The sequence below is a fragment of the Micromonospora sp. NPDC006431 genome, assembly GCF_042870725.1.
In the GTDB taxonomy this organism is placed as follows: domain Bacteria; phylum Actinomycetota; class Actinomycetes; order Mycobacteriales; family Micromonosporaceae; genus Micromonospora.
Genome location: NZ_JBIAHQ010000017.1, coordinates 115344 through 165772, shown reverse-complemented (window position 1 = coordinate 165772; position 50429 = coordinate 115344). Strand labels below are relative to the sequence as shown.

Here is a 50429-nt window from a genome sequence, read left to right as displayed (position 1 = left end):
GGGCGGGCGGCCCCACCCCACCAACCCCCCCCCCCCGGCCCCCGCCCCCCCGGGCCCGGGGCCCCCCCCCCCCCCCCCCCGCGGCCCCCCGCCCCCCCCCCCCCCCCGCGGCTGGCCCGCCTGGACATCGTGCTCGGCCAGCTCGAACAGACTCCCGGCCGCACCGCCGAGCTGGCGCTGGAGGCCGTCGAGCTGCTGACCGAGGTCTACGGCGAGGCGCTGGCCCGGGTCACCGACCTCGCCGCCGACAGCCCCCGCACGCTCGACCGGCTCACCGGCGACGAACTGCTGCGGCACCTGCTGCTGTTGCACCGCATCCATCCGGATCCGCTGGACCGGCGGGTGGCCCGAGCGGTCGACGACCTCCGGCCACAGCTACGCGCGCAGGGCGCCGAGATCACGCTGGTCGGCGTCCAGGACAAGGTGGCCCGGATCAGCCTGTCCGCGAGTTCGTGTGGTGGCGCCGCCCTGCGGGACCTGGTCCGGCAGCAGGTCCTGACGTTCGCGCCGGAGCTGTCCGCCGTCGACGTGGTGGCGCCCGCGCCGCCTCCGGCGTTGATCCCGGTCGCCAACCTGTGGCAACGGCCGGACCGGACCGATGCGGCAGCGCTGAGCGAGGCGGGGCCGGCTGCGGCGCCGCTGGCGCTGGGTGGCCCGACATGACGGCGGGCGCGCTGCAGCGGGCGATCCGCCGCGCGGGGCAGCGCGCGGCGGTCGAGCGCTGCGGGATGTGCGCCGGACCGGTCGCCCCCGAGCACCGGCACGTGTGGGACGAGCAGGACGGGGAACTGTTGTGCGCCTGCCCGCCGTGCTCCCTGCTCTTCGAGCGGGAGTCGGCCGGCGGGGGCCGGTACCAGCTCGTCCCCGCTCACGGCCGGCGGTTGACCGGCCTGTCCGCCGACGAGCTCGGGGTGCCGGTCGGTCTGGTGTTCTTCGTGAAGCAGCACGACGGCCGGGTGCTCGGGCACTATCCGAGCCCGCTGGGCACGACCGAGTCGGAGATCGATGCCGACGCCTGGCGGGCGGTCGAGGCACGATCGCCCGCACTGGCCGAGCTGGCGCCCCGGGTCGAGGCGTTCCTGGTCTGGACGGGCACGCAGTCTGGCGGGGGCCAGCAGTGGGTGGTGCCGGTCGACGACTGCTACCGGCTGGTCGCGCTCATCCGGCGGCACTGGACGGGCATGTCCGGGGGAAGCGCGGTGTGGCGGGCGATCCCCGGGTTCTTCGAGGAGCTCGACCGACGGCACGGTCGGCACTCCGGCCACGAGTGATGGAGGAGGCGGGTAATGGGCGAGATCCGAGTGGGCGATCCCGACGTCGAACTCGACGCGCCGGCGCACACCAAGGGTGTCGAGGAGGGCAACTCGCGGCGGCGCAAGCAGGCGGGCCATCACGACGACGGGACGGTGGACGAGCGCCGCTCGACCGGCATCCGGCCGAAGAAGCACGGCCCGATCCTGCCGATCATGCCGAATCTGCCGCCGGGTTGAGCGGATCCGGCGCGGGCCCGAAGGAGGTGAGCTATGCGAAAGCTGCTGGCGCTGCTGGCCGGCGTCGCCGTCGTGGGGCTGTTCTGGAAGGAACTGCCCGCGCTGCGGCGCTACATCAAGATCGAGAAGATGTGAGCAGGAAGGGCCGAACGAGCCGATGTGTCTAGGTATCCCGGGCGAGATCGTCGAGATCAAGGCCGGTCACGACGATCTCGCCGTCGTCGACGTCGTGGGCGTCCGGCGGGCGGTCAACATCGGCCTGCTCGAGGCGGACCAGGTCGGCGTGGGCGACTGGGTGCTCGTCCACGTCGGGTTCGCCATGTCCAAGATCGACGAGGCCGAGGCGGCCGCCACGTTGGCGCTGCTGACCGGCCTCGGGCAGGCGTACACCGACGAGTTGCAGGCGCTCGCCGAATCCGACATCAGCTAGGGGATCACCAGATGCGTTTCGTCGACGAGTACCGCGACGCGGACAAGGCCCAGGCGTTGGCCACCCAGATCGCCGCATTGTGCGAGCCGGGACGGCAGTACAAGTTCATGGAGGTGTGCGGCGGGCACACGCACACCATCTACAAGCACGGGATCGAGGACTACCTGCCGGAGAACGTCTCGCTCGTGCACGGACCGGGCTGCCCGGTCTGCGTCATCCCGATGGGCCGAGTGGACGACGCCATCGCCATCGCCCACGAGCCGGGCGTCATCATGACCGCGTTCGGCGACATGATGCGGGTCCCCGGCGGGAACGGCTCGTTCCTGGACGCCAAGGCGGCCGGCGCGGACATCCGGATGGTGTACTCGCCGCTGGACGCCCTGAAGATCGCCCGGACCAACCCGGACCGCAAGGTGGTCTTCATGGCGATCGGGTTCGAGACCACCTCCCCGTCCACCGCGATGACCGTGCTGCGGGCGGTCGCCGAGGGTGTCCACAACTTCTCGGTCTTCTGCAACCACGTCACCATCCTTCCGGCGATCAAGGCGATCCTCGACTCGCCGGACCTGCGCCTCGACGGCTTCCTCGGGCCCGGGCACGTCTCCACCGTCATCGGCTGCCGGCCGTACGAGTTCATCGCCCGCGACTACGGCAAGCCGCTGGTGTGCGCCGGGTTCGAACCACTGGACCTCCTGCAGTCGGTCTACCTGCTGCTCAAGCAGCTCGCGGAGGGCCGCTGCGAGGTCGAGAACCAGTACACCCGGGTGGTGCCCTGGGACGGCAACCTGCGGGCGCTGGAGGCGATCGGCCGGGTCATGCAGCTGCGCCCGTACTTCGAGTGGCGCGGCCTCGGCTTCATCTCGCACTCCGCGCTGCGGATGCGGGACGAGTACGCGGCGTACGACGCCGAGCGGATCTTCGAGGTGCCCGGGGTACGCGTCGCGGACCCGAAGGCCTGCCAGTGCGGCGAGGTGCTGAAGGGAGTGCTCAAGCCGTGGGAGTGCAAGGTGTTCGGCACCGCGTGCACACCGGAGACTCCCATCGGCACATGCATGGTCTCCTCCGAGGGCGCGTGCGCGGCCTACTACAACTTCGGCCGCTTCACGCGGCAGCGGCTGACGGAGGCGAGCGCGGTATGACCACCGAACGCACCGCCGGCTGGGCCGAACGCGCGGTGGCCGAGGCCGAGGCGACGACCGGCCACCGGTCGGAGCGACTGTCACCGGAGCAGCAGGTGCTCCAGCGCATCGAGCGGGCCCGCCAACGCGCGCCGAGGATCCGGGAGAGCCGACTCACGCTCGCGCACGGCGCGGGTGGGAAGGCGACGCACAGCCTGGTCGAAGGGCTGTTCGTGGAGGCGTTCCGCAACCCGACGCTGGAGGCGCTCGACGATGCCGCCGTGCTCTCCGTGGGCACCGGCCGGCTGGCCTTCACCACCGACTCGTACGTGGTGTCGCCGCTGTTCTTCCCCGGCGGCGACATCGGCGATCTCGCCGTCAACGGCACGGTGAACGACCTCGCGGTCAGCGGCGCCCGGCCGCTGTACCTGTCGGCCGGGTTCATCCTGGAGGAGGGCTTTCCCGTCGCCGACCTGCGGCGGATCGTCGCCTCCATGGCTGCCGCGGCCGAGCGCGCCGGGGTCCAGGTGGTCACGGGCGACACGAAGGTGGTGCAGCGGGGCAAGGCCGACGGCTGTTACGTCAACACCGCCGGCGTGGGTGTGCTGGAGCGGCCGGTGACGCTCGGCGCCGCGCAGGTCCGCCCCGGTGACGCGGTCGTCGTCTCCGGACCGATCGGCGACCACGGCGTGACCATCATGCTCGCCCGCGGCGAGCTGGACATCGCCGCCGACCTGACCTCGGACACCGCGGCGCTACCCGGTCTGGTGGCCGCGCTGCTCGACGCGGCGCCCGGGGTGCGGCTGCTGCGCGACGCCACCCGGGGCGGCGTGGCGACCATCCTCAACGAGGTGGCGCAGGCGGCCCGGGTCGCCGTCGTCGTCGACGAGGCCGCGGTGCCGGTACGTCCCGCCGTGACCGGCGCCTGCGAACTGCTCGGCATCGACCCGCTCTACGTGGCCTGCGAGGGGCGCCTGGTGGCCGTGGTGGACGGCGCGCAGGCGGAGGCCGCGGTGACGGCGCTGCGTGGCCACCCGCTCGGCGACGGCGCTGCGGTCATCGGCCGGGTCACCGCCGACCCGCCCGGGATGGTGCTGCTCCACACGGCGTTCGGCGGCACCCGGGTGGTCGACATGCTGGTCGGGGATCCGCTCCCGCGGATCTGCTGACGGCGGTCGCCGGGTCGGCCGGCGGCACGACCCACGCCGCGAGCACCTGTGCCCGAAGCTCAGGGCCGGGGCCGCGGGCACAGGTGGCTGCGGCACGCGGTCAGGTGGGCGGCACAGCCCGGGCCGCGGCCACCGCGGCCTGGCCGAGCGAGATCCCACCGTCGTTGGGCGGCACCCGGGAGTGCACGAGCACCCGGAAGCCGTCCCGCTCCAGCCCGCTCACCACGCGGTCGAGCAGCAGCACGTTCTGGAAGACCCCGCCGGAGAGCGCGACCGTGGCCAGGCCGGTGCGCTCCCGGACGGCTCCGGCCGCCCCGACCACGGCGTCGGCCAGGCCGTGGTGGAAACGGGCGGCGATCCGACCGGGGTCCACCCCGGCGAGCAGGTCGTCGACCACGTACCGGACCAGGTCGCGGCCGGCGTCGAGGAGCGGCACCGGGCCGGCCACCCCGACCGGGTAGCCGCCCCGCTCGTCGGGATCGGCCCGCTGCTCCAGGGCGATCGCCGCCTGCCCCTCGTACGTGACCCGGTCGTGCAGGTCGAGGATCGCCGCGACGGCGTCGAACAGCCGGCCGGCGCTGGAGGTGCGCGGCGAGTTCGTCGCGGTGCGCCCCAACGCCACCACGGTGGGCCAGTGCCGCTCGTGCCGGCGCCGCACGGCCAGGTCGGGCACGGCGTCGCCGTAGATCTCGTGGAGATGGGCCGCGGCCATCCGCCATGGCTCGTGCACCGCGGCGGTGCCGCCGGGCATGGGGACCGTGGCCAGGTGGCCGACCCGGTCGAATCCGGTCAGGTCCGCGACGAGCAGCTCCCCGCCCCAGAGGGTGCCGTCCGGGCCGTAGCCGAGACCGTCGAAGGCGACGCCGATCACCGGTCCGGGTTCGGCGTTGTCGGCCAGGCAGGACGCGATGTGGGCGTGGTGGTGCTGGACGCCGAGCAGCTCGACGTCCTCGCGCTGCAGCGCGTACTTGGTGGACAGGTACTCGGGATGCAGGTCGTGGGCGACGACCTCCGGCCGGACGTCGAAGAGCCGGGTGAAGTGCGCGATCCCGTCGGTGAACGCCCGCAACGTCTCGTAGTTCGCCAGGTCGCCGATGTGGTGCGACACGAACGCGCGCCGCCCCTTGGCCACGCAGAAGGTGTTCTTGAGCTCCGCGCCGCAGGCCAGCACCGGCCGGTCGAACCGCCAGGGCAGGGTGATCGGCGCGGGCACGTAACCACGGGACCGCCGCACCGGCAGCTCGCGGCCCCGAAACACGCGTACCACCGAGTCGTCGGTGCGGACATGGATCCGCCGGTCGTGGGTGAGGAAGGCGTCGGCGATCGGGGCCAGCCGTCGGCGGGCGTCGTCGTCGCGGTGCGCGATCGGCTCGTCGGAGGCGTTTCCGCTGGTCAGCACGATCGGCAGGCCGAGCCGGCCAAGCAGCAGCTGGTGCAGCGGCGTGTACGGCAGCATCACGCCCAGGTCGCGGTTGCCCGGCGCCACCGACGCGGCGACCGGGGCGTCGGCGCGGCGGGGCAGCAGCACCACGGGACGGCGGGCGCCGGTGAGCACCGGCACGGCCGCCGCCGCCACGTCGACCAGGGCGCGCGCCGCCCGCAGGTCGGCGGCCATCACCGCGAACGGTTTCTCCTCGCGGTGCTTGCGGGCACGCAGCGTCGAGACGACCCGCTCGTCGTCGGCCCGGGCGGCCAGGTGGTAGCCGCCGAGGCCCTTGACGCCGACGATCCGGCCGTCCCGCAGCCACCGGACGGCGGTGTCCAGGGGGTCGCCGGAGACCGGGGCCCCGTCGGCGTCGACGAGCCGGAGGGCCGGACCGCAAGCGGGGCAGCACACCGGCTCAGCGTGGAAGCGGCGGTTGCCGGGGTCCGCGTACTCGGCGGCGCAGTCGGCGCAGAGCGGGAACTCGGCCATCGTGGTGGTGCGGCGGTCGTACGGGACGTCCTCGACGATGGTGAACCGCGGGCCGCAGTTGGTGCAGTTCGTGAACGGGTACCGGTGGCGCCGGTCCGCCGGATCGGACAGCTCGGCGAGGCAATCCGGGCAGGTGGCGGTGTCGGGGGAGATCAGGGCTTCCCGGCCGGTGCCGGTGACACTGGTGACGATGGTGAAGCCGGGCTGGCCGGTCGGCGGGACCGGCTCGGTGGTGAGCCGTTCGACCTGGGCGAGGGTCGGCGCGCGGCGGCTGAGGTCGGCCACGAAGTCCGCCAGCCGGTCCCCGTCGCCTTCGACCTCGACGAAGACGCCGGCGGTGTCGTTGCCGACGATCCCGGCCAGCTCGTACTCGGTGGCCAGCGCGTGCACGAACGGCCGGAAGCCGACGCCCTGCACGATGCCCTCGACGCGGACGTGCACCCGCCGCGCACTGGTCAGTTCCATGGTTCCGGATCACCGGTCGTCGGCCAGCGCCTGCTGGGTGAGTTCCCAGAGCACGTGGTAGACCGTCGTCTGCGCCTCCTGGACCCGGTGCACCGAGGGCGACGGCACCACGAACAGGTGGTCGACGAATTCGGATTCCGCCATCCGGCCGCCGTCGTACCCGGCGATGCCGATGGTGAGCATGCCGCGCCGGGCCGCCTCCTCGAACGCCAGCAGGACGTTGGTCGACCCTCCGCTCGTGGACAGCCCCACCACGATGTCCCCGGCGCGGCCGAACGCCGCCACCTGGCGGGCGAAGACCACCTCGAACCCGACGTCGTTGGAGAGTGCCGTGATCAGCGCGACGTCGTGGGTCAGCGAGATGGCCGGCAACGGGCGGGCGGCCGTCGGCGGGTGCAGGAACAACTGCGCGAGGTCCTGCGCGTCGGTGCTGCTGCCGCCGTTGCCCAACGCGAACAGCGTGCCGCCGGCGCGGAAGGCGTCGGCGCACCGGCGGGCGCAGTCGACCAGCCGCTGCCCGTGCACGGCGACGAGGGATTCGCGGAGGGCGACGATCTCCGCCGCCTTCTCCGCGGTGGACCTCGCCACCGCGGCGAGCACCGCTTCCACGTCGGTCGGCCGGGTGTCGAGGAACGGGTAGAGCGATCCGATCGCACCCTCGACCCCCGCGCTCATGCCGGCACTCCGCTGCGCTCCGTGCCGTCATGAGGCACCACGGCACTGTGCTGATGACTCGCTCGCTGACGCTCGCTCATGGGCGCTTCTCCACCACGGCGATGGCCTCCTTGGCATGTACGAGCACCACGTCGCCCGGTCCCGCCTCGACCAGGGCCACACTGACCTCCTCCGGTCCGGCGTCCGTGTCGACCACGGCCAGGCCGTCGGCCAGCAGCTCCCGTACCCGGACGGCGACGGCCACGTCGGAACAGGTGATGCACACGTCGTCGTGGCACGCCGGTACGGCTTGCGCCGGCGGTGGGTGCGCGGTCACCGGACCAGCTCCGGTGCCAGCAGTCCGGGCTGCTCGAAGAACACGTGCACCAGCTCCCACAGGATGTGGTAGGTCGTCACGTGCACCTCCTTCACGATGCACGGATCGTCGGAGCGGGCGACCACGATGTGGTCGGCGACGGCGTCCCGGGCGAGGTCGCCGCCGTCGCCGCCGAGCAGCCCGACGGTGAGCAGGCCGAGGTCGCGGGCCGTCACCAGGCCGCGCCGCACGTTGGCGCAGCGACCGTCGACGGACAGGCCGAGCGCGATGTCCTGCGGGGCGGCGAGCAGGCGCAGCTGGGCCGCGAACACCTCGTCGAAGCCCTCGGCGCGGGCGATCCCGGTGAGGGTGGCGGCGTCGTTGGTCAGCGAGATCGCCGGCAGTGCCCGCTTGCCCACGATGACCGGGTGGACGAACTCCACCACGACATGTTGGGCGTCGGTCGCCGGCCCGCCGTTGCCGAAGACGATCAGCTTTCCGCCGCGGTGGAAGCGTAAGGCCATCTCGTAGCAGGCCCGCGCGATCCGCTCCGCGTCATCGGCGAGCGCCTGCCCCGGCTCCACCCGGCGGGCGAACGCGCGGGCAACTGCCGGCATCACGGGCGAGTCCATGCTCCTCCGTTCAGTGGCGGGCGGCGGCGTACCGCTCAGGGCGGCCGGCCCGCGTCCCCTCGAAGGCGCCCGCCGCGCGTCGCAGGCAGGCACCGATGACCTGGTCGAGCTGCGCCAGTCGGACCGTCCAGGACCGGAGATCGTGGCGGCCCTTTGCGGTGAGTTCGTAGCATCGGCGCGCCGGTCCGGCCCCGGTGGTCTCCCACACGGAGATCACCGACCGGTCGCGTTCCAGGCCGCGCAGCACCCGGTAGACGTGGCCGGGTTCCACATCGGGCATCCCCATGGCGCGGAGCCGGTCGATCAGGTCGTACCCGTGACCGGGCCGTTCGAGGATCAGGAGCAGGAGGAACGGATGTAGCAGACCGCGCAGCTCACGTCCGTGCATGCCAACCCCTCCCCCGACGCAGGACATCCCTTCCGTGGCAGCTAAACACACTTACTACCGAAATGCGGAGGATTGCCCGGTTCCCGGCAACCCGCGGCAAGCACCGCGGCCCGCGGCCGGATGCTCCGGCCGCGGGCCGCGGTGTCATCGCGCGAAGGGCGTACGCCCGGATCAGCCGCCGCTGTTGGAGCGGGCGGGGGCGGGCGCCGACCCGCCGGCCACCACGCCCGGGTGCGGCGTGGCACTGACCGTCGGCTTCAACCCGGCCGGTACGGGCAGCGCGCTGCCCTTGGCGAACTCGTCCCAACCGACGTTCCAGGCGGTCCAGCCGTTGCCCTGATCCAGCGTCACCTCGGTGCCCTTCACCGTCACCAGATCACCGACCTGCGTGATCCGCATCAGCCAGTCGGCGTTGGCGTTGGAGACGTTGGTGCAGCCGTGCGAGACGTTGATGTTGCCCTGGTCCCCCTCGGACCATGGCGCGGCGTGGATGAACTCACCGCCGTTGGTGAGCCGCTGCGCGTCCTCGACGTCGACGATGTAACCGCCGTTCGGGTCACCCATGGTGTTGAAGGTCGTGTACTCGAACTTCTCCATGATCACCATGTTGCCGCTCGAGGTGGGCGTGCTGGGCTTGCCGAGACTGACCGGGACCTTCCGCAGCAGTTTGCCGTCCTCGTAGACCGACATCTGCTTGCTGGCGTTGTCGATGTCGAGCGAGACCTGCCGGCCGATCTTCGAACTCGCCGAACGGTCCGCGTCCCCGATGGCGTCCTTGCCGATCGGCAGGCCCTCCAGCGCGCTCCGCACGCTGATCTTGGTGCCCGGCTTCCAGAAGTCCGGCGCCCGGTACTCGACCTGCTGGCCGTCGGCCAGCCACGACCAGGTGCCCGGCTGCGGCGGATCCGTCTTCACGAACAATCGCCGCTGCACGTCCGCCCTGGCCTCTTTCGGAATTGCCGGGTCGAACGTGACGACTACCGGCATGGCCGTCCCGTACGTCTGGTCCGCGGTGAAATTCAGGACACTGGTGACTGCCGTTCTGGTCGATTTGGCCATCGTCGTGAACGTCGTCTTCTGCGTGGTCGTCCGCCCCTTGTCACCGGTCGCGGTCACCTCCGCCGTATACGTCCGCGAATTCTGCAACGGACGCATCGGCACCCAGCTCGACCCGTCCTCCCGCGGCTCGGCCGGCACCTGCGCGCCCTTGTCGTCGGTCAACCGCACCGCGGTGATCTTCCCACCCTTGACGGCGGTCCCCACCTCGGCACTGATCGGCACGTCCCGCGACTGGTCGCCGGGCGTCACCGTCAGTTGCGGTGGTGCCGCGTGCGCCTGCTTGGCACCCGGCAGGCGGTCGGCGGTGCACCCGACGAGGACCAGCGGTGTGGCCGCGATGGTCACCGACAGCAGCCTCAATCGCCGCCTCAGCTCCATATTGTCCCCCCGTTCATGGCTTTCCCTCCGCCCACATTCTCACTGGGATGCGAAGGCATATGCGCGATTTCGGCAGACTGCTCGAATCAGGCTCACGGAAACATCTCCCGTGGTTTTACCTACCGGCAGAAATGGGCCGACAGTTTCGGTTCGCGACGCATTCCGACAGAAAGAGCGAAGTACTGCTCGCCCATCCCGTCCCGGCCCGCTGCGCCCGGCGTTTCCGCTTGCACGACCTCGGTCCGGAAGCCGCACCCGATTCCCGGTGATCCGGATCGGGTCCGACTCGGTCGCCGTGCGCCGGTTCGTCGGGAACACACTCGCCGGGCGCGGCTCGGCGCACCCACCCCCGGCGCCACTGTGCTTTAGACTGCCACGAAACCGGACCTTCAGGAGAAAGCTTCACGAACGTGCACAAGACGACCCGAACGTGGGCGGCCAACCCGATGCCCGGATTCTCGACCGCCCCCGCGACCAGTTTCGGCAACCCGACCGGGCCCGCCTTGTCGGCGATTACGGTGCATTGACGTGACCATCTTTCGCATTGCCGCCGTCGCGTTCAGCGCTTTCCTGACCGCGCCCGCCGTGGTGGTCGGGTCACCGACGCGGGCCGAAGCCGCACCGTACGTGCCCTGCCCGGCGGTGAAGCCGTTGGTGCCACCGCCCGCCGCACCGGCTCCGCCACCGGTCGGTCCCGGCGATCAGGCGGTCGGTGGAGATTCGCTGGCCACGACGGGTCTGGCCATTCCCGCGGGTGCGCCGATGGCACCGGCGGTGACCGCCACCTCGTGGCTCGTGGCCGACCTGAACACCGGCGCCGTGCTGGGTGGCTGCGGCCCGCACGAGCACCGCACGCCGGCCAGCGTGCAGAAGATGCTGCTGGCCGCGGCCCTGATGCCCCGCCTGGACCCGACCCAGATCGTGGAGGTGACCCGGGCGGATCTGCAGGATCTCGATCCGGCCAGTTCCCTGATGGGGGTGGTCCCGGGCGGCCGCTACTCGGTCGAGAGCCTGTGGCTGGGGCTGCTCCTCAGGTCGGGGAACGACGCGGCCAACGTGCTGGCCCGCGTGGGCGGCGGCTCCGCCGGCCGGCAGGGCGGCGTACAGGCGATGAACGACGAGGCGCACCGGCTGCAGGCGAACCAGACCCACGCGGCGACACCCTCCGGCCTGGACGGCCCCGGTCAGTACACCAGCGCGTACGACCTGGCGCTGATCGCGCGGGCCACCTACGCCCGCGAGGACTTCCGCCGGTACATCGCCACCCGGGTGGCGCAGATTCCGGCCGAGGAGGGAACCGAGGGCTTCGCCATCACCCACGACAACACCCTGCTGGACCACTACCCCGGGACGCTCGGCGGGAAGACGGGCTTCACCGACCTGGCCCGGCAGACGTACGTGGGTGTGGCCGAACGCAACGGCCGGCGGCTCGCGGTGACGCTGCTCGGCGCGGAGACCGCACCGCTGGGGAGTCTGGGCGAGGCGGCGGCCCTGCTCGACTGGGGCTTCGCCCTCTCCCCCGACGCGTCCGTCGGCCGCCTGGTCACTCCCGACGAGAAGAAGGACGACCATCCGCTGGTCGCCGGCAAGAGCGAGCGGCAGGGCACCGGAATCCTGTCGGCGTTCTCGCTGCCGGTCGTCCTGGGCCTCAGCGCCGCCGTCGTACTGGTCGTCCTGGCCCTGGCGGCCGGGCGGTGGCGCAAGGCCGTGCGCCAGTCAGCAGGTCAGCCCGCCGGCCGATCGGGGCGTGACCGGGTCGGGTCGGAACCGTAGTACACCGCCGCGCCGGCCATTACGGAGCGGTGTCCGGTGGACGTTGGCCGGCAGCCACCCGAGTCGCCCCCGAGCCTGCGAAGACGTCGACAGCCGACGAGCCCGGCACCCGCGTCGGGCTCGTCGACGGTCGGCGTCAGGCGCGCGGCGCGGCCACGGCGGCCTGGGCGTCGACGATGCCCCAGCCGTACAGCGGCGAGTAGACGCCGCGCAGGCCGAGCACCGGGGTGCGGGCGGTGGACATGAGTACCGAGTACACGTTGGCGAGGCTGCGCCCCTGGGCGAAGAGCAGGGCCGCAACCCCCGACACCGCGGGCGTCGCCATCGACGTCCCGGCGTACGCGTCGTAGTCGCCCTGCCCGCAGCCGCCGGCGCCGGCGCCCACGGGCACACTGGACCACACGTCGTCGTCGCAGTTGACGAGGCCGGCGCCGCCCGGAGCGGCCACCGCCTTCAGGTCGGCCTTCACGCCCAGGTTGGAGTACCAGGCCTTGACCTCGTTGCGGTCGGTGGCGGTCACGCAGAGGGCGCCGGCCTCCCAGGCCGGTGTGTCGCACAGCGGTGCGGTCTCGTTGCCGGCGGCGGCGATGACCGCGACGCCCTTGGTCTGCGCGTAGGCGATCGCCGCGGTGGCGTCGGACTCGAGCCCGGTGAGGGTGAGGGCCTGCGAACCCGGCAGCGCCCCGAGGCTGAGGTTGATCACCTTGGCGCCGTGGTCGGCCGCGTACCGAATGCCCGCGGCGATGTCGGCGAAGCTGCCACTGCCCGCCTCCAACACCTTGATCGGCATGACCTTCGCATCCGGGGCCACCCCGGCGACCCCGATACCGTTGCCGGTGGCCGCGGCCGCGATGCCCGCCACGTGGGTGCCGTGCTCGTCGCCGGCGTCGGCCGCGCCGTTGGGGCCCCGCCAGTCGCCGTTGCCGCAGGAGGTGGGGCCGCAGTCGATGAAGGTGGCACCGGGTACGAGCTTGGCGCTCAGGTCCGGGTGGCTGAGGTCGACGCCGGTGTCCACCACCGCGATCACCACCCCGGCTCCGGTGCTGGTCGCCCACGCCTGCTCGGCGCGGATCTGCCGCAGCCCCCACTGCTTGTCGGACAACGGATCGTTGGTGGCCGCCTGTACGGGTGTGGCGGTGACGGTCACGAGCGCCGCGGCCACGGCGGCGACGGTGAACAGTCGGGTGATCAACATGAGACCTCCTCAGATGGGCTTCATCCCGATATCGGTGACGAGGTTCGATGCGTAACAGCCGGTGTCACCGCACCCGGTTACGCTCGCGGGCATGGGAGATCCGTTCCGGGTACGCATCACCGTCCGCGGCTACGAACTCGACACCCAGGGCCACCTGAACCAGGCCGTCTACCTGCAGTACGCCGAGCACGCCCGGTGGGAGTGCCTGCGCGCCGCCGGCATCTCGCAGGACCGGCTCATCGCCAGCGGGGTGGGACCGGTCGCCCTGGAGGTCACCGTGCGCTACCTACGGGAGCTGCGCGGCGGGGACGAGGTCGACGTCTCCTGCGGGTTCCGTTGGGGCGACGGCAAGACCTTCCACCTCGACCAGGACTACACCCGCCCCGACGGCACCCCGGTGGCGACACTGACCGGGGTGGGTGGGCTGATCGACCTGTCCGCCCGGCGACTGGTGCCCGACCCGCGGGAGCGATTCCGGGCGCTGGCCGCCGACCCGGGGCCGCTCAACCTGTGACGCCCCGGGTCTCCCGGGTGGCGGCGAGCGGCACCGTCAGGTCCACCTGGGTGCCCAGCCCGGGCCGGGTGTGCACGACGCTGGTGCCCCGCACCGCTGCCAGGCGACCGTGGATCGAATGGGCCATCCCGAAGTTCGGGGCGCACGATGCGGGATCGAACCCACGGCCGTGGTCGACGACGCTGGCCCGGATCGCGTCGCCGTCGAGGTCGACGGTGAGCACCGCGCTGGTGACGCCGGAATGCTTGGCGACGTTGGTCAGCGCCTCGTCGACGGCCCCGAGCAGCGCTTCCAGCGCCAGCGGGGGCACCCGGTCGTCGAGGTCGGCGAGCTGGCGGAGCTGGCGGTCCGGGATGGTGACGGCGAGGCCGGCCCGGATGTGCCGGCGGACGAGTTCCTGGACGCGCTCGGCGATCCCGTCCGGCGCGGTGGGCGGATCGCCACGGACCAGCCCGCGCAGCCACGACGCCTCCGCCGCCACGTGATCGCGCAGCCGCGGGTCGGTGATCCAGGGGCCGCGCGACAGCATCTCCAGCGTCTGCAGGCTCCGGTCGTGCAGCAGCCGGGCGTGCCGAGCCCGTTCCTGAGCCGTCGCGAGGTCACGCTCGTGTCGGGCGGTGCGGGCGGTGAGGTCGTCGATCCGACGGGCGGTGCGCCTCAGCAACTGGGCCAGCGCCCAGGCCAGCAGCGCGTTGGCGAGATAGGTCGCCGAGTTCGGCACGATGTTCCAGGCCGGCTCCCGCAGGTACCGGGCGGCGGACGTGGCGTAGGCCGCCAGTGGCATCGCGGCGACGACCAGCACGGTCAGCGGCGAGCGGTACGCCAGGCCGATCCCCACGCACCGACGATCAGCCCGAGGCTGCTCACCACCATGCTTCCGGCCAGCCCGGTGTGCACGGCCGGGTCCGCGTAAGTCGGGTAGGCGCTGACCAGCCCGATCGCCACCTGGGCGAGCGCGCCGAGCCGGAACAGGACGAACGTCAGCAGCAGCAGGCGTTCGCTGTCGCTCGCGGCGGGACGCGCCGGGGTGCCGGTGGTCACGACGGTGGCATGCGTTGCAGGGCAGCGCGGGTGAGTTCCGCCTTGTTGCCCAGCTGCAGCTTCGACCTGATGCGCTCGACGTAGGTGTCCACCGTCGCCTTCCGGACGCCCATCCGGGCGGCGATCTGCGCGTGCGTCAGACCGCGCGCCAGGTGGGCGAGGGTCTGCTCCTCACGCGGGGACAGCCGGGCCGGGGGCGACCCATCGCCCGGCGTCGGGCCGGAGCGCAGCTCCGTGTGCAGGATGTCCGCCAGCTCGGCCGACAGCGCGAAGCCGCCGGCCGCGACGGTGCGGACGGCGTGCAGCAGCAACTGCTCGGAAGCGTGCTTGGTGAGGTAGCCGCTGGCTCCGCAGCGTACGGTGGCGGCCACGTCGCCGGGCCGGGCCGACGCGGAGATGACCAGGACGGAGGTGTCCGCGGCCCACGCGCCGATCTCGGCCAGCGCCGGGCCGGTGGCGTCCAGGTAGAGGTCGGTGACCACCACGTCGTACGCGGCGACGAGGCCGGTCGCGTGCAGGTCCGGGGCGCGCCCGACGCTGGCCGCGACGGTGATCCCGGCCGAGGTCAGCAGGTGCGCGATGCCGTACCGGGTCACAGGGTGGTCGTCGACGATCGCGGCGACGATCCGCTCCGGCTGTGGTGCGGCGGTGTCGGCAGTAGACACCACAGCTCGCTCCCTTCTCGTCGCCCGCACTCTACGCGAGCATCGACGTCTGTTCATCTATGGAAGGAGGCGCGATGCGACAGCTGACACCGGCTCAGCGGTTGCGGGCAATGGTGGTGGCGGTGCTGCTGGCGGTGGCCGGGGTGGCCATCCCGACCTCGGCGGAGGCGGCGGTCAGCGGGTGCGTGGACTGGCCCACCAACAAGTTCCTGCAGACGCCGTTGACCTACAAGGCCAACGGCGGTCTCGGCTACGCGTGGCAGAACGGCAGCTACTACGGCGAGGGCTACCACGTCAACTGCAACACCACGAACCGGATGAACCAGTACTACGCTCTCGACCTCGGCATGGCGCAGGGCGACGAGGTACTGGCCCCGGGCGGGCCCGGCACGGTCCTCTACGCCGGTTGGGCGCCCGCCGGTTGGGAGACCTGCGGGCGGTACATCGTCGTCGACCACGGCGGCGGTTGGTGGAGCTACGTCTGCCACCTCAGCGCGATCCGGGTCAGCAAGGGCCAGCGGATCACCGACGCCACCGTGATCGGGCTCGTCGGCGGCACCGGCGGGTTCGCCCCGCACCTGCACTTCGGGCTGCAGTACAACGCGAAGCTCACCGCCGCCGGCGGGCTGTACGGCGGCCAGAGCGCCCAGCCGCGCCACCTGTGGCACCTCGGCTGCGGTCAGGGCTACTACGAGTTCATCAACAAGGGTCAGAAGGTCTGCTACTGACGACGGGCCGCGGTGGCCCGGCCGGTGACCCGCCGGCCGGGCCACCTTTGCCGTCACCGCGCGTCGGGCCGCGCGCTCACGGGTGCGGCACCGCCGTGACCACCCCGTCCTCGCGGCGGTCGAACCGCCGGTACAGCTCGGGCGCGTCGGCGAGCAGGCCGTGCTGGGTGACGACCACGCCGGGCCGGGGCCGCCGGGCGGGCTGCGCTTCTTCTCACGATCGCGCCGTTCATGCCACCCACGACGGCGCATCCGGGCAGCCCGGAGTCGCCGGCGATTACCGCACCCCGGAGCTGCCCGCTGCCTACGCTTCGAGGGAAAGCTCCGCCGGCCGGGCCGCGGCGCAGCGCCTCGGGGTGGCCGGAGACCAGGAGCTGGTCCGCACAGGGAGATCGCGAATGAGACTGCGGGAGGTACGCCACCAGACCGGACGGGTGCTGGTGGTGGTCTGCGACAAGGAGGAGGAGGCGGTCACCACCATCGGCGCGGCGCTGCGGGAGCACGGGCTGGTCGCCGCCCGGGTGTCCGCGGTGGGCGGGTTCGCCGACGCCGAGGTCGGCTGGTTCGACCGGAACGCCGGTGACTACCGCCGCATCCCGGTCGCGGAGCAGGTCGAGGTGCTCTCGCTGCTCGGCGACGTCGCCGCCAAGGACGGCGAGCCCGCCCTGCACGTGCACGCGGTGCTGGGACGGGCCGACGGCAGTACGGTCGGTGGGCACCTGCTGCGCGGCCGGGTCTGGCCGACGCTCGAGGTCATCATCTCGGAGGTGGCACCGGAGTTGGCGAAACGGGTGGATCCGGAGACCGGTCTGGCCTTGATCTCCGCGGCCCGTTGAGCCGCGGGGTCACCGCGTCCGCAGCCGGGTGACCAGGTCGCGTACCGCGTGCTCCACCGGCACCCGCCGTCCCGTCGCCCGCTCGCGGGTGCCCGCTTACCCGTTGCGCACCGCCCCAGGCCCACCGGACCGGCCCCGGGCTTTCGCGAACTTCGGCCCGGGCGCGCCGCCGCGCTGCCAGATTTGACGGATGAGCGATCGCCGGGGTGTCCGAGGCCGGGGTGGCCGGGCGCGCCGGGCGGCGGCGACCGCCGCCGGGTCCAGGTTGCGGTCGCTGGGCCCGGGCCTGGTGTCGGGGGCCGCGGATACGGATCCGACCACGGTGGCGGCGCTGGTCGTGGTCGGGGCGACCACCATGTTCGGGCTGGCCTGGCTGACCCTGCTGATGATGCCGGCGCTGGTGGTGGTGCAGGTGCTCGCCACCCGCGTGGGCGTCTTGTCGGGGCGGGATCTGCAACGGGCGGTCCGCGACGGCTACGGCCGGGTGCTGAGCATCCTGTTGTTGGTCTCGATCCTGGGGGTCAACGTCGTGACGATAGCCGCCGACGTCGCCGCCGGGGCGGCGGCGATCGGCCTGCTGGTCGGGGTGGAGTCCCGCTGGCTGGCGCCGGCCTTCGCCGCGGGGGTCCTCGCCCTGCTGCTGCTCGGCAAATACGACGAGGTCGAGCGGGTCCTCAAGGTGGTGATGCTGGGCCTGCTCGCGTACGGCGCGGCGGCGGTGCTGGCCCACCCGGACTGGCTCGCGGTGGCCCGGGGCAGTCTGATCCCGTCCATCCCCTTCACCGAGGCCCACCTCGCGGGGGCGCTGGCGATCCTCGGCACCACCCTGACGAGCTACATGTATGTGTGGCAGACGGTGGAACAGGTCGAGGAACCGCGGGCCCGCGAGCAGCTCAAATTCCGCGAGTTCGACGCGCAGGTCGGCGGCGGCCTGGCCGCGGTGATCTTCTGGTGCATCCTGGTCGCCAGCGGCGCCACGCTCGGCGCGCACCACCAGCAGGTCGAGACCGCCGAGCAGGCCGCCCAGGCGCTGCGTCCCCTGGCGGGGCCGCTGGCCGGCGTCCTGTTCTCGTTGGGGTTGCTCGCCTCGGCGATCATCGCGGTACCGGTGATCATGGCCAGCGGCGGGTACGTCACCGCCAGCGCCTTCGGCTGGCCGCGGGGGTTGAGCCGCACTCCCCGCCAGGCGCCCCGGTTCTACGCGGTGGTCGTCGCCCAGACCGTGGCCGGCGTCGCCCTGGCCAGCACCGGGATAGGTCCGATCCGGCTGCTGTTCCTGGCGAGCCTGATCGGCGGCATCGCCACCCCGTTGGGGCTGGTCCTGCTCGTCCTGGCCGCCGGAAACCCCAGGCTGATCGGCGCCACCCCGATCCACGTGAGCCTGCGGGTCGCGGGGTGGGCGGTCGCCGCGTTGGTGGCCGCCGTCAGCCTGCTCTTCCTCGCCCAGCAGCTCCATCTCGTGCCGGGGGCGTGACGGGTGCCGGGCCGGATTCCTGCGGTGCGACGCGGTAGCCGGGCCGTGCGCGCGGGCGTTGAACCCCACATGCGGCTGGCTCGGTGGCGGGAACGGTGGTGTGACGTGGGCTCGGTGGCCGTCTGGCGGTGGTGCGCCGCCGCGCCTGCGCCCGGACGGGGGCGCGGATGGACCTGATGCGGTGGTTCGCGGGGGTCGCCGGGCTGGCCGTCCTGGTCCTCGTCGCGGGTAGCATCCTGGGCAGTCTGGTAGTGCCCCGCGGGTTGGGGTCCGCGTTGGTGCGGGTGCTGTGGCGGTCGATGCGATGGGTGCTGCGCCGTGCGTCGGCCCCCTTCCACAGCTACGAGGTGCGCGACCGGTTCCTCGCCTGGCTCGCACCGGCGGTGCTGATCGCGATGCTGTGGTCCTGGCTGGCCGGGCTGCTGGTCGCGTACGGGCTGCTCATGCAGGCGGTGTCCGGGATCTCGTGGCCGGACTCGTTCCGGGAGGCCGGATCCAGTCTGTTCACCCTCGGCTTTGCGTCCGGCAAACGGTCCACACTCAACCCGCTGGACTTCATCGCCGCGGCGAGCGGACCGGTGGTCATCGCGCTGCAGATCGCCTACCTGCCGACGTTGTACGGCGCGTTCAACCGCCGGGAGCAGGAGGTCACGCTGCTCCAGTCCCGCGCCTCGCAGCCCGCCTGGGGACCCGAACTGCTGGCCCGGCAGGCCCTCGTCGGCACCGTCGACGAGCTGCGCGGCCTGTACGAGGACTGGGAGCGGCTGGCCGCCGACATCGGCGAGACGCACAGCAACTACCCGGTGCTGCTGTCGTTCCGTTCGCCGCGCCCGTACCGCGGCTGGGTGGTCGCCCTGATCGCGGTGATGGACGCCGCCGCCATGCACATCTCCCTCGCCCCTTCCGCGGCGGTCGTCCCCTCCGCGCGGCTGATGCTGCGGTCAGGGTTCACCGCGCTGCGCGAGATCGCCCGGGTGGTCCGCATCCCGGTCGACCCCGACCCCAACCCCGACGGTCCGCTCCAGCTGACGTTCGAGGAGTACGCCGAGGCCGTGGCGCACGTGCAGAAGGCCGGCTTCGTCACGGAACGCTCGGCGGAGGAGTCCTGGCCGCACTTTCGCGGTTGGCGGGTCAACTACGAGAGCATCGGCTACGCGTTGGCCCGCAACCTCGACGCCGTGCCGGCCCTGTGGAGCGGCGGGCGGGACTTCCCGCATGAACCGGTAGCGCCCCAGAGGCCCATCGATCGGCGGCCGCAGCCGTCCCGGGACCATCCCTCCTAACTCGTGCGCCCGGTGGGCGTGCCCGGCCGGCGACTTGATAGGCAAGTGGCTGCTTGCATATACTCGGCACGGTGAAAGACGGTGACGTGTTCAGAGCGATCGCCGACCCGACCCGCCGCAAGATCCTCGACGAGCTGACCGAACGCGACGATCAGACCCTGTTCGAGATCTGCTCCCGGCTGACCATGCGGCACCAGATCACCTCCTCCCGGCAGGCGATCTCGCAGCACCTCGAGCTGCTGGAGGCCGCCGGGCTGGTGGTGTCACGCCGCGACGGGCGTTACAAGTTCCATTCCATCAATCCCGCCCCGCTCGAACAGATCGTCGAGCGGTGGCTCAACCGCCGGATGAAGGAGTCCTCGTGAGGATCAACCTGACCAGCGTGCTCGTCGACGACCAGCGGAAGGCGCTGCGGTTCTACACCGAGGTGCTGGGCTTCGTGAAGAAGACCGAGATCCCGATGGGCGCGGTCAGCTGGCTCACCGTCGTCTCGCCCGACCAGCCGGACGGCACCGAGCTGGTGCTCGAGCCGGACGCCCACCCGGCAGCGAAGCCGTTCAAGGCGGCGCTGGTCGCCGACGGCATCCCGTACACCTCGTTCGCCGTGGACGACGTGCACAAGGAGTATGACCGGCTGCGGGAGAAGGGCGTCGTCTTCACCCAGGAGCCGACGGCCATGGGCCCGGTGACCACCGCCGTGTTCGACGACACCTGCGGCAACCTGATTCAGATCGCCTCCCAGCAGTAGGCGTCGGGCGGCGGGCCGGAGGTGGCTATCCGGCCCGCATCGCAAGCTGTTCGAGCTGCGGCAACCCGACGCCGAGTTCCCGCAGCCGGGCGCTCGCCACCTCGACGGCATGCAGCTGGCCGACCGTGTCGGCGACGAACAGCCACCGGCTGTCCGGCGACCAGACCATTCCCTGCGGAAAGAACCCGGCATGCACCGCCAGCTCCACCGGGACGTTCCCGCCGGAGCGCAGGTCGAGCAGATGGACCCGGGGCAATGCGCCCGGCGAGCTCACCCAGATGGCGGCCCCTGTCCCGTCCGGCGAGATCAGCCCACGGCTGACCTCGTTCTCCGGCAGCCGCAGCGGCACCGCACGTCGGGCCCCGGTGCGCTGCTCGATCAGGACCGCGGCGCAGCGCAGACGCTCGTCGCACTCCCGGGCCAGCCAGTGTTTCGGGCCGACGGCGAGCACCTCGCCGGTGGTGATCCGGCGGACACCGTCGGGGCGCAGCGAGTAGACCCCGCCGGTCGCGCCGAAGAGCGGGTACCCGGCACCGTCCGGCTCGGCGAAGCCCTGCGTGTTCCGAGGGAGCACGAGCGTCTGCCCGGTGCGCCGGCCGTCGAAGCGGACCAGGAGCATCCGCCCGGCCTCCTCCTCGCTCACCCACACCGAGTTCGGATCCGGGCCGGGCAGCGCCGCGCCACTGCGGCTGAACTCGTCGGTCGCTTCGGCCGCGGGTCCCCCGTCCGGGACCACGTAGCCGGGCACCGCGTCCAACGGCCGGACGACCACCCGGTCGGGGCCGACCAGGAAGTTGACCGGGCCGGTGCTGCGCAGCGCCGGCACGGGGGTGGTGGTCACCCGGCCGTGGGCGAACTCGACGCGGACCACCGATTCCGGCCCCCGGCCGTACAACTGCCAGCCGGCGTCGATCCCGAGCAGGGCGTGGCCGAGCTCGGTGACCGCTGGGGCGGCCGGCCTGGGGGTGGCCCCGCTCGGCGATGCGGCGGCTCTGGTCGCGGACGGCGACGGGGTCGCCGGTGGCCGGTCCGCCCGGCTGTCGGCGCCGGTGCGCGCATAGACGGCCAGCCCGACGCCGGCGACGAGCACCAGCGGCAGCCACTTCCGCCAGGGGCGCCGGGGGCGGTCGTCGCGGACCGGACCGCCGATCTCGATGATGTCACCCGGGTGGTCGTCGGCCGTCACCCTGCCATCATCTCCCGCGGCGTCGCCTGGCGCTGACCCCCAATCCACGGTTGGCCGCCCGTCCAAGGCGTGTGAGGATGCGGCGCATGCGTGCGGTGATCTTCGACGAGTTCGGTGTCCGACCCGAGGTCCGCGACGTCCCGGATCCGGTGCTGCCGCCCGGTGGCGCGGTGATCCGGGTCGAGGCGACCGGGCTGTGCCGCAGCGACTGGCACGGGTGGCAGGGGCATGACCCCGACATCCGCCTGCCCCACGTCCCGGGCCATGAGTATGCCGGGGTCGTCACGGCGGTCGGCGCCGGCGTGCACGGCTGGCGACCCGGCGACCGGGTCACCGTGCCCTTCGTCTGCGCGTGCGGGCAGTGCCCGGCCTGCCTCGCCGGCGACCAGCAGGTGTGCGAGCGGCAGACGCAGCCCGGCTTCACCCACTGGGGCTCGTTCGCCGAGTACGTGGCGGTGCGGAACGCCGACGTCAACCTGATCCGGCTCCCCGACGAGCTGGGCTACCCGGCCGCGGCGGCGCTCGGCTGCCGGTTCGCGACGGCGTTCCGGGCGGTGGTCGGCCAGGGGCGGGTCGCCGCGGGCGAGTGGGTGGCGGTGCACGGCTGCGGCGGCGTGGGACTGTCCGCGGTGATGATCGCGGCGGCGTGCGGTGCGCAGGTGGTGGCCGTCGACGTCGCCCCCGGCGCGCTGGAACTCGCCCGACGCTGCGGTGCCACCGTCTGTCTGGACGGGCGTGCCCTCGCCGGCCCCGGCGCGGTGGCCGCGGCCGTTCGCGATGCGACCGGAGGAGGGGCCCACCTGTCGCTCGACGCCCTGGGCAGCCACGCCACCTGCGCCGCCTCGATCGAGAGCCTGCGGCGGCGCGGACGGCACGTGCAGGTGGGACTCCTCCCCGCCGCCCAGGGCCGCCCCGCTCTGCCGATGGACCTCGTGATCGCGTACGAGCTGGAGCTGCGCGGCAGCCACGGCATGGCCGCGCACGCCTACCCGGAGCTGCTCCGGCTGGTCACCGCGGGCGTGCTGCGCCCCGCCGAGCTGGTCACCCACACCATCGGCCTCGCCGAGGTGCCCGACGCGTTGGCCGCCATGGACGGTCCCGCGCCGGGCGGAATGTGCCTCATCCGGCCGGCGTGAGTGGGCGGGCCGCAGGCGGTGGCACACCGGTGGGTGCCGCGTCGGATCCGCTCAACCGGCTCGGGTGCCCGCCGCCGCGGCAGGCCCGGCGTCCGCCGGGTCGGCGACCGGCCGGCGGGCCGACGAATGGCCCACCTCGGCGGCGGGCGGTGCCTCCGGCGCCCGTGGCGGCCACCGGATCAGGCCGACGCCGAGCAGGACGACGACCATGCCCACGGTCATCCGGATGGTGACCGGCTCGTCGAGCAGGAGCGCGCCCAACGTCACCGAGACGACCGGCAGCAGATAGCCGACGCTGGCGGCGTTGGTGGCGCCCTCGTGAGTGATGATCTTGTAGGTGAGGTGGAACGTGACCGCCGTGCAGCCGAGGGCGAGGACGACGAGGGCGCCGACCGAGGCCATGGTCACCCGCGGCGCGTCGAGGCCACCGACGGGCAGGAACAGCGCGCTCCAGCCGGTCGCGGCGAGCAGTTGGGCGCTGGACAGCACGATCGTCGGTACGCCTCGGCCGACCAGGGTCCGCCCCAGGTAGGCGAAGGCGGCGGCGTAGCTGACGGCCGCGCCGAGGATGGCCAGGGCGTTCCAGCTGATCAGGCCCCCGTGGCGCCACGGAGCGAAGATGGTCACGACTCCGGCGAAGCCGAGCAGGAGACCGCCGAGGCGGATCGGGCGCAGGTCGCGCTCCGCGCCGATCGCGAGGCCCAGCAGCAGCGACCAGAGCGGTGTGGTGGCGTTCAGCACCCCCGCCGTCCCCGAGTCGACGGTCCGCTGACCGAGGCTGAACAGCGCGAACGGCAGGGCGTTGCAGAGGAAGGCCGCCACGGCCAGGTGCCGCCAGATCGACGGGTCCGTGGGCAGGCGATGGCCGGCCAGCCGGCACGCCAGCAGGAGTGCCGCGGCGCCGAGGGCGCACCGGACGAAGGTCACCTGGGCGGGTGTGAACCCGTCCAGGGCCACGGTGATCCACAGGAAGGTGGAGCCCCACAACAGGGCCAGTACGCCCATCCGGAGCAGGTTCCGTGCGCCGCCGCTGATCATGGCTCTCCCGTCGAGGCGTGTCGTCGCGTCGTGCCGGCTCCACCGTGCCCGGACCGGATCAGCAGAACAAGTGAACGTTTCTATCTGACTGTTAAGCTCTGCTACATGCTTGACGTGCGTCGCCTCCAGGTCCTCCGCGCGGTCGTGACCAGCGGTTCGGTCACCGCGGCCGCGACCCATCTCGGTTACACCCCGTCGGCGGTCAGCCAGCAGATCGCCGCGCTGGAGCGGCAGACCGGGGTCCGGCTGCTGGAGCGGATCGGCCGGGGTGTACGCCCCACCGCGGCCGGCCGACTGCTCACCGAGCACGCCGGCATCATCGGCCGCAGCATCGCCGACGCGGAGACCGCGCTGGCGGAGCTGCGGGCCGGCCGCACCGGGCTACTGACGGTGCGCTACTTCGCCACCGCCGGCGCCGCGCTGATCCCGCCCGCGCTGGCGCGGTTCCGCCACAGGCATCCGGACGTACGCGTCGAGTTGAAGCTGATCGACCCCGACCCGCTGCCGGAGGTGGCGCAGGGCCGCGCGGACCTGGCCATCCTCGTCCGCGCGGGCACGCCGGTCCGCGAGGGCGTCCACCTCGTCCACCTGCTCGACGATCCGTACCTGGCCGTCCTGCCCCGCGATCACCGCCTCGCCGCGAAGGAGGCGGTCGACCTGGCCGATCTCGCCGCGGAGCCCTGGGTCAGCAGCGAGCCGGCCGGGCCGTGCCGGGAGGTGGTACTGGCCGCCTGCGCGGCGGCGGGTTTCCATCCGCGGACCGCGGTGGAGTGCGACGACTACCCCACCGCGCAAGGTTTCGTCGCCGCCGGGCTCGGCGTCAGCGTGATCCCGCGGACCGCCCTCGACAGCCGCCACCCCGAGGTGGCCGTACGGGAGATCCGGAACCCGCGGCCGGTCCGGCGGATCCACGCGGCGGTCCGGGAGACCTCGCTGGAGCAGCCGGCGCTGCGCGCCCTGCTCACCGCGCTGCGCGACGCGGCAGGCGGGCGCGACTGACCGCGGCGGCAGACCCAGCCGCCGCCACCGGCCCACGGTTCACGTCGGGTCGCCGCCGCCCGGGGTGGCGTCTGCCTGTTCGGCCGGCGGAGGTTCGTCGTCACCGTCCCGCCGCCGGCGGCGTTCCCGCCTGCGCCCGAGCAGCGCCGCGACGAGCAGCGACCCGGCGGCGGTCGCGCGTCCCCAGCGGCGCAGGGCCACCCGGAGCGCCCGGGCCGGCGGCGGGGGCGGCCCAGGCACCACGACCCGGTCCACGCCCGGGTAGGCCAGCCGGGCGGTCTCGACCGCCTCCTCCTCCGACGTGACGGCCCGGTTGTTGGTGAGGGTCAGCTGTCCGGCCTCGTTCCGGTAGCGCCACCGCCACACCTCACCGTGCGGCCACAGCTCGATCCGCTCCCCCGGGCGGTGGCGGACGGGGACCTCGGGTTCGTCCTCGCCGGTCGGGCGCCGCGGCGCGGGGCGGGCCCCCCGGCGCAGGTCGGCCCGGGTGAGTTCCCCGAGAGAGGCGGCCTCGCCCCGGCGCAGCGCCCGCGCGATGAGGAACGCGAGCACGCCGGTCAGGATCGGCAGGACCAGCACCAGGACGCGGAACAACGCCAACAGGTCGTAGACCGGCACCCGGAGCAGCCGGGCGAGGATGTCGTCGCCCGCGGCCACCACGAGGACCACGTAGAAGGTCAGTGCGCCCACGCCGATGCCGACCCGGACCGGGTGGTTCCGGGGCCGGTCGAGCAGCTGATGCGGGCGGCGGTCGCGGGTGCACCATCGTTCGATGAACGGCCACAGGTAGAGGGCGACGAAGCTCAGCCCGCCGAGCACGACGCCGGGGAAGAACGGGGCCGGCACCAGGTACCCGCCGATACGGAACTCCCACGGCGGGAACAGGCGCAGCGCGCCGTCGCCCCAGGCGACATACCAGTCCGGCTGCGCCGGCGAGCTGGACTCGGCCGGCGCGAACGGACCGTACAGCCAGACCGGGTTGATCTGGACCAGCCCGCCGAGGGCGAACAACACCGCCAGCACCCAGGCGAAGAGGGCGAGCGTGCGCAGGGTGTAACCCGGCCAGAACCGGGAGCCGACCACGTTGTGCTCGGTCCGCCCCGGGCCCGGGAACTGGCTGTGCTTCTGCCGCACCAGGATGCCCAGATGCAGCGAGACGAGGGCGACGAGGATCGCCGGTACGAGCAGCACGTGGGTGATGAACATCCGCGGGATCATCTCGTCGGAGGGGAACTCGCCGCCGAGGGCCAGCGCAGCCAGCCAGGTCCCCACCAGGGGGATGGACTCCACCACCGAGGTGATGATCCGCAGACCCAGCCCGGACAGGAGGTCGTCGGGCATGGAGTAGCCGGTGAAGCCGTTGGCCAGGGCGAGGGCCAGCATGGTCACGCCGATCAGCCAGTTGAGTTCGCGCGGCTTCCGGAACGCCCCGGTGAAGAAGATCCGGGACAGGTGCAGCACGATCGCCGCGACGAAGGCCAGCGCCGCCCAGTGGTGGGTCTGCCGGATCAGCAGTCCGGCCCGAACGTCCCAGCTCAGCCGCACCGTCGAGGCGTACGCGGCGGAGGTGGTGGCGCCGTCCAGCGGGGCGTAGGAGCCCCGGTAGACCCGGTCGGCGGAGCTGGCGTCGAAGAAGAACGTGAGATAGACGCCGGTGAGGATCAGCGCGATGAACGAGTAGAGCGCGATCTCCCCGAGCATGAACGACCAGTGGTCGGGGAAGATCTTCGCCAGCGCCCGGCGGGTGATCGGGGAGAGCCGGAGCCGGTCGTCCAGCGCGCGGGCCAGCGGACCCATGATCATGGTCGGCTCCAGAATCCGGCGCCGGGCGGCGCGGTGAAGTCGCCGGTGGCCCGCAGGAAGCCGTCCGGGCCGACCTCGATCGGCAGCCCCGGCAGGGGCCGTGCCGCGGGGCCCGCGATCGGCCGGGCGCCGGCCAGCAGGTCGAACGAGGACTGGTGGCAGGGGCAGAGCACGCGGCCGGTGCCCTTGAGGTAGAGCCGTACCGGGCAGCCGGCGTGGGTGCAGAGCAGCGACCAGACGACCAGGCCGCCCAGGTGCCCGCCGGCGGGCTGGCGGATGAAGCGCTCCGGGTTGAGGCGAACCGCGAACGCGGGCGCGTCCCCGACGTCGATGCTGCCCTCGGGAAAGACCGCGACCATCGTGTCGGCGGGCACGTCGTCCGGCCGTAACGGTCGTCCCTGGTCGTCGACCAGCCGGACACCCGGCCCCCACGGGGTGTCCTTCAGCGACCGCGTCGGGCGTTGCCGGTCCCACGGGAGCAGGGAGCGCAGCGGGAACAGCGCGGCGACGCCGAGGGCGGTCAGCGCGAAGCCGAGCGCCGCGAGCAGTCCCCACCGGCGCATCGGGCTCTCCGGCGCGCGGAACACCGCCGCGGTCATTGCCTGCTCGGCGGGGGGCGGAACGAAGCCCTCGTGCTCCTCGACGTAGCCGCCGACCGGCACCAACCGGCGGGACCAGACCGCGAGCCCCACCGCCAGGCCGGCGAAGGCGACCGCCAGGCACACCCCTTCCCACTGGGTACCGCCGTTCAACCCGTACGTGACCGCGAAGCCGACCGCCCCGGCGGCGCTCATCAGGAACGCGGCGGTGATTTGGCGGCTCGCGGCCCGCTCGCTCTTCGACGGAGTCCGGCCGCTCACTCCCCCGCCCTCCGGCCCAGCCATCGCACGGCGCCCACCAGCAGGGCGAGCACCACCACCCAGCCGACCAGCCCCTCGGCCAGCGGCCCCAGCCGGCCGATCGGGTTGCCGCCCCGGTCCAGTCGCTCGGAGCGCAGCCGCTGCACGTAGCTGGTCAGGTCGTTCACCTGCCGGTCGGTGAGCACCTGGCTGGGGAAGGCCGGCATCAGCCCGGGCCCGACCCGGACCGCCTCGGCGACCTGGGTGGCCGTGGAGTCGTACAGCGGCGGAGCGATCCAGCCGTTGGTGAGGACCGCACCGGAGCCGCCCGCCCCGTGGCAGGGCGCGCAGTTGGCGGCGAAGAGTGCGCGGCCCGAGACCACGTCGCCGGACGCGACCCGGGGGATCTGCGGGCCCCCGCCGCCGAAGCTGCCCGCGTGGCCGACCAGCGCGGAGATGTCGTCGGCGGAGAAGACCGGTGCGCGGCGGGTGGCCTGCGGCACCTCCCTCGAGAGCGGCATCCGCCCGGTGGAGAGCTGGAAGTCCACCGAGGCCGGTCCGACGCCGATCAGGGACGGGCCCCGCTGCGATCCCTGTCCCTGCGGGCCGTGGCAGCTCGCGCACTGCTCCAGGTAGAGCTGGGTGCCCCGGTCGGCGGCGGGGGTGGTGGCGGTCGGGGTCGGGGTGGGTGCGGGCGCGAGTGCCACCGGCCCCGCGGCCAGCGCCAGGACGGACCCGACCGCGAGGGCCCGGCGGGGGTGCGGGGTGGGCAGCGTCACCGCTCGTGGTCGCCGCATCGGTCAGTCCAGGGTGTAGAGGTACGCGGCGATGTCCTGCGCGTCGATCGCGCTGACGCCCAGCTTCGGCATGGCGGTGCCCGGTTCGACGGCCTGCGGGTCGGTGATCCACCGTTGCAGGTTGTCGGCGTTGTTGGGCAGCTCACCGGCGATGTACGACCGGGCGCCGAAGCGGGTCAGCGGCGGGCCGACCAGCCCACCGGCCTGGTCGATGCCGGGAATGGTATGGCACGAGCCGCAGCCGTACTGGGCGATGAGCTGCGCACCCCGGTCGGGCCGGCCGACGCGGGACTCGGGCGGCGGTGGGGGCGGCGCCGAGGCGCAGCCGGTCACGGTGACCGCCAGCACGGCGCCCAGCATCCAGAGACGACGGCTCATCGCACCATCCCTTCCGTTGCGGCACCGGTCGCCGCCGGCTTCGGGTGCCGGCCCGGCCGGTCGGCACCCAGGTGGTCGGGCCGGTCCCGGTCCAGCCGCAGTAGCCAGGCGAGGAAGACCGCCAGCGTCGCCACCAGCACCGCCACGTCCATCGGCGCCCACATCAGCAGCCCGGCGAGCTGCTGGTCGGCGACCGGGTCGGGGCCGAGGACGCGCGCGGGGTAGACCGGCTCGGGGGCGAAGGTGAGGGCCGCGCCGAGGGCGGACGCGGGCAGCATGGTGCCGACCAGCAGCAGCAGCGACACCGGAGCGGGTGCCCGGTGGCGCGCCGGGCCGAGCACCGGCGCCCACAGCAGCCAGGCCGCCGTCACCAGGCTCACGTGCTCGGCGGCGTGCAGGACCGGGCGGTCCACCGCGGCGACGTACGGGCCCGGCAGGTGCCAGAACCACAGGACGAGGGTCTGCGCCGCGGCGGCCAGCAGGGCGTACCCGGCCGGGCGGCGCAGCCGGCGCACCGGGGCCGCGGCCCGCCAGCGGGCCAGCAGCCGGCGCAGCGGCCGGGGCGCGGCGACGGTCAGCGGCAGCCCGGCCGCGCCCGCCGCGAGCAGCGGGCCGGCCACCAACAGGAGCAGCATGTGCTGGGCCATGTGGCCGGCGAAGGAGGACTCCGCCAGCCGGTGCATCGGCCCCTGGTCGGCCGCCAGCACCACCAGCAGCCCACCGCCGAACGCGGCCACCCGCCAGCCCGGCACGACCCGGCCGGGGCCACGGCGCGCCCACAGCTCCTGCACGCCCCGGCCGTAGCCGGCGGCGAGCAGGCAGAGCCCCGCGACGACCAGCATGGTCAGCAGGCCGTCGGTCACGTCGCCCGGGCCGGGCCCGTGGGCCCGGTAGCCGCTCAGCCCTGACATGGCGGGAACACCAGCACGGCGACACCGCCGAGCGCGATGATCGTCAGGAACAGCAGGTTCGCCCAGACACCCACCACGGCGAGCATCCGGGACCGGTCGAGGGCCCGGTCGTGGGCGCCGGCCGCCCGCGCCTGCCCGGTACGCCTCAGCACCAGGGTGGCGACCAGCAACGATCCCAGGGTGGCCACGCCCGGGACGAACACGGCGACGCTGAGGGCCTGCCAGAGCGGTACGCCGGCGATGCGCTCGGACTTGGCGGCGCAGGCGAGTTCATCCAGGCTCCAGGCGGCGATCAGATGCACCGCCCAGGCGACCGCGCCGCCGAGCACGCCGTACCAGAGCAGCAGCCCGCCGGTCAGGCGGGCGTGTGGGCCGGGTCGCGCGGTCATCACAGGCGCGGGGAGAAGTAGATGGTGAACAGGATGGCGACCCACACCGTGTCGACGAAGTGCCAGTAGATCGCGGCGTTGCGGACCCGTTCGTGGCGGTGGGACCCGAAGCTGCCGCCGCGCAGGGAGGCGACGAGCAGCCAGCCGATCATCGCCAACCCGACGCTCACGTGCAGCCCGTGGAACCCGGTGATCACGTAGAACAGCGACCCGTAGACGTTGGTGGTCATGGTGAAGTGCTGGAGGTCGTCCTGGTACTCGATGACCAGCAGGGCCATGAAGGACAGCCCCATCACCAGGGTCGCGGCGAGGCCGGCGCGCAGACGCCAGCGCTGGCCCCGCCGGATGCCGTGTTCGGCCCAGACCACCGGCAGGCTGCTGGGCACCAGCACCCCGGTCATCACCAGCGGGATGAGCAGCTTCGGCTTGTCGATGCCGTCGGGCGGCCAGATGGGGCCGTGCTGGAAGCGGAGGTAGAAGTAGCTGCCGAGCAGGCAGGCGAAGAGGGTGGCCTCGGTGGCCACGAACATCACCATGCCCCACCAGCCGGTCGGCCGGCCGACCGGCTCCTCCGTGGTCAGCGCCTCGACACCGGTGGCCGCGGCCACCGCCCCGCCCCGGTCCGTCATGACGCGATCCCGATTTCCTCGTCGGGCCGCCGAGGCGGCCAGAGCCACGCCGCGATCGTCGCCGCCACCGCCAGCACGGCGGCCACCGCGACCGGGTACGCGCCCAGCAGCAGGGCGGTGAAGAAGACCAGCAGCACGCCGGCGAGCACGAGCGGCTTGAACGACGGCTCCGGCATCTGCGCCGCGCGCTCGGGGCGCGCGTCCAGCTCGCTGGTGAACAGGGTGCGCTTGCCCTCGCTGAGGATGCGGTCCTTGGTCGCGCCCGTGGTGGTCGACTCCACGGTCCGTTCGTCCCAGGTGGGGTGCAGGCTGTGCACGTGGGGAATGACCGGGAAGTTGTACGCCTCGGGTGGTGAGGCGGCCGACCATTCCAGGCTGTCGCCCTCCCACGGGTCCGGCCCGGCCGGCCGGCCCCGCCGGATCGCGTGCACCACGCCGATGAGCACCAGCAGCAGCCCGAGTGCCAGCACGTACGACCCGATGCTGCTGATCAGGTTCCCCACGTCCCAGCCCAGGTCGCTGCGGTAGGTGTAGACGCGCCGGGGCATGCCGAACAGGCCGTAGAGGTGCATGGGGAAGAACGTGACGTGCATGCCGGTGAAGACCAGCCAGAACGCCCACCGCCCGAGCCCCTCGTGGTACATCCGACCGGTGATCTTGGGGAGCCAGAAGTAGATGCCGGCGAGTATCGGGAAGAGCGCCCCGCCGAGCAGCACGTAGTGGAAGTGGGCCACCACGAAGTACGAGTCGGTGACCTGTTGGTCGAAGGCGGTCAGCGCGAACATCGCGCCGGTGAAGCCGCCGAGCACGAAGGTCACGATGAACCCGATGACGAACAGCAGCGGGACCCGCAGCACCAGCCGGCCGAGCATCATGGTGGCCAGCCAGGCGAAGATCTGGATCCCGGACGGGATGGTGATGATGGTGCTGGCCGCGCTGAAGAAGCTGTATGACAGCTGGGGCAGCCCGGTGGCGAACATGTGGTGTACCCAGACCCCGAACGAGACGATGGAGATCGCGACGATCGCCAGCACGATCAGCGGGTAGCCGACGACGCCGCGGCGGGTGAACGCGGGGAGCACGGCGGAGACGATGCCCAGCCCGGGCATCACGATGATGTACACGTCGGGGTGCCCGAAGATCCAGAACAGGTGCTGCCAGAGCAGCACGTTCCCGCCGCCGCCCGGGTCGAAGAAGTGGGTGTCGAACCGGCGGTCGAGGAAGAGCAGCGCGTTGTCCGTGTTCAGCGCGGGCAGGGCGAAGACCACCATGAAGGCGGTGGCCACGATCGCCCAGACGAACAACGGCACCCGGTTGAGCGACATCCCCGGCGCGCGCAGCTTGAGCGCGGTGACGATGAAGTTGATCGCGCCCGCGGTGGTGGAGATGCCGAGGAAGAGCAGGCCCAGCGCGTAGACGTCCATGTGCAGGCCGGGGTTGTGCTGTTCCTGGTTGAGCGGCGCGTAGGCGAACCAGCCGTTGTTCGGCGCCGCCCCGAACGGCAGGCTCGCCCACATGAACAGCCCGGCGAAGAGGAACGCCCAGTAGCCGAAGGCGTTCAGCCTGGGGAACGCCATGTCCCGCGAGCCGATCATCAGCGGGACGAGGAAGTTGCCGAAGCCGAACAGCATCGGCGTGGCGAACAGGAAGATCATCGCCGTGCCGTGCATGGTGAAGAGCTGGTTGTACTCCTGTGGCGACAGCACGCCGGACTCGGGCCGGGCGAGCTGGGTGCGCATCACCAGGGCGCTGAGCCCGGCGAGGACGAAGAAGAACGCGGCGGTGACCAGGTACCGTCGGCCGATCTTCTTGTGGTCCACGGTGGTGAGCCAGGCGCGCAGCGAGCGGGGTTCGTCCCAGTGCTCGGCCAGCCGGGCCAGGTCGTCGCGGCCGATGCCGGGTGGTGTGCTGGTGGTTGTGGACATGGTGGCCCCTACTCCAGCGACCGAAGGTAGGCGATGAGGTCGGGCAGTCGGGCGGCGTCGACCGGCTGCGGGGGCATGGCGTTGCCGGGCTTGACGGTCTGCGAGTTGGCGATCCAGCCGCCGAGGTGGCCGGCGTCGTTGGGTACGGCGCCGGCGCCGATGCTCCACCGCGATCCCACGTTCGACAGGTCGGGCCCGACCCGCCCCTGCGCGCCGGTGCCCCGGATCGAGTGGCAGGCGGCGCAGGTGCCCTGCACGAAGGTCTGCTGGCCGCGCCGTTCGGCATCCGTCTGTGGCGCCCGGGCCGGGGCGTCGAGCCGGTCCAGGAAGGCGTCGAAGTCGGCGCGGGGTTGCGCCACCACGAGGAACGCCATGTGGGCGTGCTGGGTGCCGCAGTACTCGGCGCACTGGCCGCGGTAGCTGCCGGCCTGCCGCGCCTCCAGCCAGGTCTCGCGGGTCTCGCCGGAGATCAGGTCGGTCTTCGGCATCAGCTGCGGCACCCAGAAGCTGTGCAGCACGTCGTCGGTGCGCAGGCGTACCTTGACCCGCTCCCCCACCGGGATGTGGATCTCGTTGGCGGTGGCGCCGGATCGGCCCGGGTAGCGCACCTCCCACCACCACTGGTGGCCGATGACCTCCACGGTCAGCGCGTCCCGGCCCGGTCCGGCGCCGAGCGCGGCGAGGTCCCGCAGGCCGACGCCGTACACGGCCACGAGGATGATGAACGGCAGTCCGGCGCCGGCGATCGTCACGAAGCGCAGCGGCTGGCCGTGGCGCACCCGGGCGGTGCCCCGCCGGAACACCAGCGCCCACGCGAGCAGCGCCATGACCTCGGCGAACACCGCCACGGAGATCCAGAACAGCAGCCACCAGAGGCCGTTGACCCGGGCCGCTCCGGTCCCCTGCGGATTCAACGCTGACGGTGACCCGCCGGAGCAGCCCGCGAGCAGCAGCAGGCCGGCCAGCAGCAGCACCGGCCCGGGTCGGCGCTGCCGCCGGGCCGGGCGCGGGGCGGTCTCCGCTGTCGTCCTCATCGGCAAGGACCTTAGTCCCGGTTGACCGTCTTCACACCTTTTATACCGAACAGGGGGATACAGGGCTGTAAGCGTCTTATGGTGGGCTCCATCCCCACCTTCGGTCAAGCGCCCCCGGGACGCGGACAGGGAGATCATGCAAGCCTCCACGGTGGACCTCGTCGCGGACACGGCCAGAGCGGCCGCCGCGCGCCGGACGATGGCCTGGGTCGCCGGCGGGCTCGCCGCGGCGGCCACGGCGGCCGGCGCGTGGCTCGCGCCCCCCGACGAACTGCAGGGCGACGCGCAACGGCTGATGTACGTGCACGTCCCCGCCGCCTGGGTGGCGTACGCCGCGTTCGCGGTCGTGCTCATGGCCAGCGGGGCGTACCTGATCGGCGGTGACCTGCGCTGGGACCGGTTCGCCCGGGCGGCGGCCGAGCTCGGCGTGGTGCTCACCGCCGCCGCCATCGCCACCGGATCCGTCTGGGGGCACCTGGTCTGGGGCACCTGGTGGGCCTGGGATCCCCGCCTGGTCAGCACGGCCCTGCTGCTGCTCACCTACGCCGGCTACCTCGCCCTACGGCGGGCGCTGGCCGAGCGGACCGGGGCACGCGACGGCGGCGACCACCGGGTGGCGAAGCCCGCCGCCGTCGCCGGGGTGGCCGGGTTCCTCCTCGTGCCCGTGGTGCACTTCTCGGTCGTCTGGTGGCGCTCGCTGCACCAGCAGGCGACGATGCTGGCCCCGCACCGGCCGCCGATCGACGCCCGGATGGCCACCGCGCTGCTGCTCGCCGTGGCCGCCGCAACCCTCGCCGCGTGCTGCGTGCTGCTGCACCGGGTGGTCCGACTGGAGCGCCGTCTGGCGCCCGAGCCCGCCCCCACCGCCGAACGCACCCCGGTGAGAGTCGGATGATGCGTCGCCGGACGGGCCGGGTCGCCCTCCTCGCCGTGCTGCTCGCCGCCGGCGGGCTGCTGGTCACCAGCGCGCTCCGCGACACCGTCACCTACTACCGGACCCCGGCAGAGCTGCTCGACGACCCGGACCTCGCCCGGCACCGGGTCCGCCTCGGCGGTGACGTGGTGCCCGGATCGCTGCGCCACGACGGCGACCTGGTGACGTTCCGGCTCGCGGCGGCGGGTCGCGAGATCGCCGTCGAGCAACGCGGCGCGCCTCCCGAGACGTTCCGGGAGGGAACCGGGGCGGTCGTCGAGGGCACGCTGTCGTCCGACGGTGTGTTCCGCTCGGACCACGTGGTGGTCCGGCACGGCAACGAGTACCGGCCGTCGTCCCCACCCGTGGCTCCGGTCGATGCTCGGTGACCTCGGCACCGCCAGCCTCGCCGTCGGGCTGGCCTGCGCGACCCTGACCGCCCTGCTCTGGCTGCGGGTGGCCCTGTTCGACGCGCCCGTCCGCACCGCCCGGCTCGGCAGCACCGCCACCCTGGCCGCCGCCGCCGTGGCCTGCGCCCTGCTGGAGACCGCGCTGCTCCGGCACGACTTCAGCGTGCGGTTCGTGGCCGAGAACGGCGGCCGGCACGTCCCGCTCTACTACACGCTGACCAGCCTGTGGTCCGCGCTGGACGGCTCGCTGCTGCTGTGGCTGCTGGTCCTCGGCGGGTACGCGGCGCTGCTGGCCCGGCGCGCGTACCCGCCCCGGCTGCACGCGTACGCGATGGTGGTCGTCAGCGTGGTCATGCTGTTCTTCTTCGCGCTGTCCAGCTTCGCCGCGAACCCGTTCCGCCCGGTGAGCCCGGTGCCGACCGACGGCCCCGGACCGAACCCACTGCTGCAGCAGCACCCGGCCATGGGCGTACACCCGCCGCTGCTCTACGCCGGCTACCTCGGTCTGGTCGTACCCTTCGCGTTCGCGCTCGCGGCGCCGCTGGTCGGACGGGACGGACGCGGCTGGGTGCGGATGGCCCGCCCGTGGGCGCTGGTGGCCTGGGCCGCGCTCACCGGCGGCATCGGCCTCGGCGCCTGGTGGTCGTACGCGGTGCTGGGCTGGGGCGGTTACTGGGCATGGGACCCGGTGGAGAACGCCTCCCTGCTGCCCTGGCTGACCGCCACCGCGTTCCTGCACACCACCCTGGTACGCGGCCGGACCGCCTGGCACAGCGCGCTCGCCTGCGCGAGCTTCCTGCTGGTGCTGCTGGGCACCTTCCTCACCCGGTCCGGCGCGGTGGCCAGCGTGCACGCCTTCACCGACTCACCGCTGGGTCCGATGCTGCTCGGCTTCGTGCTGCTGGCGGTGGTGGTGTCGACCGTCCTGACCGGCCGGCGGGCCCCCGAACCGGCCCGCACCGGACGGCCGCGGGCGCTCTCCCGCCCCACCCTCGTGCTGGTCAACGGGGTACTCCTGGTGACCATCGCGGCGGTGGTGCTGATCGGCACGATCCTGCCGCTGCTCTCCGCCCCGTTGGACGGGACGCGCGTGTCCGTGGGACCCGCCTACTACCAGCGGACCGCGGTGCCGCTGGCGGTGGTGGTGCTGCTGGTGCTGGGCGTGCCGCCCGCCCTACGTGACCGGTCGGCGGCGCTGCGGCGGCTCGCCGCGCCCGCCGGCGCCGGCCTCGGCACGGTGGCCCTGGTCGGACTGCTCAGCCGACCCGGTCCGGCCGCGCTCACCGCGTTCGGTGCGGCGGCGTTCGTCCTCACCGGACTGGCCGGGGAGCTGATCCACCGGCTGCGCCGGTCCGGCCCCCGCCCCGGCCGGCTCGCCGGGCTGGTCGCGCACGCCGGGCTCGCCCTGGTCGCGGTGGGCGTCGCCGGGTCGTCGGCGTACGGGCGGGACGCCGAACGGACACTGCGGGTGGGCGAGACCCTGCGGGTGGGTGATGTCGCGGTCCGCCTGGTCGGCGTGGACCGGACCGGCGGCAGCGGGAGCATGGCGGTGCGAGCCCGGCTGGCGCTCACCGCATCGGGCCGCGCCGGCCCGACGATCACCCCGGCGCTGCGCTACCACCCGGCCCGGGACACCGCGGTGACCGTGCCGGCGATCGGCACCGGCCTGCTGCGCGACACGTACGTCACGCTGATCGCGGTCAGCGAGGACAGCGGCAGCGCCACCGTGCGGCTCGCGGTGAACCCGCTCGTCAGCCTGATCTGGGCCGGCGGGGCGCTGACCGCCACCGGCGGGGTGCTCGCCGCCGCCCGCTCCGCACGGCGGCCGGCCGCCCGCGACGGCCGGGCGGTGCCCGCCCCGGTGGCCGTCGGTTCCGGAGCGGCACGGTGAGGCGCCCGGCGCTGCGCCGCCCCGGATGGCTGCGCGGCGGGCCGGCGGTGGTCCTCGTGCTCACCGCTGTCGTCGGCACTCTGGTCGTCCTCGGCCTGCGCGCACCGGCCGCCCCGAACCCGGGCGAGGGGTTGGCGGTGGCGGGCACACCCGCCCCGGCACTGTCCGGACCCACCCTGGACGGTGGCCGCTTCGCGCTCTCCGACGTCCGCGGCCAGGTGGTGCTGGTCAACGTCTTCGCCTCCTGGTGCGGGCCGTGCCGGGACGAGCTGCCGCTGCTGGTCGACGCCGAGCGTGAGTGGTCGCCACGCGGCGTGCGGCTGGTCGGGCTGAACATCCGCGACGGTGCCGAGGCGGTCCGGGCGCTGCTCGACGAGACCGGCGCGAAAGGGCTGACCGTGGTGCCGGACCCGGACGGCACCCGGGCTGTCGAGTGGGGTGTGCGGGGCGTACCGGAGACCTTCGTGGTCGACCGGGACGGCCGGCTCGTCGACCGGCGGCAGGGCGTGGTGACCCGGCAGTGGCTGGAGCAGCGGGTCGCGCCGCTGCTGGCCGGATGAGGTGGCGACACGCCCCAGGGCGTGTCTCCCGGAGAGGCGCCCTGGTGGCGCTCGTGCTCGTCGCGCTGGTCGCCGCGGCCGGCATCGGGCTGGCCCGGGCGGCGAGCGACCACGGCCGGCAGGATCCGGTCCGCGCGGTGGCCGCCGGGCTGCGCTGCCCGGCCTGTCAGGGCGAGTCGGTGGCGGACTCCCGGTCACCGATCGCGGTGGCGATGCGACAGGTGGTGGCGGACCAGCTCGCCCAGGGGCGGGACCGCGACGAGATCCGGCGCTGGTTCGTCCAGCGGTACGGCGCGGACGTGCTGACCGACCCGCCGGCCCGCGGGGTCCGGCTGCTGCTGTGGGGCGTACCCGCGCTGGCCCTGCTGGCCGGCGGCTACGCGGCGGTGCGGACGCTACGCCCCCGCACCGGCCGGGCCCGTCCGGCCGCGCCGTCGACCCCGGACGCCCAGGGCGCGCGGCGGGCCTGGCGGGTGGCGTCGGTGGGGGTGGTGGCGCTGGTGGCGTCCGTCGCGGTCGCCGCCGACCGGCTCGACCCGCCCGCGCGGCCGGCACCCGCCGACCCGGTCGCGGTCGCCCTCCAGCTCGCCCACGACCTGGAGACGCAGAACCGGTACGACGCCGCGGCGCGGATGTACCAGGAGGCGCTGCGGGAGCGGCCCGACGACGGCGTCCGGCTGCGGCTCGCGTTCGCGCTGCTGCGGGCCGGTGACAGCGCCGGCGCCCAACGCACCGCTCGGGAGGTCCTGGCCCACGAGCCGGACTCCCCCGACGGCCTGCTGGTGCTGGGACTGGCGCAGCGGACCACTCAGGCCGCCGAGGCGGCGACGACGCTGCGGCGTTTCCTGGCCGTCGCGCCGGCCCACCCGGCCGCCGAGGAGATCAAGCGGCTTCTCGCCGCGCAGCCGGCACCTGGCGGACCCTGACGGCGGCCCCTCCCGTGGAGGGTGAAGGTACGGCGGTCAGTCCACCTCGACCCAGTCGAGGGTGCGCTGGACGGCCTTCTTCCACCGGGCGTAGCCGTTCGCCCGCTGCTCCGGCGACCAGGCCGGCTGCCAGCGCCTGCTCTCGTTCCAGTTCGCCCGCAGCTCGTCGGTGTTCTTCCAGAACCCGACGGCGAGGCCGGCGGCGTACGCGGCGCCGAGCGCGGTGGTCTCGGCGACCACCGGCCGGCTGACCGGCACGCCGAGGATGTCGGCCTGCAACTGCATGCACAGGTCGTTGACGGTGACCCCGCCGTCGACCTTGAGGCAGTCCAGGTGCACCCCGGAGTCCTGCGCCATGGCCTCGGCCACGTCCCGACTCTGGTAGCAGATGGACTCGAGGGTGGCCCGGGCGATGTGGGCGTCGGTGTTGTAGCGGGACAGGCCGACGATGGCGCCGCGGGCGTCGGAGCGCCAGTACGGTGCGAACAGCCCGGAGAAGGCGGGCACGAAGTACACGCCGCCGCTGTCCGCCACCTGGCTGGCCAGGATCTCACTCTGCGCCGCACTGCTGATGATCTTGAGTTGGTCGCGCAGCCACTGCACGGCGGAGCCGGTGACCGCGATGGAGCCTTCGAGCGCGTACACGCGGCGCCTCGTCGCCGAACTGGTAGCACACCGTGGTGAGCAGCCCGGCCTTCGACCGCACGATCTCCCGGCCGGTGTTGAGCAGCATGAAGTTGCCGGTGCCGTAGGTGTTCTTCGCCTCGCCCGGGGCGAAGCAGACCTGCCCGACGGTGGCGGCCTGCTGGTCGCCGAGGTCGCCGGTGAGCGGAACCTGACCGGTGAACGGTCCGTGCGGCCCGGTGCTGCCGTACGAGCGCGGGTCCGACGACGGCCGGATCTCCGGCAGCATGGCGCGGGGAATGTCGAAGAAGGACAGCAGCTCGTCGTCCCAGTCCAGCGTCTCCAGGTTCATCAGCATCGTGCGGCTGGCGTTGGTGGCATCGGTGACGTGCACGCCGCCCTCGACCCCGCCGGTGAGGTTCCACAGCAGCCAGGTGTCGGTGTTGCCGAAGACGGCCTCGCCCCGCTCGGCGGCCGCACGGACCCCGTCCACGTTCTCGAGGATCCACTGGATCTTCCCGCCGGAGAAGTACGTCGCCGGAGGCAGCCCCGCCGTGCGCCGGATGACGTCGCCCTTCCCCTCGCGTTCCAGCGCCGCCGCGATGCGGTCGGTGCGGGTGTCCTGCCAGACGATGGCGTTGTAGTAGGGCCGGCCGGTACGGCGGTTCCACACCACGGTGGTCTCGCGCTGGTTGGTGATGCCGAGCGCGGCCAGGTCGGCGGCGGTCAGACCGCGGGCGTTCATGGCGGTCTGGATGACCGTCTGGGTCCGCTCCCAGATCTCCAGCGGGTTGTGCTCGACCCAGCCGGCCTGGGGCAGGATCTGCTGGTGTTCGAGCTGGTGGCGGCCGACCTCGTTGCCACCGTGGTCGAAGATCATGAAGCGGGTGCTGGTGGTGCCCTGGTCTACCGCACCGACGAAGTCAGCCATGCGGGTCACTCCCTGTCGTGGTCGTCGCGGGGTCGCGGGCCGGCGGAGGTCAGTGGTGACACTAACCACTTCGGCGGGAAGGTCACCGCCTGCTCCTTCCGTCCTGTTGGGTCCACCCGCGCCGCGGCCGTCCGACGCGCCGTGATTCGGGACGGGGAGCCTCGCATGGCTGCTACCGCAACGGGTACCGCCCGCCCATGGGACGCTACGACGACGAGGTCGTCGGCCTGGCGGCGCCGCTGGCCGACCCCGGAGACCTGGACGCACTGCTGGACCGGGTGGGCGACGCCCGCGTGGTGATGCTGGGCGAGGCGAGCCACGGCACGCACGACTTCTACACCTGGCGCGCATGGATCAGCCGTCGGCTGATCGAGGAGAAGGGCTTCTCGTTCGTCGCCGTCGAGGGCGACTGGCCCGACTGCGACCGGGTGGACCGCAGTGTCCGCTGCGGGCCCGACGCACCGGCGGACCCCCGGGACGCGCTGGCCACCTTCGAGCGCTGGCCGACGTGGATGTGGGCCAACGAGGAGATCGTCGACTTCACCCGCTGGCTGCGCACCCGCAACGAGCGGGTGGACGAGCCCGACCGCGCCGGATTCCACGGGCTGGACGTGTACTCGTTGTGGGAGTCGCTGCGCGAGATCCTCGTCTACCTGCGCGAGCACGACCCGGAGCAGGTGCCGGCGGCGCTGGCGGCGTACGGCTGCTTCCAGCCGTACGAGGAGGACGCGCAGCAGTACGCGCTGGCCACCCGCCTGGTGCCGACGAACTGCGAGAACGAGGTCGTCGACCTGCTCGTCGGGCTGCGCGAGCGGGCCGCCGCCGACGGCGCGGGCCGCTTCGGGGCCTGGCAGAACGCAGAGATCGTGGCCGGGGCGGAGCGCTACTACCGGACCATGGCGCGCGGTGGCCGCGAGTCGTGGAACGTCCGCGACCGGCACATGGACGACACCCTCGACCGCCTCCTGCGGCACTACGGGCCGGCGGCGAAGGGGGTCGTCTGGGCGCACAACACCCACGTCGGGGACGCCCGCGCGACCGACATGACCGACGCGGGCGAGGTCAACATCGGCCAGCTCGCCCGCGAACGCTACGGGGCCGACCAGGTCGTGCTGGTCGGTTTCGGCACCCACCACGGCACCGTGGTCGCGGGCGACGCCTGGGGTGCGCCGATGGAGGTGATGCCGGTGCCGCCGGGCCGCCGCCACTCGCTGGAGGAGGTCCTGCACGGCGCCGCGCCCGCGCAGGCCCTGTTCGTGTTCCCCGGCGACGAGCCGCTGGACCTGCTCACCGACGAACTCGACCACCGGGCGATCGGCGTCGTCTACCACCCGGAACGGGAGAGCTTCGGCAACTACGTCCCCACCGTGCTCGGCGACCGGTACGACGCGTTCTGCTGGATCGACGAGTCCCAGGCGGTCCGGCCGCTGCGCCTGCGGCCCACCGCCCTCGCCGAGCCCGACACGTACCCCTCGGGCGTCTGATCCCGCGCGGCCGACCGTTTGAGCCCAGGGGCTGCGGGAACGCAGATCTCTCCAACCGGAGTCGCTTCAGGCTCTTGAGCACACGGGAGGCTGACATGGCCGATCGCGAGAAGCTTCACGACCTGCGCCAGCAGGCCCACAACGCCGGCATCGAGGGCAACTCCAAGATGACCGAGGGCCAGCTGCGGCAGGCGCTCAACAAGGTCACCAAGGGCGCCAATCCGCAGGAAGCCAAGCGGCAGGCCAAGGGCTGACATCAGCTCGTTCGCGGCGGTGCCGGGCAAAGGCGCCCGGCACCGCCGTCGTGCGGCGCTCCTGCCGCCCGGCGCGGAGGTCCTGATGTACGACGGTTTTGAGGCATTCGACCTCGCCAGCAGCGGTACGACGATCCACGGACGTCGCGGCGGCCAGGGGGAACCCGTCCTGCTCCTGCACGGCATTCCCGAGACCCACCTGATGTGGCGGCACGTGGCGCCGACGCTCGCCGAGCGGTTCACCGTGGTCGCCACCGATCTGCGCGGGTACGGTGCCAGCGGCAAACCGCCGACCGGCCCGGACCACGCGCCGTACAGCATGCGGGAGATCGCCCGCGACCAGGTTGAGGTCATGGCGCAGTTGGGGTACGACCGGTTCAGCGTGGTCGGCCATGACCGGGGCGCGCGGTGCGCGTACCGGATGGCGTTGGACCATCCGCGGACGGTCACCCGGCTCGCGGTGCTCGACGTCATCCCGACCGCGGACACGTACCGCAACGTGGACCGGGAGTTCACCCGCGGCTTCTGGATCTGGTCCTTCCTGTCCGCCCCGGAGCCGGTCCCCGAACGGCTGATCGCCCAGGCCCCCGACGTCATCGTCAACCACATGCTCGACGCGTGGTCCGACCGGCCGGACGCTTTCCCGGCCGACGTCCGCGCCGCCTACGTCGACGCGTTCCGGCACCCCGACACCGTCCACGCCGTCTGCGAGGAGTATCGGGCGTCGATCACCCTCGACGTCGCGCACGACCAGGCCGACCGCGGCCGGCGGCGGATCACCTGCCCGGTCCTCGTGTTGTGGAGCGGCACCGGGTTCCTCGCCGGCCGGTACGAACCGCTGAAGGTCTGGCGGCAGTGGGCGGACGAGGTGCACGGGGGCCCGATGCCGGCGGGGCATTTCCTCGCCGAGGAAGCGCCCGCGGAGACCGCACGCCGCCTCCTCGATTTCCTCTCCATCACCCCGGCGGCGGCTTAGCATCGCGGAGTGCCACCAGATCGCCGCGGCGCTCTGCGCGCCGCCGCCACTGCGGCCGCCGGACTTGTCGGACTGGCTGGCTGTAACCCGGCGCGCCGACCGTCGGTCGCCCGGTCGGCCACGTCGGGCACCGGCACCACGTCGCCGTCCGCCTCCCCGCCCCCGTCGGCCACAGGGGCCTCCGCTCCTCCCGCCCTGCCGGGGGAGATCAGCAGCGGACCACGGGAACGGCCCAATGTCGCGCTGACCTTCCATGGCCAGGGAGAGCCCGCCCTCGCCCGCCAGTTGCTGGCCGAACTGGAGCGGGCCGACGCCCGGGTCACCGTCTTCGCGGTCGGTACGTGGTTGGCCGACCAGCCCGCGCTGGCGCGGCGAATCCTCGACGGCGGCCATGAGCTGGGCAACCATACCGAGAACCATGCCGACATCAGCCGGCTGACCCCGGGCGAGGCGTTCGCTGAGATCAACCGGTGCGCCCAGCGGATCAAGCAGCTCACCGGCTCGATCGGCGTCTGGTTCCGCCCGTCGCAGACCCAGCACGCCAACGCCATGGTCCGCACTCAGGCCAGCCGGGTGGGCTATCCGACGTGCGTGTCGTACGACGTCGACTCGCTCGACTACACCGACCCGGGTGCACCGCTGGTGGTACGGACCACGATGAGCCAGGTCCGGCCGGGTTCGATCGTCAGCCTGCACTTCGGCCACCGGGACACGCTGGCCGCCATCGGGCCGATCCTCGACGGGCTGCGCCAGCGGGGTCTGCACGCCGTGTCGATGAAGAAGCTGCTGACCTGACGCTCGTCGTCGTGTGGCCTCGCCGGCCTCCTGGGGCGACGGCGGTGGCCGCCGGCCGCACCGGGGTCATGCGCTGGCCCTGGCGCCGGCAGCCGGCGCCAGGGCCGATTCGTGACGGCGTAGGGAATCACCCGATTACCCGGCGTCCGCCGCGCCATAGCGTCGACCGCATGGCCCGTCACTTGTTCGCGTCGAACCGCCCCGCGTGGCGTCCCGGCGCACCACGTTCCCGAGCCCGTGCCGCGCGAGGACGGCGGCTGCTGCCGTTGCTCCTGCTTGCCCTGCTCGTGCCCACCGCCTGCGACAGCTCGACCGGTTCCTCCGCGTCGGAGGGCGCTGACGCCGGCGCGGGGTCGGACGCGGGCTCGGACGACCTCGGCAAGCTCAGTGGCTCGGTGCCGACGTGCCCCTTCACCGCCGACCGGGTGTCCGAACTGCTCGGCAAACCGATGAAGGACCAGGGCAACTGCGCGTTCGGCGACGGCAACGGCGTCGCCAGCCTCACCATCACCATGGCGTCCGAGTTCGCCGGTGCGACGACCTACGACTACCAGCACGAGCAGGCCGGCAAGCAGTACGACAAGGTGGTGGACCTCGGTGACCGGTCGTACCTCGCCGCCAAGGACATCGCGGGAGAGGCCGTCGTGGTCAGCCCCAAGGGCAGCTACACCATGATCATGAGCAGCTTCAGCATGGACGTCGCGACCTATGAGCAGAAGCTGCGTCAACTGCTCGACGCGCTGCCGGAGTGAGGGGGACCCAGATGCGTGGCAGGCACCTCGCGGTGCTCGGTGTGGCCGTGGTCGCACTCGTGCTGCCCACCGCTTGTGGCGGCTCGGACGACAAGCCCGCCGCGGGCGGCAAGCCGGCCTCGACGGCCGCGGCGGAGCCGGCAACCGGGGAGACCAGCCCGGCGGCCGAGGAGAGCGGTCCGGCCTCCGCGCTGCCCGACGCCTGCACCCTGGTGTCCAAGGCGGACGCGGAGAAACTGGCCGGCACGCCGGTGGCCGACGCGGTGGCGGTCCGGGAGAGCTGCACCTACACCGCACCGGTCACCGGCCCGACCGCGCAGGTCGAGGTGTACGTCGGTGACGGGGCGAAGAAATACCTCGACATCGAGCGCGACCTCGGCCACGAGGTGCGGCCGCTGTCCGGCGTGGCGGACGAGGCCCACCTCACGCTGGAGGCGTTCTTCATCAGGAAGGCCGACGTGTGGGTGGCGGTCCGGCTGGTGCGGCTCAACGACCCGGAGGAGAACCGGAAGCCGCTGGAGGCCCTCGCCCGCGCCGTCGCCGGGCGGATGTGAGGTGGCCGATGCGACCCCGTCGAGGGCGGGCCCTGCTCGCCGCCGCCGTCGCGGTCCTGATCGCGCTGCCCGGCTGTGACAGTCTCCGGCCGGCGGTGCGAACCGACGCGGCGATGGGCGACGCGGACCTGCGCTACGGGGCCGCGCCGGCGCCCGCTGCCGGGGTCACGCTGCAACCTGACGTCGTCCTGGTGGGCGGGGGCGGCCGCTCGGTGCGTTCGGTCACCGCCGACGGGTTGACGTGGCGCATCGACGCGGCGGCGAGGAACGCCCGGCAGCTCGAACCCGGCAAGGTCATGTTCATCACCGGCCGCGGCGTCGGCCGGGTGCTGGACATCGCCGAGGACGGCGGTGACCTGCTGGTGACCATCGGGCCAGTGGACATCACCGAGATCATCCGGGACGGCACCTTCGAGAAACAGGGGGTCACCCTCGACGATCCGGTCACCTACCCCGCCGGCGAGCCGTCGTGGGCCGAGGACCGGCCGACGCCACCGAGCACCTTCGGCCGGAGCCGCCCGGTGCGGCGGCCGCCGCTGCTCGGGTCGTCCGACCCGCCGGTGCAGCCACCCCCGCAGCGGGGCGGCCAGGTCGGCACGAGAACCCACGGCTACCAGGTGTATTCCAGCTGTTGTTCCGACGGCGTGGGCGCCCATTTCGCCTACGACGACGGAGGGGTCCGGCTCGTCGGCACTGTCACGCTCACCTTCAAGCGACCGGACGCCGCCTTCCACCTCGCCATCGGTGCCGGGAAGGTGACGCGGGCGGAGCTGGAGATCAGCGGTGGGTTCGGGATCAAGGTCGACTTCGAGGGCGGCATCCAGGACGGGCAGAACCACAAGAAGGTGTTCCCGATCCCGGTCGACATCTCCTTCCCCATCGGTCAGGTGATCGGGATTCCGCTCTCGTTCACGGTCAGCCAGACCCTCGAGGTCGCCACCGCGTTCGGCGCCAAGGCGGGCACGGTCAAGGGCTCGGGTGAGTACTCCCTGGCCGGCAAGCTCGGCTTCGGCTACGTCAACGGCAGCGTCGGGCCGCGGGTCACCGAGCAGTTCCAGCGCCGCAAGAGTCTGCTCAACTCGCTCACCGGGGTACCGGTCGGGGTCATGGGCCTGGTCATCCGCCACGGCGTCCGGTTCACCGTCGGCCTCAGCGCCTTCCTGTTCACCGCCGGCGTCTACTTCGAGCTGACCACGTCGTACGGCTCGACGCTCGGCTCCGCCCTCGGCGCGCCGTACGCGCAGTGCCGGGGGGTGGGCATCGGAGTGAAGGCGGTCTTCGGCGTCGGATACCGGATCCTCGAACCCGTGGTCAAGGTGATCAACAAGATCCTCAGCCTGTTGACACCGAGTAGGGCACCGACGATCCCACCCGTCGCGGCGGCGAGCGGACCGCGCTGGAGCGCCGACGTCTACCGCAACGAGGAGGTCATCCCGAACGTGGCGGTGTGCGGACACGCGCCGAAGTGAGCGACCACATCGCTCGGCGGGATGGCACGGCTGTGCCATCATCCCGCCATGGACGCCTCCCTCGTCGGCCGTGACGCGATCCTCGAGCAGACCTGGCGAGCGCTGGTGGGCGGGGCGTCGGCGCTCCTGGAAGGCCCCAGTGGCATCGGCAAGACCGCGCTGTGGCGGGCCGTCGTCGCCCGGGCCGAGCGGTCCGGCTGGGTCCTGCTGGCCAGCGCGCCGACCGAGGCCGAGGCCGTGTTGCCGTATGCGGCCCTGGCCGACGTGCTGCGGCCGCTGGCCGGCCGGGTGGCGGCCCTGCCCCCGCCACAGCGGATCGCCGCCGAGGTGGTGCTGCTGTCCGCCGACCACGACGAGGCGATCGACGAGCGGGCGGTGGGGGCGGCCACCCGTTCGTTGTTCGAGGCCGCGACGGGTGGCGAGGTGCCGGTGCTGCTCGCCATCGACGACGCGCCCTGGCTCGATCCGCCGAGCGAGCGGGCCCTGCGGTTCGCGCTGCGCCGCCTTGCCCGCTGGCCGGCCACCCTGCTGACCCGCCGTACCGACGAGGCGGGGCACGCCCTCCCGCTCGGGCTCGACGACGACCGGGCCGGCGACCGCCGGCTCACCCGGATCGGCGTGCCGCCCCTGGGCCCGGCGGCGCTGCACCGCATCGTCCAGGCGCGGCTCGGGGGCACGCTCAGCCGCCCGTTGCTCGCCCGGATCACCCGGGACGCCGGGGGCAACCCCCTGCTGGCCATCGAGCTGGCCCGGGCGGTGCTGCGGTTGCCCCGGCCACCGCGGCCGGGCGAGGACCTGCCGGTGCCGTCGTCGATGCGTCAACTGCTCGCGGACGCCCTGCGGGCACTGCCCCGGCCCAGCCGTGACGCGGTGCGCCTGGCCGCGCTGCTGAGCGTGCCCACCCTGCCGGACCTGCACGCGGCCGGGGTGCCGGTGGACGCGTTCGACGCGGCGGAGGAGGCTGGCCTGTTGAGCGTGACGCCGAGGCGGATCAGCTTCGCCCACCCGCTGTACGCCGCCGCGGTGCGCGAGAGCATCCCGTCCGGCGTCCGGCGCCGGCTCAACGGTGTGCTGGCCGAGGCGGTGTCCGACCCGGACGAGCGGGCGCGGCAGCTCGCCCGGTGCACGGTGGCGCCGGACGAGGCGCTCGCCGCCGAACTGGCCGCCGCGGCCGCACGCCAACGCTCCCGGGGCGCTCCCGCCGTCGCCGCCGAGTGGTACGACCGCGCCGCCGACCTCACGCCCCCGACGGCTGCGGCGGATCGGGACCGGCGGCGCCTGGACGCGGTGCAGTGCCGCATCGACAGCGGCGACTACACGGCGGCCGGTGCGGCGGCGGACGTCGCCGCCGGACAGCTGGCCGGCGCGGCGCACGCGGAGGCGCTGCTGCTGCGCGCCATGGTCGCCTGGTGCGTCGACGACCTCACCGGCGCGGTGTCCCTCGCCCGGCGTGCGTTGGCCGCGGCCGAGGGGCATCGCGACCTGGCCGGGCGCATCCACACGCACCTGACCCTGTTCCAGGACGCTCCGGAGCCCGCCCGCCGGCACGCCGAGGCCGCCATCGCGCACCTGTCCGACCGGGACGAGCACCGTCCGCTGCTCACCGCCGCGCTGTTGCTGCTGTTCTTCCACGAGGTACGCGCCGGGCGTCCGGCCCGGACCGAACTGCTCGACCGGGCGCTGGTCCTGGAGGCCGGTGAACCGTCCTGGCTTGCCGGGTCGATTCCGGCGATCTGGTGGAAGGCCACGGACGACCATGAGCGGGCCCGGGCGCGGCTGCACCACATGCTGGGTCGGGCCGTGGCGCGCGGCGACGAACCGTGGCAGCACGAGATGCTCACCCACCTGGGCGAGGCCGAGCTGCTGGCCGGCCGGTTCGACGCCGCCGGGGAGCACATCGCGGCGGCCCGCGAGCTGGGCGAGCAGCTCGGCACCGGCCTGGTCGGCGAGACCTGGCTGGCCGGCATGCTGGACGCCTACCGGGGCCGGCTCGCCGAGGCCGGCGCGGTGGCCGAGGGCGGGCTGCGCCGGGCCGACGAGTTCGACGACGCCTGGTGCCGACGGATCCACCTGCAGCTGGCCGGGTTCGTGGCGCTCTCCGCCGGCCGGATGGCCGAGGCCGCCGCCGCGTACGCGGCACTCGTCGCCGAGTTGGACGGCTCGGGGATCGCCGAGCCGCTCGCGCAGCGCTTTGAGCCGGACTGGATCGAGGCGTGCGTCGGTGCCGGTGACCTGGAGACCGCACGCGCCGCGCTGGTCCGTCTCGCCGAGCGGCACGCCCGGCTGGGCCGCCCGTGGACCACCCTCGGCCTTGCCCGCAGCCGGGTGCTCGTGGACAGCGCCACCGGAGCCGACCCGGCCGAGGCGCTGGCCGCGCTCGTCGCAGCGCGGGCGAGCGTGCCGGTGGACGTGCTGCCGCTGGACCGGGCCCGCTGCCTGCTGGTCGCCGGCCGGGCACACCGCCGGGCCCGCCGCCGCCGGGAGGCCCGCGAAGCCCTCGACGCGGCGGCTGCCGAGTTCACCGCCCTGGGCGCCGTCGCCTTCGCCGAGCGGGCCCAGCTGGAGCTGGCCAGGATCGGCCGGCGTACGCCGGCGCCGACCGTGCTGACCGCCACGGAGGAACGGGTGGCCCGGCTCGCCGCCCAGGGCCGCACCAACCGGGCCATCGCCGACTCGCTGTTCATCAGCCCGAAGACCGTCGAGGCCAACCTCGCCCGGGTGTACCGGAAGCTCTGCATCTCCAGCCGCGCCGAGCTCGGCGCGGCCATGGGCAGGCCGGCGCCACCGCCGGAGTCCATCTCCAGCTGAGGGGAGCGGCCGCGGGGCCGACACCCGCCGGAACTATGTCCGGTTTTTGCCATTTCTGGCGTGTTTGTCGGATAAGCTCGCGGGCATGATCGAGGTGGTGCCGTCAAAGGCCGGCGCCGGACGGAGAGCGACGCCGGGTGGACCGGCGGGCACGCGTGAGATCGACCGCAGGTCGTGGCGCGCGCCGCGCCCTCACCGTCCGGTCCGATGCTGCGGCACCAGCCCGGAGAGTGGCCGCGCCGCCCGTCCGTCCGTACCGCGCAACGCCACGTCGACAAAGGCGCCCACGCCGACCTGCGCGGCGTCCGACAGGCAGGCGACCACCAGCAGCCGGTGCATGACGTGCCGGGGCTCATCCGGCACGGCCGGATCCACCGGGTGGTGGCGACCGGGCAGGAGTGCGGCCAGCAGTTGCCTGTCCACCTCCGGGAACCAGGTGCCGACGCGGTCGATCTGCAGCGCCACCAGCGGCCACAGGTCACCCGCACCCGGGGCGAACTCCTCGGCCAGCAGCTCGGCGATGCTCATGAGGGTCCGGCGCACCCAGCCTCCGGGCAGCCGGGTCAGCCGGTCGGCCGCCGCGGCGAAGGCCTCGCGATCCATCCGGTTGGCCGCGTGGACGCCAGCCACGACGGCGTTCCACAGCTCCTGCTCCGCCGGGGTTGGCGGCTTCCACATCACCCTCTCCTCTCAGATACCGGGCCGGCAGGGCGAGGTGAGGGAGATTCTCGGTGCCGCGTCGCTGTCGCCACCGCCTCCGCCCCTTGCTGAGGTGGCCGGCACGGGCCCGTAGGAGGGCGAGACCCGTGCCGGCCGCGGTGATCACCCAAATCACCGTCTGTCGCCGCTGCGGGGCGGAGGGGTTCCGGCCCGCAGCGGCGGTGGTCGTACCGCGCCGGACGGCACACCTGCCGCCGCGGAACCGCCCGGCTGGTACCGCCCCGTGCCGGTGCCGCCGATCGGCTCTGCCTGCGTGCCTGCACCGGGCTTCTGGGGCAGGTTCCGCTGGGTCGAGTATATGACACTTGAAGAAGTTACGGGCATTTTGCGAATATAAGCCGGAAGGTCGCCGCTCTGCCCGGGTTATCCCTCTGCGGACTGGTGATCATCGGGTTGACCCGGCATCCGGCCGCCAGCCAACCCCAGCCCGGCCGCCGCTGTGTCGAGGTGGTCGAGGAACCGGCGCACCGCCGGCGGACGACTACGCCCGGCGACGGTGGCGGCGAACACCCGCCGGACGGAGGCGTCGTCGGGATGCAGCCGGAGCAGTGCCAGGTCGGGCGGGGCGGCCCGGACCGCCAGGGCAGGGATCAGCGCGACGCCCAGTCCGGCCGCGACGCAGCCCAGCTTGCCGGTCCAGTCGGCGGCAACGATGTCGATCCGCGGCCGGAAGTCGGCCGGCAGGGTGGCGCGGAGCAGCGTCTTCTCGGCGTCCGCCGAACCGGCGATGAACGCGTCGTCGGCGAGCTCGCGCAGCCGCACGGTGCGCCGGTGGGCGAGCCGGTGCGTCCGGGGCACCGCCACCAGCAGCACCTCGTCGACCAGATGGTGCAGGTCGAACCGCTCGTCGTCGAGGGGCTGATCGGCGGGGGCGCTCAGCACGGCCACGTCGGCGTCGCCGGCGAGCAGGCCCGCAAACAGGCCCGGCGTCAGCCCCTCGACCAGGGAGAGCGCGACCCCCGGATGGGCGGACCGAAACGACGCCAGGGCGCGCGGCACGAGCGCGGCAACGGCCGTGGGGAACGCC

Annotated in this window: 53 protein-coding genes and 1 pseudogene (1 of these 54 only partly in view); 30 read left to right on the top strand and 24 right to left on the bottom strand. The window is 73.3% G+C overall.

What is annotated here, in order from left to right; genetic code table 11:
• Positions 1 to 129: 129 nt before the first annotated feature.
• From ACFYM6_RS25985 to hypE, 7 genes are read left to right on the top strand one after another with little or no spacing between them, the layout of a single operon-like run.
• Positions 130 to 663: a hypothetical protein gene (locus tag ACFYM6_RS25985; protein ID WP_387279551.1), complete on the top strand. Its 534-nt coding sequence runs from the start codon at positions 130 to 132 to the stop codon at positions 661 to 663.
• The gene (locus ACFYM6_RS25980; protein WP_387279549.1) at positions 660 to 1271 is read left to right on the top strand and encodes a DUF5947 family protein; all 612 of its coding nucleotides are present in this window, start codon (positions 660 to 662) and stop codon (positions 1269 to 1271) included. The genes ACFYM6_RS25985 and ACFYM6_RS25980 overlap by 4 nt, the downstream gene beginning before the upstream one ends.
• 15 nt (positions 1272 to 1286) lie before the next feature.
• Positions 1287 to 1490, top strand: coding sequence for a hypothetical protein (locus ACFYM6_RS25975; protein ID WP_073835170.1), 204 nt, complete (start codon positions 1287 to 1289; stop codon positions 1488 to 1490).
• Between the two features lie 33 nt (positions 1491 to 1523).
• Entirely contained in the window at positions 1524 to 1625 is a 102-nt protein-coding gene (locus ACFYM6_RS25970) for a DUF6893 family small protein (protein ID WP_387279547.1), read from the top strand.
• 22 nt (positions 1626 to 1647) lie between these two features.
• Positions 1648 to 1920, top strand: coding sequence for a HypC/HybG/HupF family hydrogenase formation chaperone (locus ACFYM6_RS25965; RefSeq protein WP_073835171.1), 273 nt, complete (start codon positions 1648 to 1650; stop codon positions 1918 to 1920).
• Between the two features lie 11 nt (positions 1921 to 1931).
• Positions 1932 to 3059: a hydrogenase formation protein HypD gene (hypD, locus tag ACFYM6_RS25960; protein WP_387279545.1), complete on the top strand. Its 1128-nt coding sequence runs from the start codon at positions 1932 to 1934 to the stop codon at positions 3057 to 3059.
• Positions 3056 to 4207, top strand: coding sequence for a hydrogenase expression/formation protein HypE (gene hypE, locus ACFYM6_RS25955; RefSeq protein WP_387279543.1), 1152 nt, complete (start codon positions 3056 to 3058; stop codon positions 4205 to 4207). Before hypD ends, hypE begins: the two co-directional genes overlap by 4 nt.
• Positions 4208 to 4307: 100 nt before the next feature.
• Here hypE and hypF read toward each other — a convergent pair whose 3' ends face one another.
• The 6 genes from hypF to ACFYM6_RS25925 all read right to left on the bottom strand — a co-directional run bounded on the left by hypF (position 4308) and on the right by ACFYM6_RS25925 (position 10014).
• On the bottom strand, positions 4308 to 6587 hold the full coding sequence (gene hypF, locus ACFYM6_RS25950) for a carbamoyltransferase HypF (RefSeq protein WP_387279541.1): 2280 nt from the start codon (positions 6585 to 6587) through the stop codon (positions 4308 to 4310).
• Positions 6588 to 6596: 9 nt separating this feature from the next.
• Positions 6597 to 7262, bottom strand: coding sequence for an SIS domain-containing protein (locus tag ACFYM6_RS25945; RefSeq protein WP_387279539.1), 666 nt, complete (start codon positions 7260 to 7262; stop codon positions 6597 to 6599).
• 76 nt (positions 7263 to 7338) lie between these two features.
• Positions 7339 to 7578 (bottom strand): HypC/HybG/HupF family hydrogenase formation chaperone, encoded by a 240-nt coding sequence (locus tag ACFYM6_RS25940; RefSeq protein ID WP_387279537.1) that lies wholly within the window; start codon positions 7576 to 7578, stop codon positions 7339 to 7341.
• Positions 7575 to 8189 carry an SIS domain-containing protein gene (locus ACFYM6_RS25935; RefSeq protein ID WP_387279535.1) on the bottom strand — a complete coding sequence of 205 codons (615 nt, stop codon included), beginning with the start codon at positions 8187 to 8189 and terminating at the stop codon, positions 7575 to 7577. Before ACFYM6_RS25935 ends, ACFYM6_RS25940 begins: the two co-directional genes overlap by 4 nt.
• Before the next feature lie 10 nt (positions 8190 to 8199).
• Entirely contained in the window at positions 8200 to 8577 is a 378-nt protein-coding gene (locus ACFYM6_RS25930; RefSeq protein WP_387279533.1) for a helix-turn-helix transcriptional regulator, read from the bottom strand.
• 171 nt (positions 8578 to 8748) lie between these two features.
• The gene (locus tag ACFYM6_RS25925; protein WP_387279531.1) at positions 8749 to 10014 is read right to left on the bottom strand and encodes an Ig-like domain-containing protein; all 1266 of its coding nucleotides are present in this window, start codon (positions 10012 to 10014) and stop codon (positions 8749 to 8751) included.
• A 528-nt stretch (positions 10015 to 10542) separates the two neighbouring features.
• Here ACFYM6_RS25925 and ACFYM6_RS25920 point away from each other — a divergent pair.
• Complete coding sequence (locus ACFYM6_RS25920; protein ID WP_387279529.1) at positions 10543 to 11787, top strand: D-alanyl-D-alanine carboxypeptidase family protein; 1245 nt, start codon at positions 10543 to 10545, stop codon at positions 11785 to 11787.
• 136 nt (positions 11788 to 11923) lie between these two features.
• Here the strand turns inward: ACFYM6_RS25920 and ACFYM6_RS25915 are convergent, their stop codons facing one another.
• Positions 11924 to 12982 carry a S8 family serine peptidase gene (locus ACFYM6_RS25915; protein WP_387279527.1) on the bottom strand — a complete coding sequence of 353 codons (1059 nt, stop codon included), beginning with the start codon at positions 12980 to 12982 and terminating at the stop codon, positions 11924 to 11926.
• Between the two features lie 91 nt (positions 12983 to 13073).
• On the opposite strand from ACFYM6_RS25915, the gene ACFYM6_RS25910 reads away from it, so the two are divergent.
• Positions 13074 to 13496, top strand: coding sequence for an acyl-CoA thioesterase (locus ACFYM6_RS25910; RefSeq protein ID WP_387279525.1), 423 nt, complete (start codon positions 13074 to 13076; stop codon positions 13494 to 13496).
• Here the strand turns inward: ACFYM6_RS25910 and ACFYM6_RS25905 are convergent.
• Genes ACFYM6_RS25905 through ACFYM6_RS25895 form a run of 3 tightly spaced genes read right to left on the bottom strand, consistent with a single transcriptional unit; the run spans position 13486 to position 15202 of the window.
• Positions 13486 to 14334 carry a sensor histidine kinase gene (locus ACFYM6_RS25905; protein ID WP_387279523.1) on the bottom strand — a complete coding sequence of 283 codons (849 nt, stop codon included), beginning with the start codon at positions 14332 to 14334 and terminating at the stop codon, positions 13486 to 13488. The genes ACFYM6_RS25910 and ACFYM6_RS25905 overlap by 11 nt on opposite strands.
• The gene (locus ACFYM6_RS25900) at positions 14301 to 14537 is read right to left on the bottom strand and encodes a hypothetical protein (protein WP_387279521.1); all 237 of its coding nucleotides are present in this window, start codon (positions 14535 to 14537) and stop codon (positions 14301 to 14303) included. The genes ACFYM6_RS25905 and ACFYM6_RS25900 overlap by 34 nt, the downstream gene beginning before the upstream one ends.
• Positions 14534 to 15202: a LuxR C-terminal-related transcriptional regulator gene (locus ACFYM6_RS25895; protein ID WP_387279519.1), complete on the bottom strand. Its 669-nt coding sequence runs from the start codon at positions 15200 to 15202 to the stop codon at positions 14534 to 14536. Before ACFYM6_RS25895 ends, ACFYM6_RS25900 begins: the two co-directional genes overlap by 4 nt.
• 74 nt (positions 15203 to 15276) lie before the next feature.
• On the opposite strand from ACFYM6_RS25895, the gene ACFYM6_RS25890 reads away from it, so the two are divergent.
• The 6 genes from ACFYM6_RS25890 (at position 15277) to ACFYM6_RS25865 (ending at position 20271) form a co-directional block, all read left to right on the top strand.
• Entirely contained in the window at positions 15277 to 15930 is a 654-nt protein-coding gene (locus ACFYM6_RS25890) for a M23 family metallopeptidase (protein WP_387279517.1), read from the top strand.
• A 398-nt stretch (positions 15931 to 16328) separates the two neighbouring features.
• A complete protein-coding gene (locus ACFYM6_RS25885) occupies positions 16329 to 16766 on the top strand; it encodes a PPC domain-containing DNA-binding protein (RefSeq protein ID WP_387279515.1) in 438 nt (145 codons plus the stop codon).
• A gap of 190 nt (positions 16767 to 16956) precedes the next feature.
• Entirely contained in the window at positions 16957 to 18240 is a 1284-nt protein-coding gene (locus ACFYM6_RS25880) for an NRAMP family divalent metal transporter (protein WP_387279513.1), read from the top strand.
• Positions 18241 to 18407: 167 nt separating this feature from the next.
• Complete coding sequence (locus ACFYM6_RS25875; protein ID WP_387279511.1) at positions 18408 to 19523, top strand: hypothetical protein; 1116 nt, start codon at positions 18408 to 18410, stop codon at positions 19521 to 19523.
• Between the two features lie 71 nt (positions 19524 to 19594).
• A complete protein-coding gene (locus ACFYM6_RS25870; protein WP_387279509.1) occupies positions 19595 to 19888 on the top strand; it encodes an ArsR/SmtB family transcription factor in 294 nt (97 codons plus the stop codon).
• A complete protein-coding gene (locus ACFYM6_RS25865) occupies positions 19885 to 20271 on the top strand; it encodes a VOC family protein (RefSeq protein ID WP_073835182.1) in 387 nt (128 codons plus the stop codon). The genes ACFYM6_RS25870 and ACFYM6_RS25865 overlap by 4 nt, the downstream gene beginning before the upstream one ends.
• 25 nt (positions 20272 to 20296) lie before the next feature.
• Here the strand turns inward: ACFYM6_RS25865 and ACFYM6_RS25860 are convergent, their stop codons facing one another.
• Positions 20297 to 21457 carry a hypothetical protein gene (locus ACFYM6_RS25860; protein ID WP_387279507.1) on the bottom strand — a complete coding sequence of 387 codons (1161 nt, stop codon included), beginning with the start codon at positions 21455 to 21457 and terminating at the stop codon, positions 20297 to 20299.
• Between the two features lie 86 nt (positions 21458 to 21543).
• Here ACFYM6_RS25860 and ACFYM6_RS25855 point away from each other — a divergent pair, with 86 nt between their 5' ends.
• A complete protein-coding gene (locus tag ACFYM6_RS25855; protein ID WP_387279505.1) occupies positions 21544 to 22593 on the top strand; it encodes a zinc-dependent alcohol dehydrogenase family protein in 1050 nt (349 codons plus the stop codon).
• A gap of 51 nt (positions 22594 to 22644) precedes the next feature.
• Here the strand turns inward: ACFYM6_RS25855 and ACFYM6_RS25850 are convergent, their stop codons facing one another.
• Positions 22645 to 23631 carry a DMT family transporter gene (locus tag ACFYM6_RS25850; protein WP_387279503.1) on the bottom strand — a complete coding sequence of 329 codons (987 nt, stop codon included), beginning with the start codon at positions 23629 to 23631 and terminating at the stop codon, positions 22645 to 22647.
• Positions 23632 to 23736: 105 nt separating this feature from the next.
• Here ACFYM6_RS25850 and ACFYM6_RS25845 point away from each other — a divergent pair, with 105 nt between their 5' ends.
• Complete coding sequence (locus ACFYM6_RS25845) at positions 23737 to 24630, top strand: LysR family transcriptional regulator (RefSeq protein ID WP_387279502.1); 894 nt, start codon at positions 23737 to 23739, stop codon at positions 24628 to 24630.
• A gap of 39 nt (positions 24631 to 24669) precedes the next feature.
• Here ACFYM6_RS25845 and ACFYM6_RS25840 read toward each other — a convergent pair whose 3' ends face one another.
• Genes ACFYM6_RS25840 through coxB form a run of 9 tightly spaced genes read right to left on the bottom strand, consistent with a single transcriptional unit; the run spans position 24670 to position 33335 of the window.
• Positions 24670 to 26433 (bottom strand): cytochrome bc complex cytochrome b subunit, encoded by a 1764-nt coding sequence (locus ACFYM6_RS25840; protein ID WP_387279500.1) that lies wholly within the window; start codon positions 26431 to 26433, stop codon positions 24670 to 24672.
• On the bottom strand, positions 26430 to 27293 hold the full coding sequence (locus tag ACFYM6_RS25835) for a ubiquinol-cytochrome c reductase iron-sulfur subunit (RefSeq protein ID WP_387279498.1): 864 nt from the start codon (positions 27291 to 27293) through the stop codon (positions 26430 to 26432). Before ACFYM6_RS25835 ends, ACFYM6_RS25840 begins: the two co-directional genes overlap by 4 nt.
• The gene (locus tag ACFYM6_RS25830; RefSeq protein WP_387279496.1) at positions 27290 to 28069 is read right to left on the bottom strand and encodes a c-type cytochrome; all 780 of its coding nucleotides are present in this window, start codon (positions 28067 to 28069) and stop codon (positions 27290 to 27292) included. Before ACFYM6_RS25830 ends, ACFYM6_RS25835 begins: the two co-directional genes overlap by 4 nt.
• Positions 28070 to 28072: 3 nt before the next feature.
• Positions 28073 to 28447, bottom strand: a complete 375-nt coding sequence (locus ACFYM6_RS25825) for a c-type cytochrome (protein ID WP_387279495.1) — start codon at positions 28445 to 28447, stop codon at positions 28073 to 28075.
• Complete coding sequence (locus tag ACFYM6_RS25820; protein WP_387279493.1) at positions 28444 to 29358, bottom strand: cytochrome c oxidase assembly protein; 915 nt, start codon at positions 29356 to 29358, stop codon at positions 28444 to 28446. The genes ACFYM6_RS25825 and ACFYM6_RS25820 overlap by 4 nt, the downstream gene beginning before the upstream one ends.
• Positions 29346 to 29747, bottom strand: coding sequence for a hypothetical protein (locus ACFYM6_RS25815; protein ID WP_387279491.1), 402 nt, complete (start codon positions 29745 to 29747; stop codon positions 29346 to 29348). The genes ACFYM6_RS25820 and ACFYM6_RS25815 overlap by 13 nt, the downstream gene beginning before the upstream one ends.
• On the bottom strand, positions 29747 to 30376 hold the full coding sequence (locus ACFYM6_RS25810; RefSeq protein ID WP_387279489.1) for a heme-copper oxidase subunit III: 630 nt from the start codon (positions 30374 to 30376) through the stop codon (positions 29747 to 29749). The genes ACFYM6_RS25815 and ACFYM6_RS25810 overlap by 1 nt, the downstream gene beginning before the upstream one ends.
• On the bottom strand, positions 30373 to 32301 hold the full coding sequence (ctaD, locus tag ACFYM6_RS25805) for a cytochrome c oxidase subunit I (protein WP_387279487.1): 1929 nt from the start codon (positions 32299 to 32301) through the stop codon (positions 30373 to 30375). Before ctaD ends, ACFYM6_RS25810 begins: the two co-directional genes overlap by 4 nt.
• Before the next feature lie 8 nt (positions 32302 to 32309).
• Entirely contained in the window at positions 32310 to 33335 is a 1026-nt protein-coding gene (gene coxB, locus ACFYM6_RS25800) for a cytochrome c oxidase subunit II (protein WP_387279485.1), read from the bottom strand.
• Positions 33336 to 33471: 136 nt separating this feature from the next.
• On the opposite strand from coxB, the gene ccsA reads away from it, so the two are divergent.
• Genes ccsA through ACFYM6_RS25775 form a run of 5 tightly spaced genes read left to right on the top strand, consistent with a single transcriptional unit; the run spans position 33472 to position 38035 of the window.
• Positions 33472 to 34230: a cytochrome c biogenesis protein CcsA gene (gene ccsA / locus ACFYM6_RS25795; RefSeq protein WP_387279483.1), complete on the top strand. Its 759-nt coding sequence runs from the start codon at positions 33472 to 33474 to the stop codon at positions 34228 to 34230.
• Positions 34230 to 34637 carry a cytochrome c maturation protein CcmE gene (locus ACFYM6_RS25790; protein WP_387279481.1) on the top strand — a complete coding sequence of 136 codons (408 nt, stop codon included), beginning with the start codon at positions 34230 to 34232 and terminating at the stop codon, positions 34635 to 34637. Before ccsA ends, ACFYM6_RS25790 begins: the two co-directional genes overlap by 1 nt.
• Positions 34627 to 36549: a heme lyase CcmF/NrfE family subunit gene (locus ACFYM6_RS25785; RefSeq protein ID WP_387279479.1), complete on the top strand. Its 1923-nt coding sequence runs from the start codon at positions 34627 to 34629 to the stop codon at positions 36547 to 36549. The genes ACFYM6_RS25790 and ACFYM6_RS25785 overlap by 11 nt, the downstream gene beginning before the upstream one ends.
• Entirely contained in the window at positions 36546 to 37109 is a 564-nt protein-coding gene (locus ACFYM6_RS25780; protein ID WP_387279477.1) for a TlpA family protein disulfide reductase, read from the top strand. Before ACFYM6_RS25785 ends, ACFYM6_RS25780 begins: the two co-directional genes overlap by 4 nt.
• Positions 37110 to 37153: 44 nt before the next feature.
• Positions 37154 to 38035: a cytochrome c-type biogenesis protein CcmH gene (locus ACFYM6_RS25775; protein WP_387279475.1), complete on the top strand. Its 882-nt coding sequence runs from the start codon at positions 37154 to 37156 to the stop codon at positions 38033 to 38035.
• 36 nt (positions 38036 to 38071) lie between these two features.
• Here ACFYM6_RS25775 and glpK read toward each other — a convergent pair.
• A pseudogene (gene glpK, locus ACFYM6_RS25770) lies at positions 38072 to 39590 on the bottom strand (glycerol kinase GlpK).
• 197 nt (positions 39591 to 39787) lie between these two features.
• On the opposite strand from glpK, the gene ACFYM6_RS25765 reads away from it, so the two are divergent.
• From ACFYM6_RS25765 to ACFYM6_RS25730, 8 genes are all read left to right on the top strand, one after another.
• Positions 39788 to 41074, top strand: a complete 1287-nt coding sequence (locus tag ACFYM6_RS25765) for an erythromycin esterase family protein (protein ID WP_387279473.1) — start codon at positions 39788 to 39790, stop codon at positions 41072 to 41074.
• Between the two features lie 95 nt (positions 41075 to 41169).
• Entirely contained in the window at positions 41170 to 41328 is a 159-nt protein-coding gene (locus tag ACFYM6_RS25760) for a hypothetical protein (RefSeq protein ID WP_387279471.1), read from the top strand.
• Positions 41329 to 41413: 85 nt separating this feature from the next.
• Positions 41414 to 42304: an alpha/beta fold hydrolase gene (locus ACFYM6_RS25755; protein WP_387279469.1), complete on the top strand. Its 891-nt coding sequence runs from the start codon at positions 41414 to 41416 to the stop codon at positions 42302 to 42304.
• 9 nt (positions 42305 to 42313) lie between these two features.
• Positions 42314 to 43099, top strand: a complete 786-nt coding sequence (locus tag ACFYM6_RS25750; protein WP_387279468.1) for a polysaccharide deacetylase family protein — start codon at positions 42314 to 42316, stop codon at positions 43097 to 43099.
• A 170-nt stretch (positions 43100 to 43269) separates the two neighbouring features.
• A complete protein-coding gene (locus tag ACFYM6_RS25745; protein ID WP_387279466.1) occupies positions 43270 to 43851 on the top strand; it encodes a hypothetical protein in 582 nt (193 codons plus the stop codon).
• An 11-nt stretch (positions 43852 to 43862) separates the two neighbouring features.
• Positions 43863 to 44405 (top strand): hypothetical protein, encoded by a 543-nt coding sequence (locus ACFYM6_RS25740; protein WP_387279464.1) that lies wholly within the window; start codon positions 43863 to 43865, stop codon positions 44403 to 44405.
• An 8-nt stretch (positions 44406 to 44413) separates the two neighbouring features.
• Positions 44414 to 45874 (top strand): hypothetical protein, encoded by a 1461-nt coding sequence (locus ACFYM6_RS25735; RefSeq protein ID WP_387279462.1) that lies wholly within the window; start codon positions 44414 to 44416, stop codon positions 45872 to 45874.
• Between the two features lie 48 nt (positions 45875 to 45922).
• Positions 45923 to 48682, top strand: coding sequence for an AAA family ATPase (locus ACFYM6_RS25730; protein ID WP_387279460.1), 2760 nt, complete (start codon positions 45923 to 45925; stop codon positions 48680 to 48682).
• A gap of 192 nt (positions 48683 to 48874) precedes the next feature.
• Here ACFYM6_RS25730 and ACFYM6_RS25725 read toward each other — a convergent pair whose 3' ends face one another.
• Both ACFYM6_RS25725 and ACFYM6_RS25720 read right to left on the bottom strand, forming a co-directional pair.
• On the bottom strand, positions 48875 to 49360 hold the full coding sequence (locus ACFYM6_RS25725; protein ID WP_387279458.1) for a hypothetical protein: 486 nt from the start codon (positions 49358 to 49360) through the stop codon (positions 48875 to 48877).
• A gap of 405 nt (positions 49361 to 49765) precedes the next feature.
• Positions 49766 to 50429 carry the 3' portion of a LysR family transcriptional regulator gene (locus ACFYM6_RS25720; protein ID WP_387279456.1) on the bottom strand. 287 nt of this gene lie beyond the right edge of the window, so the window shows 664 of its 951 coding nt (coding positions 288-951); its start codon lies beyond the right edge, outside the window; the stop codon is at positions 49766 to 49768.

Bases quoted from the DNA above. Each gene is read 5' to 3' on its own strand.
- ACFYM6_RS25980 (WP_387279549.1), top strand. From the start codon at position 660: ATGACGGCGGGCGCGCTGCAGCGGGCGATCCGCCGCGCGGGGCAGCGC.
- ACFYM6_RS25975 (WP_073835170.1), top strand. From the start codon at position 1,287: ATGGGCGAGATCCGAGTGGGCGATCCCGACGTCGAACTCGACGCGCCG.
- ACFYM6_RS25970 (WP_387279547.1), top strand. From the start codon at position 1,524: ATGCGAAAGCTGCTGGCGCTGCTGGCCGGCGTCGCCGTCGTGGGGCTG.
- ACFYM6_RS25965 (WP_073835171.1), top strand. From the start codon at position 1,648: ATGTGTCTAGGTATCCCGGGCGAGATCGTCGAGATCAAGGCCGGTCAC.
- hypD (WP_387279545.1), top strand. From the start codon at position 1,932: ATGCGTTTCGTCGACGAGTACCGCGACGCGGACAAGGCCCAGGCGTTG.
- hypE (WP_387279543.1), top strand. From the start codon at position 3,056: ATGACCACCGAACGCACCGCCGGCTGGGCCGAACGCGCGGTGGCCGAG.
- hypF (WP_387279541.1), bottom strand. From the start codon at position 6,587: ATGGAACTGACCAGTGCGCGGCGGGTGCACGTCCGCGTCGAGGGCATC.
- ACFYM6_RS25945 (WP_387279539.1), bottom strand. From the start codon at position 7,262: ATGAGCGCGGGGGTCGAGGGTGCGATCGGATCGCTCTACCCGTTCCTC.
- ACFYM6_RS25935 (WP_387279535.1), bottom strand. From the start codon at position 8,189: ATGGACTCGCCCGTGATGCCGGCAGTTGCCCGCGCGTTCGCCCGCCGG.
- ACFYM6_RS25930 (WP_387279533.1), bottom strand. From the start codon at position 8,577: ATGCACGGACGTGAGCTGCGCGGTCTGCTACATCCGTTCCTCCTGCTC.
- ACFYM6_RS25925 (WP_387279531.1), bottom strand. From the start codon at position 10,014: ATGGAGCTGAGGCGGCGATTGAGGCTGCTGTCGGTGACCATCGCGGCC.
- ACFYM6_RS25915 (WP_387279527.1), bottom strand. From the start codon at position 12,982: ATGTTGATCACCCGACTGTTCACCGTCGCCGCCGTGGCCGCGGCGCTC.
- ACFYM6_RS25910 (WP_387279525.1), top strand. From the start codon at position 13,074: ATGGGAGATCCGTTCCGGGTACGCATCACCGTCCGCGGCTACGAACTC.
- ACFYM6_RS25890 (WP_387279517.1), top strand. From the start codon at position 15,277: ATGCGACAGCTGACACCGGCTCAGCGGTTGCGGGCAATGGTGGTGGCG.
- ACFYM6_RS25885 (WP_387279515.1), top strand. From the start codon at position 16,329: ATGAGACTGCGGGAGGTACGCCACCAGACCGGACGGGTGCTGGTGGTG.
- ACFYM6_RS25880 (WP_387279513.1), top strand. From the start codon at position 16,957: ATGAGCGATCGCCGGGGTGTCCGAGGCCGGGGTGGCCGGGCGCGCCGG.
- ACFYM6_RS25875 (WP_387279511.1), top strand. From the start codon at position 18,408: ATGGACCTGATGCGGTGGTTCGCGGGGGTCGCCGGGCTGGCCGTCCTG.
- ACFYM6_RS25855 (WP_387279505.1), top strand. From the start codon at position 21,544: ATGCGTGCGGTGATCTTCGACGAGTTCGGTGTCCGACCCGAGGTCCGC.
- ACFYM6_RS25850 (WP_387279503.1), bottom strand. From the start codon at position 23,631: ATGATCAGCGGCGGCGCACGGAACCTGCTCCGGATGGGCGTACTGGCC.
- ACFYM6_RS25845 (WP_387279502.1), top strand. From the start codon at position 23,737: ATGCTTGACGTGCGTCGCCTCCAGGTCCTCCGCGCGGTCGTGACCAGC.
- ACFYM6_RS25840 (WP_387279500.1), bottom strand. From the start codon at position 26,433: ATGATCATGGGTCCGCTGGCCCGCGCGCTGGACGACCGGCTCCGGCTC.
- ACFYM6_RS25830 (WP_387279496.1), bottom strand. From the start codon at position 28,069: ATGCGGCGACCACGAGCGGTGACGCTGCCCACCCCGCACCCCCGCCGG.
- ACFYM6_RS25825 (WP_387279495.1), bottom strand. From the start codon at position 28,447: ATGAGCCGTCGTCTCTGGATGCTGGGCGCCGTGCTGGCGGTCACCGTG.
- ACFYM6_RS25820 (WP_387279493.1), bottom strand. From the start codon at position 29,358: ATGTCAGGGCTGAGCGGCTACCGGGCCCACGGGCCCGGCCCGGGCGAC.
- ACFYM6_RS25815 (WP_387279491.1), bottom strand. From the start codon at position 29,747: ATGACCGCGCGACCCGGCCCACACGCCCGCCTGACCGGCGGGCTGCTG.
- ACFYM6_RS25810 (WP_387279489.1), bottom strand. From the start codon at position 30,376: ATGACGGACCGGGGCGGGGCGGTGGCCGCGGCCACCGGTGTCGAGGCG.
- ctaD (WP_387279487.1), bottom strand. From the start codon at position 32,301: ATGTCCACAACCACCAGCACACCACCCGGCATCGGCCGCGACGACCTG.
- coxB (WP_387279485.1), bottom strand. From the start codon at position 33,335: ATGAGGACGACAGCGGAGACCGCCCCGCGCCCGGCCCGGCGGCAGCGC.
- ccsA (WP_387279483.1), top strand. From the start codon at position 33,472: ATGCAAGCCTCCACGGTGGACCTCGTCGCGGACACGGCCAGAGCGGCC.
- ACFYM6_RS25790 (WP_387279481.1), top strand. From the start codon at position 34,230: ATGCGTCGCCGGACGGGCCGGGTCGCCCTCCTCGCCGTGCTGCTCGCC.
- ACFYM6_RS25785 (WP_387279479.1), top strand. From the start codon at position 34,627: ATGCTCGGTGACCTCGGCACCGCCAGCCTCGCCGTCGGGCTGGCCTGC.
- ACFYM6_RS25765 (WP_387279473.1), top strand. From the start codon at position 39,788: ATGGGACGCTACGACGACGAGGTCGTCGGCCTGGCGGCGCCGCTGGCC.
- ACFYM6_RS25760 (WP_387279471.1), top strand. From the start codon at position 41,170: ATGGCCGATCGCGAGAAGCTTCACGACCTGCGCCAGCAGGCCCACAAC.
- ACFYM6_RS25755 (WP_387279469.1), top strand. From the start codon at position 41,414: ATGTACGACGGTTTTGAGGCATTCGACCTCGCCAGCAGCGGTACGACG.
- ACFYM6_RS25745 (WP_387279466.1), top strand. From the start codon at position 43,270: ATGGCCCGTCACTTGTTCGCGTCGAACCGCCCCGCGTGGCGTCCCGGC.
- ACFYM6_RS25740 (WP_387279464.1), top strand. From the start codon at position 43,863: ATGCGTGGCAGGCACCTCGCGGTGCTCGGTGTGGCCGTGGTCGCACTC.
- ACFYM6_RS25735 (WP_387279462.1), top strand. From the start codon at position 44,414: ATGCGACCCCGTCGAGGGCGGGCCCTGCTCGCCGCCGCCGTCGCGGTC.
- ACFYM6_RS25730 (WP_387279460.1), top strand. From the start codon at position 45,923: ATGGACGCCTCCCTCGTCGGCCGTGACGCGATCCTCGAGCAGACCTGG.
- ACFYM6_RS25725 (WP_387279458.1), bottom strand. From the start codon at position 49,360: ATGTGGAAGCCGCCAACCCCGGCGGAGCAGGAGCTGTGGAACGCCGTC.